This window comes from Spirulina sp. CCY15215 (genome assembly GCF_016888125.1).
In the GTDB taxonomy this organism is placed as follows: Bacteria; Cyanobacteriota; Cyanobacteriia; order Cyanobacteriales; family Spirulinaceae; genus CCY15215.
This window is the reverse complement of record NZ_JACSWA010000443.1, coordinates 1-57671: the sequence shown is the minus strand read 5'-3', so window position 1 is coordinate 57671 and position 57671 is coordinate 1. Positions and strand designations below refer to the sequence as shown.

Sequence of the window (57671 nt, the reverse complement as noted above, 5' to 3'; positions counted from 1 at the left end):
CAGGAGCGGGAATCATTTCCCCCCGAAAGTCGAGCAATTCAACTAAAATCAAATAGACAAGAGCTAAAAAGATAGAAATTGCTCCGGTAATAATAGCCAGAATTTTTCCGCGAGTCATTTTAATGAATAATCAACAATAAGCAATTATATCCTATAGATTCTTATTTAATTTCTGCTACCTCTCTTCACTACAAAGATGCTGAATAACGCGATCGTGGTCTACCCGCAAACTTCTCATCTCTGCGGCCATATCAGCAATAACTTGTATCCCACTGGTTAGCATCGCGCGATCGCCTTCTACTTGTTGGCTGATTCGGTCTAATTCACTCGTTAAATTGGCAATATTGCTCAATTTAGTTGCAAAAATTTACAAAATTAATATTAAGTGTTATAAAGGAAATTAAAATGGAGGACTCTCGCAGAATGTCTTTATTAAAGAGAAAAGGCGATCGCCTTGGCCGCGTAAATCTACGAGCCATTCTCATTGTGCCATTCGTGTTGCAAATTTTTGCCGCAGTGGGACTGACGGGATATTTATCTTTTAAAAATGGTCAGCAAGCCGTTACAGATTTGGCTGACCAATTAATGAGCAAAACCAATCAACTTGTCGCCCAACACCTCAACGATTATTTACAGTCCGCATATCAACTTAATGATATCAATGCCAATGCGATCGAGCAAGGATCATTCCAACCTCTAGAACTTGTCAAAATTGGCAAGTTTTTTTGGAGTCAACTTGACTCTTTTGATGTGGGATTTATCAATTATTCTCTCGTCACGGGAGAATTTGCGGGAGCCGGATATGTCGATGACGATCGCCCTTTAGTTGCCGAATATTCGCCGAATACAGATGGTAAACTCCATCATTATTTTAGAGATAAACAAGACAACTGGACAAAGAAAACCGCCGATTATGTTGTCGCTCCTCACGAAGAAGGCTGGTATAGTGAATCCGTTAAACAAGATAAGTCAGTATGGAGTCAGGTTTATCTGTGGAGTGGGAAATCGGGAATTATGGCTCTGGCGGCGGGTCGTCCCCTGTATGATGAAAGCGATCGCTTAATCGGTGCTGTTGGGGTCGATTTGATTCTCTCGGACATTGGTGAATTTCTGCAAAGTATCGAGGTGAGTCCATCTGGCCGTATTATCTTACTGGAGCGGAATGGGCAGATTATTGCCAGTTCTAGTTCAGAAAAGCCTTATAAAATTGTCGATGATAACGCCGAACGACTCAATATTCTGGACAGTGAAGACCCCACCCTCAAGCAAACCGCACAGTATTTAAAAGGTGAGTTTGGCGAATTAAGTCAGATCGATCGCCCCTTAGCGGCTGAGTTTTTACTAGATGGCGATCGCCAATTTCTCCGGGTTGTTCCTTTCCAAGACGAGAAAGGCATTGATTGGTTGGTGGCGATCGTTGTCCCTGAGTCGGATTTCATGGCGCAAATTAATGCCAATACCCGCACCACGATTTTGCTCTGTTTGGGGGCTTTAGTAGTGGCGACTCTGTTAGGATTCTATACTTCTCGCTGGATTACCCGGCCAATCTTCAACTTACAGCAAGCCAGCAAAGCGATCGCCTCTGGAGACCTCGATCGCGAGGTCAAAGGTCAGGGAATTAGAGAATTAGAAGGATTAGCGCGATCTTTTACCCAAATGGCGGCACAATTGAAAACCTCCTTCACTCAACTCGAAGATCGCGTCGCAGAACGAACGCTTGAACTCCAACAAGCCAAAGAAGAAGCAGACGGTGCTAACCAAGCCAAAAGTGAATTCCTCGCCAATATGAGCCACGAACTCAGAACGCCCCTCAATGGTATTCTCGGCTATGCTCAAATTTTAGGGCGATCGAAAACTTTACCGGAAAAAGAACGCCACGGCATTAACATCATTCATCAATGCGGCTCTCATTTGCTCAATTTGATTAATGACATCTTGGATCTTTCCAAAATCGAGGCGCGTAAACTAGAACTCTCTCCCAAAGCCTTGTATTTGCCCGCTTTACTGCAAGGAGTGGTGGAAATTTGCCAAATTCGCGCCCAACAAAAAGGACTTGATTTCCATTACCAACCCGATGCAAACTTACCGATGGGCATTGAAGCCGATGAAAAACGCCTGCGTCAGGTTTTAATTAATCTTTTGGGTAATGCCATTAAATTTACCGATGGCGGTGGGGTAACATTGCAAGTCAAACAATTATCCGCCAGCGATCGCGCCACACAACTCCGTTTTGCCGTCATCGATACAGGAGTAGGCATTGCCCCAGAGCATCAAAGCCAGCTATTCCAAGCCTTTGAGCAAGTAGGAGATAAAACTCGTCAAGCCGAAGGGACAGGGCTGGGACTCGCCATTAGCAACCGCATTATTCAGTTAATGGGAGGGGAAATTCAAGTTAAGAGTCAATTGGGAAAAGGTAGCGAATTCTTTTTTGAGGTTGAGTTTCCCTTAGCGCAAGATTGGAGTCGGAAACAAACCCTACTGGCGAATAATATCATCGGTTATGAAGGAGAAAAGCGTCAGATCCTGATTGTGGACGATCGCTGGGAAAACCGTGCTATCATCGTCAATTTACTCGAACCGTTAGGCTTTGTTGTCACTGAAGCGGAAAACGGGCAAAGAGGGTTGGAAAAATTACAACTCAACCTTCCTGATTTAATCATCACAGACTTAGCTATGCCCGTTATGGATGGATTTGCATTCATCGATCGCCTGCGCCATGACGATCGCTGGCAAGGGTTAAAAGTTATCGTTTCTTCCGCATCGGTAACAGAAGCCGATCGCCAAAGAAGTTTGGACTCTGGGGGGGATGATTTTCTGGCTAAACCCGTACAAGTGGAGGAATTATTTAATCTCTTGGCGCAACATCTCCAACTCACTTGGCAGTCAGAGAAAACCTCTATCCCTGCCTCCTCTGAGCCTCGGGATACTGACAACAATACTGACAACAATTTCGTTTCCCCTCCCCTGGAAACCTTACAACAACTGTTAGAATTAGCCCAGAAGGGACGACTCAAGCAATTAGAAGAGGTTGCTGCGGAAATCGGACAACAAAGCGATCGCTATCAGTCCTTTATCTCAGAAATATTGCATCTCGCCAAACAATTCCAAATTGAAAAGATTGAAAACCTTATTCAAGCCCGCATTGCTACCAGCGATCCTACAAAAGTGTAAAAAGTATGAATGATTTGCTGACAGGCTTAATTCTCATTGTTGATGATGTCCCCACTAATTTAGATGTCATCTGCCAAACCCTGAGCGATGCTGGATTTGATGTGGCGATCGCAACCAGTGGCACGCGGGCCCTGCAACAAATCGAACGAGAAAGACCGGATTTGATCTTATTAGATATTATGATGCCTGGAATGGATGGTTTTGAAACTTGCCAACACCTCAAAGCCAACCCTCTCAACGCCGATATTCCCGTTATTTTTATGACAGCTTTGGCGGATGCTGAGAGTAAAGTCAAAGCCCTAGAATTGGGGGCAGTTGATTATATTACCAAGCCATTTCAGGAAGTAGAAGTATTAGCAAGAGTGAGAACTCATCTCAAACTCTATCGCTTGACGCAAAATCTCGAACAGCAAATTCAGCAAAAAACAGTCGAGTTACAATCCTCCCAACTGCAATTGATTCAGAGTGAAAAGATGTCTGCATTGGGCAACTTAATAGCGGGAGTCGCCCACGAAATTAATAATCCCACTAATTTCCTCAAGGGTAATCTTGAACCCGCAGGAAATTACGTGCAGGATTTGCTAAATTTTATTGATTTGTTATTGGCAAAATGTCCTAAAAATGATGAAACCATACAAGAGGAAATGGAGGCGATCGATCTCGAATTTCTTCGTCAAGATTTGCCCAAATTACTCACATCAATGAATGTGGGAGTCGATCGCATTTGCGAGATTAGTAATAGTTTGCGGACTTTTTCCCGCGAGGATCGCGATCGCAAAACCGCCTTTAATATTCACGAAGGCATTGATAGCACTTTATTTATTCTCAAACATCGCACTCAAGCCAACGAACAACGACCGGAAATCGAAATTATTAGGGACTATGAAAATATTCCCGAGGTGCAGTGTTTCCCCGGTCAACTCAATCAAGTGTTTATGAATATTATTGCCAATGCGATCGATGCTTTAGATGAAAGTAATGTAGGGAAAACATTTGAACAGATAACAAAAGCTCCCAATTATATTACCATTAGTACGGAATTAAGTAAAGATATGCAAAACGTACTTGTCCGAATTGTTGATAATGGGATAGGAATGCCAGGAGAAGTGCAAGCAAAAATGTTTGAACAAGGATTTACGACAAAAGGAGTGGGAAAAGGAACCGGTTTAGGCATGGCGATCGCAAAACAAATCATTGAAGAAAAACATGGTGGGAAAATTTTCTGTTCGTCGAAATTAGGGGAGGGAACAGAATTTGCAATTTCTTTATCCCTTAGTTAACCCAAGTTGCTAGTTACAAATAGGATCTGTTTCGATTGTAATACCGCAATTGCATGGATGCGATTATAGGGATTAACTTGCTCGGTAGGATTGCAACGATCGGGCGGTACGAATACTCTCCCTGATACTTTCGAGTTCTTTTTCAGAGGCAAAAAGCTGCTCTGATGCCGTACTGAGGGCGTTTAATTTCACGCCGATATTGCCAATTGTAGCACGATGCCATTGCCATAAAGCGATCGCGGTCAAAGTTAAGGAAACACTGAGTCCCGCGACCAAAAAGACCAATAAACGCTGTTTCAGGGAGTTGCGATCGCGGCGATCGCGTTCTTGAAAGGCCAAACTGGCTTCAATAAAACGCTTTTCTGGCGGACTTAAATCCTCTTCTCGTTCTTTATACCAACGTTGCGCTTCTAATGAGGGTGTACCGTATAAGAGCATTCCTTCTTCTTCCTCCGCATTAACCCAGTCCTTCGCATGGATACGCAGGCGATTTTGAAAGGTGCGAAAATTGCGATCGTCTTCGATCCACTGTTGCAAGCGATCCCAAACGCGAATCAAGGCTTCGTGGACTAATTCAACGGTTATGATGGGGGGGGTATCTCGTCCGATGTTTGCGTTTGTAAGCACAATTAAACGCGCCTCTACGAGTTTTTGCAATAAAGTATCACAATCTTCTCCCAATTCCTGACGGGTCGCAACTCTGCGGGTATCGGCGATCGCTTCTCCCAAATGAACGAGTTGCAGAAAAATGTCCTGCGATCGCGCTTTTTCTGCGGGGGTTAAGGACTGATAAAACTGCTCTGCATGACTCGCTAATGCCCGTTCTACCCCCCCAATGTCCTCGTAAGCCTTATGAGTTAAAACACCCTCTTCCTGCCTCTCCCAGAGCAAAGTCAGAGCAAATTCAAGGAGAGGTAAATTCCCCGCTTCTTCACCAACAGCATCTAAAATGCGATCGCTCAATCCTGGGGCAATTTTAATGTTTAATTTTTGTGCAGGTTTCTCAATTGCTTCCCTTAATTCTTCTCGGTTCATAGGTTGTAAAAGTTCGGGAGGATATTGGCAGAGAAGATCGGCAAAGGGACGATAGGAAAGGGCGCGTTCTAAGAAATCTGCTCTTAATGTTAAAAGGAGCGTCAGTCGCGATTGCATATTAATTGCTTGAGAACTCGAATCGGCGTGGGACAGTAAAGGTTCAATCAGGAGTTGTAGAAAATTCTGCCGCATTTCTCGATCCGCACACAGGGTGTAAATTTCTTCAAATTGATCGACAAATAACAAAAAACGCCGTTTTTCTGAATCCTTTTGTAAAAAGCGATCGCTAAGATGGTCTAAGTTTATTTTTCTCTCGATTAATGCAGTAGCAAGTTTATTGATTTCAATGAGTCTCTCTGTTTCCTTGAGTTGAGGTTCTAGGCGATCGATACACTGTTCCGCTAATCTTCTAAAAGGGCGATCGCCTGGACGAAATGCGATCGTAATAGTATCTTCACTAATTTCAGGAATCATTCCCGCAAAGACGACAGAAGATTTGCCACTTCCCGAAGCACCAATCACTGTGATTAAAGATTTAGTATAAACAGCATACACCAACTTTTCAATTGTCGTTTCTCGTCCAAAAAAGAACGGTGCATCTTGCTGAGAAAATGCCGATAATCCTTGATAAGGACAAGTGAGAAATAATTGTTCCCCATTGCCTGTTTCCTCTTCCTCATTGCCTGTTTCCTGTTCCCCATTGCCTGTTTCCTGTTCCCCATTGCCTGTTTCCTGTTCCCCATTGCCTGTTTCCTGTTGCCTTTTCTCTCTTGCCTCTCCTCCAATTAATTGTTGCCAAGAAATAGGCAGTTCTGTCGGGTTTTGACAAATGACTGGCAACCAAGAAGCACAAGGGCATTGATCTTCTAAAACTTGCAAGCGTTCTCGTGCTTCTCTGACTGCTAAATACAAAGAAGTTCCTTTTATAAATGCTTTCAAAAAATACTTTAAAAATTCTTGAGCAACGAGATCGGGGACGGGTTCTCGCATCACAATAGTTTGGGGAATATGCAAACTTTCTAATTGTCGTACTAGCCCCAACCCATCACAGGAGTTAAAAATGGCTATTTTTACCCCTTGTTTGACTGCTTTTTTTAAGGCATGGGTCATTTCTCCTACATCAATTTTCTCTTGTTTATTAATCTCTAAATAGCCTTTTTCCCCATTTTGATAACTAGAACTATGTCCGGCAAAAAATAAAATATCCCAGCCTTCTGCATCCCATAGTTTTTGATAAAGAAGTTTACGAGAAGGTTCAACGAGAAAAACTGTTTCTGTATCGGGGAGTTCGGCGAGAAGATGGCGATCGCTTTCAATATCGATGCCTTGGGAATGCCCCAAAATCGCTAAAATTCTGGCTGTTTTTCGGGGTTTGAATTGGGTTTCAACTTGTTCGTAAGCGGGGGAACTCAGGGCTAATTCTGCTTGAGGATAGCGATGGAAAAAGTCCCATAAATGCCAAGGAAGACGGCGAATAATAGTATCTTTAACTTGGAAAATAACGCGAATTTCTGCGCGAGGAGAAAGTTTTTCCAGTAATTTTTCTCGAGGCGATCGAAAGGAGTCCGATCGCAACCATTGATTAAATTGAATGACTAAGTGTTCTGAAGTTTGTCGAAAGGCCAAGTCTAATTCTCGAGGCGATCCTTGAAAAATCTGGTTTTCTGTCTCTTCAAGACGGCCGACAAACCAAAGATTATGATACAAGGATTGCCAGTTACGGTACTGTAGCAACAAATCGGGCATTGGAGGTAAACTGCCCTTAGTGCGAGTTTGGGTCGAAAGAATGTTGTCTTCTGACCGTATTTCTAGGGTGACAGCCGTACCTTGCTGCAAGTCCCCATCGAGATCGAGGATAACCAGTACCATATTTCGGTCTATGTGGGAGGTTGTGCCTATTTACCAGTTGTAGCGCATTCAGTCCGGAAATTTTCTCTCGATAAGGAGTTTTTGGCAAGGGCGATCGGGTTATACTGAAAAATATTGAGAAAATTGCCTAAATTTTCAGGCAAGATTACGGCGATCGCTAGGAGTAACAAGGGAATGTTTGTAGAATCTCGTTCGGAACAATTATCTTTGGAGTTTGAGGAAAAAATAATTGTTGTCAATATTGCTGAATCTTTTGACACCGATCTAAAAAAACTATCCTTACAAGATCGCAAAATTGTGAAACGGAAACTGGAACAAATTGATACTTTTTTTGAAGAGGGAAACTTGAAATCTTTCATCCAAAAGATCAAACGAGTGCGAGGTATAAAATTATTAAGCTATACACCTTCATTGTATTTATTAAAAGTCAATGCAAAACTAAAAATTTTCTTGTTTTTTGTAGATGATCCCATTTTTTCTCAAAAAATCGTTACTTTTCTTCGTGTTTTTGCAAGTTGCGATCGTGACAAAGTTCTCAAAAGTTTAGTTGAATCGTATTACCAAGAAGAATTAGATCGATTAAGAATACAAGAGAGATGAGAAATAAAGTTTTATACGATGAATATGGTGTAATTAGAGAGGCATGGAAAATCCTTCCATCTGAATTTCGAGATGATTTTTTGGAGGTATTAGCAGAACTCGAGGATAATGAATGTCATCGACAAAGACAATTTTCTAAAACTCAACTACATAGAGTATCTAATTACGATCCAGCTGTTTATCGAGCTTATATTGATAAAATTTCTGGATGGAGGTTACATTTAATGTATCAAGATGGAGCAATCCATTTAAAAGACATTATCTCACCAGAACGTCACGATTCTGTCATACAAGTTATCAAAAGCAAAGAACATCGATACAAACAATCTCAAACTCAACAAAAGGACATAAAAAAAGGAAAGAAAAAGAAGAAATGATTGTTTTTGTTCTTGTAGAGACGTTCAAAGAAAACGCCTCTACATGATGCAAAAGAAACCTAAATATCCAAGTCTGTGAGATTTAATTTGGGTCCGTAGGTTTCAATGAACTGACGACGAGGTGCCACCCGATCGCCCATCAAAACGGTGAAAATGCGATCGGCTTCCGCAGCATCTTCAATAACTACTTTCTTCAACATTCGAGTTTCTGGGTTCATGGTCGTTTCCCACAGTTGTTTGGGCATCATTTCTCCTAACCCCTTAAAACGCTGGATGGTATAGTTAGCATTAGAAGGGAATTCCGCGATCGCCGCATTCAGTTCGCGATCGCTATACAAATATTGATGATTGCGTCCTCGTTCCAGTTTGTACAGGGGAGGACAGGCAATATAAACGTAACCCTGGTCGATTAAATCCCGTTGGTAGCGGAAGAAGAAAGTTAAAAGCAAGGTGCGTATGTGAGCGCCATCTACATCAGCATCAGTATTGTGACAACTTAAGCCACCTACACCGCAAACAAAGTTTTCGTCATCTTCAACGGAGAAATCGTAGACGTATTGACCGACTGGGTCAATTTCTTCATTGGTAATAACTTTTAAACCCATTAAATCATCGCTAATAGAAATAAAATCTAAGGGTTTTCGAGTAGGTTTAGCGAGATATTCTTCCACGCGATCGCAATTATTATGACGCTGCCAAATTGGCCAGCATTCTTCCAATTGCTCTTTCCCACAAATAGCAATGGAATAATAAGGATGTCGAGTTTGAATTTCCGCATCTTCAGGGGTCGAGGGTTGATGTTTTGTATGGGTGGCAATAATGCCTAATTGACCGCAAAGATAGAGTAAGCCATCTTTCAATTGATTTGAGTTTGTCGTAAAGGAAAGATTTGCACCTGCCGTTGTTCCATCTCCTAAGAAATAGCCCTCTAAAAAGATCAATTGTAATTCTTCACTGACACTGAAAACAAGATCGGGAAGTTTCTTCTTGTGGGCGACTTTTGCGACTCCCCACGCTTTCAATAACCGTGCGGCTGCAACACTATGAAAATAGAGTTTAATACCATCGCTATCGGGGTCGTGGTAACAACGCGGTATTTCTCCAAAAACCGACGCGATCGCATTTTTCAGTTCTTCAATGAACTCTTCATCTTTTTTGCCTATATTGAGGCTAACTTGATGTTGGCTTAACGTTCCTTCCGCAACGTACCATCCTAAAAACCACATTAATTCTTTCGTGATGGGTAAATAGCGATCGAAGGCTTTATCAATGTGGGCTTGAGGAACAATTTTAACTTCCTCTCCTAACTCAATTAATTCGCTAGGGGTAAAATAATCCATTGGTTTGTAAGCACTGACTTCTCGCCAACGGGCATTTTTACTGCTGTCATCATTAGCAATAAATTCATCAACTTTGGAAGGTAACGTTTCATAAACAATATTTTCATTACCTCCCAGTGCGTCTAAGTAACTCAAGAAGTGGGATAAAATGGGGCGATTGATACCGCGTTCCCAATGACTAATTGTAATCGGTTGTTTGACCCCACAAGCTACTGCGACTTTCTGTTGAGAAACTCCTACCGCTTTGCGTTGTGCAATGAGTTTTTGCCATTCTTCTTGGTCTAATTGTACCCGAGGTTCGCTCCATTGTTTCGGTTGAGAAACCTTAGCTAAAACTCGCTTTCCGGAAACTTTACGAACATCTTCTCCTTGCAGGTAAAGAGATTTTGTTAAACCTGCTTCGTAGAAGGTTCGCAGAAGATCGATCTGTTTTGGACTGTCAGAAGGACGGGGTAAACGACGAGGAGCAACTAAGATATCTCCCGATCGCACTTCATTACCTTTTTTCAGTTTCACTTCTCCATTTTCGTAAACATAAACGCTGTGGGAAGAGGTCACTTTAATCGAGCGATTGTACCGTGTAGTAATTTTGTACATTGGCTCTTTATGACCGTGGCGAATGACAGCTTTAAGAGGACGGAAACGGGTTTGATTTGTGGCTGGATCGAAGGCAATTACTTGATAGCGATCGCTGCTGCGTTTTCCTTCAACACAATCATCGATAAATTGGCCAATATTAACAAATTCTGTTTTGCCGCGATCGTCCATTATCAGAGTAGGTTCGTCCCCAGCAACGCTCATAATAATGACATAATGATAGCGTAATTGTGATACATCAAATTCATCTCCTTTGATACCCAAACCCAAGGCGGTAATTAAGGATTGAATTTCCGTATTTTTGTAGATTTTGGCATCATCGGTTTTTTCAATATTGAGGATTTTTCCTCGTAAAGGAAGGATAGCCTGGGTGCGGCGATCGCGTCCTTGTTTCGCACTATTATGAACGAATACACCACTTGCTAAAGCAAAATTATGACTGTGAGGAACTTCAATATCATAGACATCGTGTTTTTCGTTTAATCGTTCAATGGATACGATGCGATGATTATAATTCAAGACTGCTTCTCTTGCTTTTTCAGCATTTCCTTCAAAATAGCGATCGCAAAATGTATCAAAACGGAGTAAAGATTTATCGCGAGTGTTCTTGCGATATGCTTGATATTCTTCTAGTAGCAATTTGCCATGTTTGATTTCAACTTGTTTGAGCGCTGCGATTGTTTTTCGGTAATAAGTTTGATTCAACGCAGCACGACGTTTTTGCCGAAATTCTGGAGTCCATTGTTCTTTAGTTTTTTGACTTCGCCACTCCAGTAGTTCATTATTTTGCCACTGTTCTTTAGCATTCTCTGAACTAGCTTGACGTACTTCAGGATGCTCTACAAAATAATTGTGTACTCGTTCGGCTTGTGCTATTCGATTTTTTTCTTCACTCCAATATTCTTGTTGTGCGCGATATAACTGTTCGTGATTTTGCTGACGATAATCTTCGTTACTATTGTAAAATTCTTGCCATTTGTTCATCATATAGACTTTATAGTTTTCATCTTCCCACTGTAATTTAGCTTGTTGTGAGAGAATTTTTTGTGTGTTTGGCTGCTGCATTCGCTGGCTCATCTTATCGCGAAATTCCTGAGTTTGATGAATTTGACGACATTTCTCAATTACATCTGGACGATGCAATGTTTTTGTTAGATGCTCTTGATGAATTTGTAAATGCTGAATTGCCGATAGACGCTGTAAATTAGTTGGATTATTGTTGAGCTTATTAAAATCAAGATGATGACAATGCTCCCCATCTTCCCGACAATACACATTCTGCCAACGATTATACCAATCAGAAACTAAATGCGTGAATAACCAAGAATTGCTCTTAGGATTCCAAACCATTTCATAACCATTGATTGTAATACCCAGTTCGCTAATATCAGAAAGTTTTCGATAAAGCGGCATGAGAGAATCAGTGGGTGTTAGATCCGCAGCAGCTTTATATGTACAATCTCGCAACATAAATTGATGATCGGGTGTACAAATTAGCTCTTCTCCATTATCGAGCGTTACCTTAACCAATTCTGCATTTTTCTTGGTTATTCGTGCATTGAGAATTTGTTCGATTCCGATTGTTCCATTCTGGCGAATCGTATAACAGAAATTTTGTTTTCCGGCGGCTTCTTCTTCAACTAATTCTTTAAAACTGAGGGAACGACCATCAGCCAAAGCTACTTTTGTTTCTCCAACAAAACAACCTCCTGCACTATCTCCTTCGACAATATAAATCTCTGATTCTTCCGGATCGCGAGAACTACAATCTGCCAATTTACCTGGTAAAGGAGAGGATTCTAAAACCGATTTGCGGCGGACTAATTCGCGGGCGTGACGGGCTGCTTCTGCGGCTTTAAAAGCCTGAATTGCTTTATCAATAATAGCATCAGCAACGTGAGGATTAAATTCTAAATATTCGTTGAGAACTTCCCCCACAGAAGAATCAACAATTCCTCGGACTTCGGTATTCCCTAATTTAGTTTTAGTTTGCCCTTCAAATTCCGGATCGGGAACTTTTACAGAAATTACGGCTGTTAATCCTTCTCGGACATTTTCCCCCCCTAAATTCGATTCATTTTCCTTGATTTTATTGCGCTTGCGGGCAGTAGTATTCATGGTACGAGTCAGGACGGTTTTTAAACCTTCTAAATGCGTCCCACCGTCCACCGTGCGAATGTTATTGGCAAAGCCTAGAATTGTATCGCTGTAGGCATCAATACACCATTGCAGGGCAACTTCAACTTGTACGCCATTCTTCTCTCCTTCAACATAAATAATATCTTCGTGCAAAGGCGTTTTATCTCGCGTCATATAAGCGACATATTCCTTAATTCCTCCTTCATAACAGTAAGATTCGCTGCGGGGTTCCCCTGGACGGCGATCGCCAAAAGAGATCTTAACTCCTGCATTCAAATATGCCAATTCTCGCACCCGACCGGTGAGAGTTTGATAGTCAAAATCTATCGTTTCACTAAAAATCTGGGCATCCGGGAGAAAGGTCACTGAAGTTCCTGTGCGGTCTTTTTCTTGACTGGGTGTTGCAATTAATTCTGTTTGAGGAATTCCCCTTGCGTAGTGTTGAGTATGGAGTTTATTCTCCCGCCAAACTTTAATCTCAACCCATTCAGATAAGGCATTGACGACAGAAACGCCAACCCCATGTAATCCTCCAGAGACTTTATAGCCACCACTGCCAAATTTTCCCCCAGCGTGGAGAATTGTCATAACAGTTTCAACAGAAGACTTTCCGGTTTTGGAATTAATACCCGTGGGAATTCCTCGACCATCATCGGTAACGGTAACGGAACCATCGGCATTAATATCAATTTCAATATGGGTACAATACCCCGCTAGTGCCTCATCGATAGAGTTGTCTATAACTTCGTAGACCAGATGGTGCAGTCCCCTTGGACCTGTAGAACCAATATACATCCCTGGTCGCTTGCGAACGGCCTCTAGACCTTCGAGTACCTGAATCTGATCGTCGCCGTAATTGTCTGTCATGGGAATCCCTCAAATTTGAGTTAGGAGCGTGAGTTTCGCCCCTCGATAGCAAAATCTTCAGAAATTATAGCACAAAAGACTAGATGAAGTTATTATCGACTTCTGAAGAGATTTTTATTTCGGGATGCACCCCTATAATTTTGAGGATATGGGAAAAGTTCGGGAAGGGAATTCCAGTTGCAGCGATCGCCGAGCCTAATTATAGCAAATGAAGGCCACTTTGTCTTATAGGGTTTGGAGACCAAACCCCTACCGAGGCATTCTCACTTATAAAACTCATAGTAGCTGGGTTGCCAAGCATCCAGGGGCAATGGATAATTAAACTCGCACCGAACGTAAACTTTTCTTAAGGATTGAGCGATCGGTATTGTAATGGCACGACGGGAGACCCATTGAATTTTAGAACACTCAAACAAGATTGGCTTGCAAACATTCCAGCCGATCTTCTCGCAGGAATGGTGGTCGCACTGGCTCTCATTCCCGAGGCGATCGCGCAGTATGCTGAAAATAACAATATTGATTTATTGATGATGGGTGCTTATGGCCATAAACGCATTCGCTATCTGGTTATTGGTAGCACAACGACCCAAATTTTGCGCCGTATCAATCTTCCCGTGTTGCTATTTCGATAGATAAATGAAACAACTTTCACTTTTTGAACCGATCTCATCTGGCGATCGCGAAACTTATCAATATATTGAAGGGGATATTCCTGTCGATCTACCAGAAAATACATTTATTTCTCTCGATCGCAAACCTCCTTTAAAAATCTACTCTCTTGGATTTCAACCCGCTAAATCTATTCCAGAAATTCCGCGTTGGTTTCTACAAAAATATGGGACTAAAAACTGTACAATCCTTGAACCTTTTGCTGGTTCTGGAACAACAATTCTAGAAACTTTACGTTATGGCGCATCGGTTTATTGGTTGGATTATAATCCACATAGTCGGTTAATTTGTCAAGTGAAAACAACACAATTTAATCTTGCTGAAGTCCAAGAAGTTAGTTTAAATATTCTTAAAAATGCAGGCGATCGCAAAACTGCCCCTGAAACCGTACAATTTTCCAATCGAGATTTTTGGTTTCAACAACCTGTTCAAGAGGGGTTAGAAATTCTCAAAGAATCTATTCATTTAGCTGCTAAAACTATTCAACCCCTTCTCTGGCTTGTTTTTGCCGCTACTGTTAGAAAGACATCAGATATGAATGATGGTATGATTTTAGCGGCAAAACGTTCTCATGTAAAAGATATCCCCCAGCGTTCTCGTGAAGATACATTTAAGTATTTTAAATTTTATTTAGATAAAACCTTAGAAGCGATTGGAGAATGGCAATATTTGTTAAATTATCCTTTGGAGCGTGCCAAACAATTATCTTGCAAAGATGCTAAGAAAATTAGCGGAAATTTTCCGATCGATGCGATTATTACATCTCCACCATATATTAATGCAATTGATTATATTTGGGCGTGCAAATTTGAATTACATTGGTTGGATTTAGTCAAAACAAATAAAGAACGATTAGATTTGTATTCTTGTGAAATTGGTACGGAAAGAATTGTTAAACAAGAATATCAAGCATTAGGTCATACAGGTTATATTCCCCTCGATCGCCTAATTGAAGAAATTTATACAGGACAGAAATATAAAGCGAGTAAAGGGCAAAATCAACTAAGGGCAAGAGTCGTATATAAATACTTTATAGAGATGAAAGAGCATTTTCAAAGTTGTTTTACTCATCTTAATTCTGGCGGATATTATTGTTTTGCGATCGGTCACGTTAGTAAAATTTGCGGGGTCGAAATTCCTGTAGCCGATCTTTTAACAGATTTAGCTCTAGAGATTGGATTTAAGAAAGAGTTTTCCTTTCATCTGTTATTAAAAAATCGCCGACTCAATTTGCCTAGAAATGTCGATTGGGCAGGGACTATTAAATATGATACTGTTGTTGTTTTAAGCAAAGGAGAGCAATGAGTTCCAAGGAGATAGAAAATTCATTAGAAACTATTCTAACCAAATATAGTGAATCTTTCTCAGAGAAAGTTTTTAGCGAACAATCTTCAGCAGAGGACGATCTAATGCGTGTTTTTGGTTTAACCCAAGAAATGAAAAATAATAACCGTCAGTACTGGGGGAGAGAACTAGGTGCGTGTTGGGAACGTCTGGTTAAAGAATTATGTCAATTAACTTGCGATCGCTTTTGGATCATTGCGATCGAGTCCAAACAAGCAGCTTTTTCCCTTGAAGCTGGCAGATCGCAGTTACTGACCTATATGCTGGCAAACCCCCATCGCGATCGCCCCACCTATGGTTTATTGACTAATGGAAATAGCTTCCTCTTTGTCAAGCTAATGAGACGAAATACTCCTCAGTACGCTTTATCTCGCTTGTTCTACCTTTTCAATCCAAGCAACGATTTGTATAGCGTTTTGAGTGTATTAAAGCACTTAGCTGAAGGCGATCGCAATATCATTCCTAGAAATGGCATTTAAAGCGCGATCGCAATTCTTCCAAACAACAAAAAGCCCCTTCTATGGATTGGCGATCGCTTCCGTAGAGACGTTAAATGGGTGCATCTCTACAGAATAAACGCGAACAAAATGCGATCGCAATTATTCCGAACTTGTTGTCTCTAAAATCCCTTGAGTCAACTTATCGGGAACTTCTTGTAAATGGTCGTACTCCCAGTGGAAGAAACCCACTCCCAAAGTTAAAGATCGCAACTCAATAATAAAATTGTGCATCTCCGCTTGAGGCAAATAAGCCGTCACCTCATCCCAATGCTGCCAACCCGAGAGAGACTCATAACCGAGGATTTGTCCTCGTCGTCCCGACACCAACTGCAACACCTTCGAGGTAAAATTGGCAGGAGCCGCAACTTTAACCGCTAAAATAGGCTCCAATAAGATCGGTTCGCACTTCTGCATCCCCTCCGTCATAGCAATGCGTGCTGCTTGTTTAAAGGCTTGTTCGGAACTATCCACCGCATGATAAGAACCATTGCTCAAATTGACCGACACATCGACCACTGGAAATCCTAACGGACCCTTTGCCAGATAATCTCGTACTCCCGTTTCCACCCCAGGAATGTACTGTTTGGGAATGACACCCCCAACAATCGTATCACTAAACTGAAAGCCTTCTCCTCTTTGTAAGGGTTTGATCTCTAAAAAGACATCTCCAAAGGCACCATGACCGCCGCTTTGGTGCTTATAGCGTCCGTGGGAAAGGGTCGTTTTGCGAATAGTTTCTTTGTAGGGGATGCGAGGGAGATGGGTACTCATGGGGAGATTATACTTGCGACGCAAGCGATCCAGGGAAACTTGTAAATGAATTTCCCCTTGACCCCAAAGAATAATCTCGCGAGTATCCCCATGTTGTTCCCAATGCAGAGATGGGTCTTCTTCTAGCAATTTACTCACAGCACTGCTGAGTTTGACTTCATCTTTGCGTCGTTCGGGATTAATGGCAAGGGCGTAAACTGGTGCGATTTTTGCGGCGGTGGGTAAGGTTTGCGTATCTTGGCCGCTGCTGAGAGTATCTCCGGTTTGAATCCCTTCCATGCGGGCGATCGCCACAATTTCCCCGACAGTTGCATCATTGACGGACTCTTGTTGCTGTCCCATGAGGCGATAGAGTCCCCCCACCCGCACGCCATTGAGAAGCATCCCATCGCTTAATTTACCCTGCCAAACCCGTGCTAGGGAAAGTTTACCCCCTTGAGGAGTGTAATAGGTTTTCAGGACTTGAGCGAGGGCATCCCCCTCAGCAACGGGTTCGAGTCCCCGCCGTCGCGCCGTAATGCCAGGATCCGGGGCTTCTTTCACTAAGGCATCCAGGAGAGGGCGCACCCCGTAATCTCGTTCAGCTATCCCGAGAAACACGGGAACGATCGTATCTGCACTTAAGTTCTGTTTCAGGTCTTGGAGAATTTCAGCTTGAGGCGGATTGATTTCTTCGAGGAGTTCTTCCAAAAGATGGTCGTTAAAATCGGCAAGGGTTTCCAGCATTTCATCCCGTGCAGCTTTTTCCTCTTCTTGAAGATGTTCGGGTAAGGGGACGGGATCGGCGGGACTGCCAGGATGATAGTGATAAGCCTGTTCGCTCACTAAGTCAATATAACCCACCAGTTCCTCTTGTTGGCGAATGGGATATTGTTGCGGGATCAGAGGACGACTGGAGACAACTTTCAGGGCGTGGAGAATGTCCATAAAGCTATCTTTGGAGCGATCGAGCTTATTCACGAAAACGAGGTGAGGGATTTCCCAATCGTCGAGAAATTTGAATAAGGGTGCTAAAATGAGAACTTTGTCGGCAACGGCTTCACAGACGACGATCGCGGCTCCGGCTCCCACCAGGGCATTATAAGTTTCTTGGGTAAATTCGATCGATCCAGGACAGTCGAGAAAGGTGAAGTGAATATCTTGGTAGTCGCTGCTGGCTACGGAAATTTCGACACTCATGGCGCGATCGCGGGCTTCGGGAGAGCTATCTCCAACAGTATTGCCATCTTTGATGCTTCCCTTACGCGCAACCGCGCCCATCACCGAGAGAAGGCTTTCCAGGAGGGTTGTTTTACCGCAGGAGTAAGGTCCGACGATGGCAACATTACGGGCGCGGTCTAATATCTGTTTCATAAGGTTAAGTCAGGTTAAAAAACGCTACATTTTATTATGAGATGTTGGGAGTTTATGATTTGTTGTTAGCGATCGCAACATCAATTTTCGTTGCGATCGCTAGAATCGCATCTAACGTCAGTTATCTCTGAATTGAGATTAATCTATATTTGACTCTTCATAGCCGGGGTTTTCATCCGCGAGACGAGGGCAGCCATCTATGAAGCTGTCGGGGTCGCTGATAGAGTCGAGTTGATCATCTAACTCTCCGTTAAAGGAGCGTCGGCATTGATCCTCTGTTGATATACCTAGAATCTCGCCACAATCTTCTATAAAGTAGGGATTGTCTTTAGCTTCAGGATAAAGGGTTATCGCCTCTTGGCAGTGCTGTGCAAGTTGGGGATCAAACTGTGCTGAAGCCGATTGTACATTGAAATTTACAGCCACTAAAATCGCTAAAACAGCCGTCATCAAAAGAGTCATTAATCGTTTCATCAATTTTTCCAAAGTTGAGTTGAGCAACATTTTTGAAGGGGACAATTTGAATAGTTAAATACTCAAACTCCCAATATTTAAAGTAGCCTTTTAGGTAGGAGATACAAGTAAAATCCAGATTTTTTTAATAAACTTAGGTGTTAGAGTAAGTTTTTTCTTGTTAACTGAAGGATAGATTTACAAATTTGAGATGCACTCTGCAATTGAATGTCTCTACTTTAAATCCAAAAGTCCTTTTTCTTTAAGTTTGGCATTAAAGCGCATTTCCATATCTGTATTTCTGGTTTGTTTGAGTTTCTCTTTCAGTTCTGCTTCAACTCTTCTGGCAACTATTTTCAGCAATTTTATTTGATTTTTATCTTCACTCTTCCCATAAGTTTCTTTCTCTTCTTCGGTCATGGCAATTTTAGCATCAATTGGATCATTCCATGCTGTTTGTTCCGAGCCATTTCCTGGGGGAATCTCGCCATTTTCGGCGATCCAAGCGCCTCGAATATCTTCTAAAATCGTGCGACTGGGACGTTCAATTGTTTGATATTTGAGCCAGTAACAGAATTCTGGCTTGCGGATTAAATGTTGTTTTAAACCCAGATAAATATCGCGGGAATAGGCGACGACTTGCATCTTTTTGTCGCGATCGAAGACCGCATAAACGCCTATTTTTTTCTGCAATTCTTCGGAAATCTGACCACTTTCATCTAAATAGGGAAAATATTCTAAACTCGCCAAAGTGGGAATATCGGTCTGAGATGTCATAGGGACTTTAAAGTTAATGTTCGTTTCGCCATCATACCGGAGAGTGAGGGTTAGCGGGCAAGTTACGATCGCGGCTTTGCAACAATATTTAATATTTTGGGAGCGTGGAGTAAAAATGAGGAAAAATTAAGAACTTAGCGGGTGCCAGAAGGAAGCGTCATGGCTGGAAATCCGCGATCGGGAGGGGTATAACCCACTTGCTCTTGTTGAGTGTCCTTGGAACTTTGAATGGGAGCATTAACCGCATAATTCCTAGCGTATAGCAATTGTGCAATCAGTAAGAAAGCGATAACCCCAGTAAATGCAAAGAGTAAATTTTTCATCTCGAACCCTGTATAACTCGTTATCCTAACTATCGGACAGGTTCGAGAAAATTACCGCGATCGCAACCCTGACAATGGGTGATGTTTACCGAAACAATGAGTGATGGTTTCGGAATATCTGGGTGATGGTGCAAGGGAATATCTCGTGACAATTATTCTGAGGTTAAGCGATCGCGATCGCAAAGGGGTCTAACCCATCAGATTCATCTCGAGGTATTTCTCAACTGATTTTGCTTTTTAAGGGGGATGGGAGGGTACGGTCTAGTCATTTCAATATTCCCACTGACTCTAGACTACAAGCAAATTAAGGAAAAACTTGCGATCGCAGCCTCGTGTCTGGTGTGATTTTTTTCTGGCGCTGTCGTGATGTAATCCGGATAACAGTGCGATCTCGCTCACAAATCTATGATCGATAGTTGATGATCTATTCTCCAAGTTTGCATTCTTTGTAAGACGCGATCGCCTAAATCGGGAACCAGTGCATCAAACCATTCTATTTCAGGGTAGGCGCGAAACCAAGTGCGCTGACGTTTGGCGAATTGGCAGGTATGTACTATGGTCAATTCTTTGGCTTTGTCGAGGGAAATTTCACCCAGAAGATATTGTTTGATTTCTGCATATCCCAAGGTTTCTAATAAGGGTAAATCCCAACCGTATTTATGACCAAGTTTCTCTACTTCAGATATTAATCCTAGATCGAGCATTTGTTGGGTGCGCTGACTAATTCGGTCTTTGAGGCGATCGCGATCGCAGTCCAAGCCAATTTGCAAAATGGGATAATCTGGGGGATTTTCTCCTTGTAGGGAGGAGATCGGTTTTCCTGTCACATAAAATACTTCTAATGCTCTTAAAGTACGGGTGTTATCATTGGGATGGATTTTTTCGGCGGCGATCGCGTCAACTTGGCGCAAAAACTCATAAAGTTGCTTTTGTCCCAGGGTCGCCAAATTCTCTCGCAAGGAGGAATGGGGGGAGACGCGGGGAATTTTTAACCCTTTCACGATGGCTTTAAGATAGAGTCCGGTTCCTCCAACTAGAAAGGGAGTCTGGGAAGAGTGCGCGATCGCGGTTTGTGCCTGTGCTTGATATTCCGCTAGAGTTAGGGTTTCTCTCGGGTCGCAAATATCGATGAGGGCGTGGGGAATGCGTTCTCGCTCTGCTAGGGTGGGTTTAGCGGTGCCAATATCGAACTCTCGGTAAATTTGTCGAGAATCCGCACTAATAATTATAGAGTGCCAATGTTGTGCTAGAAAAAGTGCTAAACTCGATTTTCCCGTCGCTGTCGCACCACAAATGACAATTAAACCGCGATCGTTTGTCATTTTTTTAATTTAATAAAGGGTTTGGAGACCAAACCCCTACGAGGGTTTGGAGACCAAACCCCTACGATGCTAATTGAACGGGTTCGGGAATTTTTTCTGGGGTTGCTTTCTCTTTTACTGCCAAAAATTCAGCCAATTGTTCTTCAATTTCATCCCGCACAATTTCACGATACTCGATAAAATGTTCGAGATTCGCACAGGTCGTAAGATAAGAAAGAAAAACACCGGGATTTTTTTGCAGAAGTAAAAAGATTTGTTGCCAAAATTGAACGCGAGTATTGCGTTTAATCCCTTGTCGCCAGACAATAATCGCTAAAGCACGCAATGCCATTAATTCTGGTATTTTGAATTTCTTTTTATGGGGTTTCGGCTTCATTTGCAGATGATGCCGATAGACCCGTCCTAAATAACGATGGGGTTCATATAGTTCCCAAAAACAGCGCACGTATTCTCGCGCTAAGTCTTCAATGGGACGGGTGGGAATAAAGTTCATTAAATTGGTTTGATTTCCCGCAACCTCATTGGTTTCTGCCAATAAGCGACCTTCGTTTTGCAATCGCGTCCAGAGTGCTGTATTTGGTAGCGCTTGTAGCATACTAAACATGGCAAAAGGAATCGCCGTCTCTTCTACAAAATGAATAATGCGATCGCCAGCACCGGGTTTTTCGCCATCAAAGCCAATAATAAACCCAGCCATCACTCGCAAGCCAACGCGATTGATTTTCATGACCGCTTCAATGAGAGAGTCACGGGTATTTTGGAACTTCTTCGTCATTTCCAAACTGTCTGTATCTGGGGTTTCAATCCCTAGGAATACAGAGCTAAAATTGGCAGCCATCATCAACTCTAAAAGCTCATCATCCTGAGCCAAATCTACCGATGCTTCGGTAATCAAAGTAAAAGGATAATCATGCTCTTTCATCCAAGGTGCTAACTCTTTTAAGAGTAATTTCACATTGCGTTTATTGCCAATGAAATTATCATCTACTACAAAAACAGAATAGTGCCAACCCAGATCGTAGAGTGTTTGCAATTCTGCTAACAATTGTGCAGGGTTTTTGGTGCGGGGCTTGCGTCCGTAGAGAACAATGATATCACAAAACTCACATTGAAAAGGACAGCCTCGGGAAAACTGCACCGACATATCGGTATAAGCGGTCAAATCTAACAGATCGTAACGGGGGATCGGTGTTGTGGTTACGTCGGGTTTCTCCCCATTAGAACGGAAAATCCCCGAGGTTTCGCCTCTTTCTAGGGCTTCCACGAAAAGCGGGAGGGTGATTTCTCCTTCGTCCAAAATGAGGAAGTCTATCCCCGCTTTTTGGGCATATTCCGGGGTAGAAGTGACGGAGGGCCCCCCTGCTGCGACGGGGATACCTCGGCGCTTGGCTTCCGCGATCAGGTGCAGCATATCCGCTTTCTGCACGATCATACCTGAGAGAATGACTAAATCAGCCCATTCCCAATCAGCTTCGGTTTCTGGGACAACATTGCGATCGACCAGACGAAATTCCCAGGTTTGCGGTAAAATAGCCGCGACTGTAACTAAACCGAGGGGAGGAAGAGAGACTTTGCGACCAATGAGTTCTACCGCTTTGTCAAAAGACCAAAAAGATTTGGGAAAGAGCGGATATATAAGTAAAACTCGTAACTTTTTCATAAAAAAAATTTTTTGATTTGCAAGTTTGACAGCTTAACAAGAGTATCTACATAGTAGATTAGCACGGATAAAATTTTACCTAAAATTTTATCGTAAAATTTTACATCGATAAAAAATTGACAAAAACCAAAAAAAATGACCTCCAATCAATTTCAGATTAAGCCGGTTAATACATCTACAGAACGAAAGATTTTTTTAGATGTTCCCGAGATTGTTTATCGCAATGACCCGAACTGGGTAGCGCCTCTTCGTGAAAGTGTGGCCAAACAGTTAGCCGAGGACAATCCTTTTTCTCAGTATGGAGAATTTCAGGCTTTTATTGCACTTTCTCAGCCATCGGGAGAACCTTTAGGGCGCATTGTTGCGGCTATTAATCGGCGTTTGCTCGATCGCGAGGCTGAAAAAGTTGGCTTATTTGGTTATTTTGAATGCGTTGAGGATTTTGAGGTGGCGCGATCGCTTTTCGAGACGGCTTGTCAGTGGTTGCGCGATCGCGGTATGACGGTGGTGAGGGGACCGATCGATCTTTCTACTCATAATAATTGTTTATTTTTGGTGGATGGTTTTGACTCTCCTCCTGTGATGATGATGCCTTACAATCCTCCCTATTATCCTGAATTTGTTGAAAGGGCGGGTTGGCAAAAGGCAAAGGATGCTTATGCTTACAGTTTGCCTCTTGACAAACCGTTAGATTATAAGTACGAAAAAGGCTACAATATTGCTCGCAAATCTGGGGTTACTTTCCGCAATTTGCGAACGAAAGGAGAGGCTTTTGAGGAAGATGTGCGGGGTCTTTATCGTCTTTTTACCACTGCTTTTAGCCATAATTGGAGTTCTTCTGCCCGCACTGAAGAAGAGTTTATGGCAGAGGCTAAGGACCTGCAACAGTTGGCAGATCCTGATATTTTTATTATTGCTGAAGATGGGGAGAAAATGGTAGGTTTATTTATGTGTTTGCCGAATTACAATATTGCTCTTAAGCACGTTAATGGCAGGCTGAATTTTTGGGGAATTCTCAAGTTTCTCTGGTATCGTCGTAAAATCAGGACGACTCGCACGATCGCGATCGGTTCTCTTCCCGAATATCGCCGCAAAATGGTATCTTTAGGGTTAATTTATTTGGGGATGAAAGGAGGAACAGAGAAGAAAAAACCCTATGTTTGGTCGGAACTCTCCTGGGTTTGGGAAGATAATTCTCCTTCGCGAAAAATCATTGAAGCGACGGGGGCAAAGATATATAAAACTTATCGAGTTTATGAGAAAGAATTATGAAAGCATTGGTAACAGGGGCAAACGGATTTACGGGATCGCATTTGGTCAAATTACTCTGCGATCGCGGTTATCAAGTTAAAGGTTTGGTTCGCAAGTCAAGCGATCTATCGCGTTTAAAAGATTGCGATCTTGAACTGGTTTATGGGGATATTTGCGATCGCGATATTTTGAAGTCAGCAATGGAAGAGATAGACCTCGTTTTTCACCTGGCTGCTTATGTGGAATTGGGATTAGTGGATGAAGCGAAAATGGAGCGAGTTAATGTTGAAGGCACTCGTGCTATTTTGGAGGTATCGAAAACATCTGGAATCTCAAAGATGGTCTATTGCAGTACGATTGGAGTCTATGGAGATACGGGAGGAGAAATTATTGATGAAACATTTCAACGACAACAAGAGAATTTTTCCTCAGCTTACGATCGCACGAAATATCAAGCACAAGAATTAGTGGATGAATTTTATCAGCAGGGTTTACCCGTTGTTAGTCTAATGCCTTCGGGAATTTTTGGAGCCGACGATCCCCATTTTGGACCGGTGTTGCAACTCTTTTGTCAGGGAAAGTTGAAATTTTGGGTGGGAGGCGATCGCATTACGGGTATCGTTCATGTAGACGATCTGGTAGAAGCAATGGTTTTAGCCGCAGAAAAGAGCCAATCAGGAGAGCATTATATTATTTCCACGGGGGAACTCAAAACGAGGGAAATGTTCGCCTTGCTGGGTCAAAAAACGGGCATTCCCACACCTCAAGAACTACCGGAGTTTTTGGTAAGGGCGATCGGCAATATTCTCGATCCGATCGGACGCTTATTTGCTTGGAATCCTCCCATTAGCAAAGAAAGAGTCCATTATCTTTACGATCGCTGCGTTCGCATTGATAGTAGCAAAGCACGCAAAGAGTTAGGATGGCAACCCCGTTCCCTTAAAGAAACTTTATATGATTCAATTTAGTCATTAATAGGAAAAGAAATCCCCCATTCAACAGTTTGCATCTCCCTATGAAGTTAGAATTCCGATGGACAAGTCCTCTAGTTGCGATTTTTATATTAGCGATCGCAGGTGTGCCAATTTATTTACTGTTGCGATCGGGATTTTTTAGCACACCTGTTGAAGAAAGTTCTGCCAATTCTGTATCGGTTCTCGAACAAGAAGAAGTCATTAGTGCTTTGGGGAGAATATCCCCCAAAGATGAAATTATTACTGTGTCGGGATCGTCGGCTTTTCCGAATGCACGAGTTGCGAGACTTTTTGTTAAAGAAGGCGATCGCATTAGACGCGGACAAACCATTGCCATTCTAGAAAATATTACCCAACTTCAAGCAACCGTGGAACAGGCAAAAATTGATGCTAAATTGGTGCAAGCAAGGCTAGATCGCGTACAAACGGGAGATGTAAAACAAGGTCAACTTGCCGCACAAGAGGCAAGAATTGCCAATTTAGAGGCACAATTTCAAGGGGAAGTTGCCATTCAACAAGCACAGATCGATCGCCTAGAAGCAGAGATAAATAGTGCTAGAAATGACTTTGAAACCCTCGCTCCTCTGGCCGAAGATGGAGCAATTTCTCAGGAGTATTTAAACCAAAGTCGCTTACAATTAGAAATATTGGTAGAACAACTCGATGCAGCCAAAGCAGTTTTAAATAAAATCAATGCTACCTTTCCCAGTCAAATTTTAGAGGCACAAGCAACCCTCGATCAACTGCGAGAAGTCCGTCCCGTTGATGTTCGTATTGCACGCACAGAACTGGAAAGCGCGATCGCGGCTGTTTCTCGTGCAGAAGCGGATTTAGCCTTAGCTTATATTCGTTCTCCCCTTGATGCACAAGTATTAAAAATCAACACTTTTGCAGGAGAAAGTATTAGAAATGGCGGTATTGTTGAACTGGCTCAAACCCAGCAAATGTATGCGATCGCCGAAGTTTACGAAACCGATATTGGCAAGATTCGTCCTGGTCAAAAAGCCATTATTACCAGTGGCATTTTTCCGAGGGAATTGTCAGGAATAGTAGAAGCGATCGGTTCGCAAATTGGCAAAAGAGATATTTTGAGTAACGATCCCACCTTAGATATTGATGTCAGAATTATCGAAGTTAAAATTCGCCTTGAACCAGAAGATAGCCAACAAGTTTCTCATTTTATTAATTCCCAAGTTGAAGTCAAAATCTATATTACCGAGTAATTTATGTTTAGTTTACCTTTAAAAAAGTTGGAGAATCATAAATAATGTTGAAGCAACTAATCCTCAGTTTTCAGAAAATACCCATCGCTTTTTTGCAACTCCAACATCAAAAAAGCCAAACTTTAGCGGCGATTCTGGGGATTGCTTTTAGTGTGGTTTTGCTCTTTATGCAAATTGGTTTTTATTCTGCTTTTTTAGATGGTTTTATCGAACTTCCCCAAAGTTTTCAAGGAGAAATATTTTTATTAAATACATGGTCGAGAGAATTTCTGACAACTTTTACCTTTTCTTCCCGTCACCTCTATCAAACTCTAAAATTTCCTGAAGTTGAATCTGTGACTCCTATTTATAGAGGGATGGTCTTTTGGCGCAATTCTCAAGATAAAACCGTATTTCATCGCGGTATTATGGTGTTGGGAATACCTTTAGATTCCGATGCGATCGCCTTACCAGGAGTCAAGGAAAATCTCGACAAAATCAAAGCCGAAAAAATGGTTCTCTTCGATCGCAAAGCACGACCAAATTTAGCTTATATTACTCAAGAATTTCAAAAAAATGGCGTAGTCGTGTCCGAGATTAATGTGCCTGGTTCGGGATTATTTCAAAAAATACAGGTTAAGGGATTATTTGAACTCGGCGCAAATACGACCATTGATGCCAGCTTGATTGTGAGTGAATCGACATTTTCTCAACTGTTTCATCGCAATCTGAATGATATAGATTTGGGGATTATAAAACTTAAAGAAGGTACAGATATTAATAAAACAATTGCCAAACTACAAAAATATTTACCGTTAGATATTAAAGTTTATTCTAAACCCGATTTTATTGCTTATGTAAAAGAGTTTTACGAACACGGAACTGCAATGGGAATTATCTTTCGCTTTGCTTTAATTGGCTCAATTGTCGTGGGTATCGTGATTTTATACCAAATTCTTTATCAAAAAGTTTCTAAACATCTGCCAGAATATGCTACGCTAAAAGCGATCGGTTATAGTCATCAATCTTTGGTCATTATTGTTTTAGAGGAGGCATTTTTACTGGCATTTCTAGGATATATTCCTGGCTTAATTTTGTCTGTATTGGTCTATGATTTTCTCGCCAAATCAACCAGTATGTCCATTTTTATGCAGTTTAATACGGTTCTCAGCGTTCTCTTGCTAACCTGTGGTATCTGTTTAATTTCTGCAAGTTTAGCCGTACAAAAACTGAAAGAAGTCGATCCTGTTGAAATTTTTAGTTGAACTTTATGTTAGAAACAAACATTTTTGAAACCAATATTGTTGAGATTGATTGCCTCAATCATTATTATCAGGAAGGCGGACAAAGAAAGCAAGTTTTATGTGATGTGAACTTGGCGATTCAGTCCGGAGAAACCATGCTTTTAACTGGGGAATCTGGCTCTGGTAAAACAACTTTACTCTCCTTAATTGGCTGTTTGCGTTCTCTTCAAGAAGGTAGCCTAAAAATCTTCGATCGCGAATTATTTGGCATTAAAGAAACCAAACTATTTAAACTTCGCCGTCATATCGGTTTTATCTTTCAACATTTTAATTTGTTGGATTTTATGAACATCGAGCAAAATGTGCAAATCTCTCTGGAATTACAAGCTGATTTTTCACCAGGAAAAGCCAGGAGAATGAGTCGAGAAGTTTTAGAGAAAGTTGGACTAGGGAATAAATTTCACGCTTATCCGAGGCAATTATCAGGAGGTCAAAAACAGAGGGTTGCGATCGCCCGTGCCTTAGTGCATTCCCCGCAATTAATCTTAGCAGATGAACCCACGGCTGCTTTAGATAGTAAAACGGGTTTAGAAGCGATCGAACTGATTCAAAATCTCGCCCGAGAACAAGGAAGTGCTGTTTTAATTGTTACTCACGACCAACGTATCTTTCACGTTGCCGATCGCATTTTTCAGTTAGAAGACGGTCGTTTAAGAAAAGGTTATAATGAACAAGCAGCCCTCGGATTATCGGAATTAACCGAACGAGAATTACATCGGCTGGCGACGGATTTTAATTTTAAAGTTCGCACCTATCAACCAGGAGAAATTATTGTTCGTGAAGGCGATCGTGCCCCAGAATTTTATATTCTGATTCAAGGTACTGTAGAGGTTTTTCAGCAGTTACATAATACCCAGAAAGTCATTCTCAATCGACTCCAAAGAGGGGATTATTTTGGGGAAATTGCAATGTTAATGGGACAGCGATCGCCAGCTACCCTACAAGTTGTTTCTAGCACTGCTGTCAAAATTCTGGTTATTAACCGGAAAGTCTTTCTCGATACGGTTTCCAATTCGGGATTAACGAAAGCTGTGTTATTACAACAAATGTTAAAGCGCTTGAAAATATCGGCGAGTTTAAATTAATTTTGTATTAATTGTTCTCTGTAGCGATCGCAAAAAGGCAAAAAAGGTTAAAATCTAGAATACCATCATCGTAGACCAAACTAAGGACAAGGAGAGAATCAAACATGACTGGATTACAAAACATAGCTCTAGGTGCGGGGTGTTTTGCGATCGCGTTTATTGTCAGCAGTTTTATAGAATACTGGCTACACCGATTGATGCACTATTCTCAATCTATTGGTAAGCGCCATCGAGATCATCACAAACGCAATGAAGGACAAGGAGTAATAGGGGAATTTAGGGATTATATTAAGGGGGGATTTCTGGTGATGTGTTTGCCCTTTTTCATTTCTTTTCCCATTGGACTAGGTTGGCTTTTGGGTGCCGTCGTTTATGCCGCTTTTTCTGCTTATGCCCATCAACTACAACACGAAAATCCCACAAAATGTTTCTGGATGAAAATGCCGGTTCATTATGTTCACCATAAGTACAATCAATGGAATCATAATTTTGGTTTAGCGGTAGATTGGTGGGATTATGTTTTTGGTACTTATAAGGCTACAGAATGGCTGACGGATGAAGAATTAAACCAACAACCCAGGAACTATTTACAACTCCGTTGGTGGTAAGAAATGCACGGAGAATAACATATTTCCCCTGCGTCTTGTAACGACGCGGGGTCCGATTTCTGGTCTAGTGGTCTGTCATACTCAAAATGACGAGTATAGCTCGATCCGCCAGGGATTGAAATGGGTGCATCTCAGTTTTGTAAAAATAGCGAGCAAGATGCTCACACTGCCTGTATAATAGGGTCAAGTGTATCCACTCTTTTTTTGAGGCCATGGTACAACAACTCCAATCTCTCTCCATTGAAGACGAACTTCTTTATCCTGACAGTGACGGTAAACCTTTGGCTGATAATACGATCCAATTACGTTTAATTTTCACGATCAAAGGGGGTCTGGATGCTCTCTTTAAGGACAGAACTGATGTTTTTATTGCTGCGGATCTCTTCTGGTATCCGGTACGATTGACAAAACAGCAAGTTTTAGAACAAGAAGAACCCCAAAGACAAGCACCAGATGTGATGGTGGTATTGGGACGACCCAAAGGAGATAGGGGGTCTTATATGCAGTGGAAAGAGGATAATATTGCGCCGCAAGTGGCTTTTGAAATCCTTTCTCCTGGTAACAAGAAGAAGGATATGGACGTTAAGTTTAAGTTTTATCAACAGCATGGCATCCAAGAATATTACTTGTACAATCCGAAAAAGAATCGGCTACAGGGATGGTTGAGAAAAGGGAAGAAGTTAGAAGAAATTTCTCAAATGGAGGGGTGGAAAAGTCCACTTTTGGGGATAAGATTTAGCACGATTGAGCAGGATTTGGTATTATTTCATCCTAATGGGGAGCGTTTTGTGGATTTTGTTGAGGTGGTCGAACAACGCGATCGCCAACAACAAAGGGCTATTCTCGCTGAAGATGAACGCGATCGCCAACGACAAAGAGCTATTCTCGCCGAATCTGACTTACAAAAAATGAGAGATCGTCTTTTACAATTAGGAATTGATCCTGATTCCCTTCCTTAATTTCTAGAAGTGCGATCGCCTCATTAAATAAGTTAAATCAGAAGAAAATAGAACCCGATCGCCAGAATTATTGCGAAGAAGGAGAGAGAATACTTTGGCGAACAATATCGCCATCTTTAAGGGGTTTAGCGCTATTAATAACAAAGCGATCGCCGTCAGAAATACCCGAGAGAATTTCTACTTTTCCATCTACGCGATCGCCGAGAAAAACCTCTCGCGTCGCCACCCGATCTTCCCCTTGGAGGACAAATAAAACTCCTTTTTTATCATCTAATTTGTCGTCTTCTCTTTTTTGTAATGCTCTTTCAGGTATAATAATCCGAGGTTGTTGTTGGGGGGCAAAAGTAACTCGCGCTAGTAAACCACTACCAACGCGATCGCCAAAATTAGGAAATGTCACCTCAACGGGAATTTGGCGAGAAGTGGGGTCAGCAACGGGAGAAATGCGGGTTACTCTGCCAGGAAAATTGCGATCGCCAAAGGCATCTAATTGCACATTAACAGGTTGTCCCACCCCAACCCCCGACAAGTCCAACTCCGAGAGAGGCACGATCGCCTTGATCTGACTAAAATCACCTAGTTTAAGAACTTCTTCTCCGGCGGTTACTAAGTTCCCCGGTTCGCTAATTCTTTCTAAAACTAGCCCATTGATGGGAGAATTTAAACGAGCGAAGGTTTGACGCTGTTGTTCTCGTGCTAAAATCGCCCGTTGTGCGGCTAATTGTCCTAAACTGGCCTCAATTGCTCTTTCTTCGGTCTTAATGTTCTCTCGCGCTGCATTTACGGTTTGTTCGGCAACTTCTACCGCAGTTTGAAACAGTTCTGCCTCTCGCTGAGAAACCGCCCCATCTTTGGCTAGTGTTGCATAGCGTTCTGCATCATTTTTCGCCTGTTCCCATTCTATTTTAGCTCCTTCGAGTGCCGTGCGAGCATTGTTCACTTGAGTGCGCCCTCGTTCGATCTCTGCATTAAAAGCGGCAAGTTGTGCCTCAGCTTCGTTAACGCTGGTGGCTAAAATACTATCATCCAATCTCGCCAAAACCTGCCCCCGACGAACGCGATCGCCGACATCAACCCCCAAAACCAACAATCTTCCCTCAACTTGGGAACGAAGGGAGACAATTTTTAGGGGTTGAGTCGTGCCAATATATTCGATAGGATTGGCTAAACCGCCCGATCGCGCTATCTCTACATTTACCGCGATGGGTTGTCCGTCTTCTTCTTGTTGGGGTTGCGATCGCGCTGCATTTTCCTCTTTATTGCCACATCCTGTCACAGAAATGAGAAGAGGAAGAATTAATAAGGCGATCGCATGGCTGAGTTTTGGCATAATTGTCACTGGCAACTCTCATTTAATGTACTCGATCATCCTTCATAGCGCATGACTCCCACGAGAGATTGTAAATCAAAATCGCGATCGCGCCCACTCAAACAGACTCCAGAACTGACAACGGTTAGATCCAGTTTATCAATTGCGGAACTGTGTAACTCTCCGTTGGCGGTTCTCCATTCGACTTGCCAATATTCCCCGCGATCGCGAAAATGTTCTAATTGCCCTCCTCCTTGTTGCAAGGCTTCTCGCAGACGATTTTCGCCATTTTCGGTAATAGGTTGAGTTGGGTTGCGATCGCGTCGGCGATCGCGGGGTCTTTGACGGGGCGATCGCCGATTTTGTCTGGTTTCCTGCACTGCTTGACGGTGCTGAATTTGGCGCTGTCCCGCTTCACTGCGCTGCCACGCGATGTTATAAGCAGTTTGCATTTCCGGGGTCATGCCGGCGAAATGCAGGCTATCTGGGGGAGTTTCTTGGCGCAAGGCTTCTCGCAATTGTTCCCCAGTTTGAGGATCGGCACGGCGATCGCCTTCATCAAACCAGCAGATTTTACCGTCAACGCGGGCGATAATACTTTCTAATTGTCCGCCATCATTGACAAGATGAACGGGGATGGGTTTAACTATCCCAAAACGCTGTTTCATATCCGACTCATTCACGGGATAAGCCAGCCAAGTTTGCCCTCGTAAAGGATAAAGCAAGCGCAAACGAAAAGGTTTTAAAAGCTGTAAATATGTAGCAAGTTGAGGTAAATTTGGTTCATCGATCGCCTCGGCAACTTGGCGATCGATCGGCAGAAAAATGCCCCAGCCTTCAAAATCTCTCGGGCGAGTTTCAAAGGTATAAATGATATTGCCGATCGCCGTGCGAACTTTTCCTCCCCCAACACAAGGGGCAAGAAATTCGCGATCTCGCAATTGGTCTTCTTCGGCGGCCAGTTGGTTAATAAGTTTGTTAATATCAGTCATGGGCAGAAAAAGAGCAACGGCACTTTTCCTAATTGTAATCTAAAAAGAAAAAAGATGCTGCTCTTTTTCCCGATTGATAATTAATCATTGATAATTAATCATTGAAAATGGACTGGCAAGAAATTTCCGGAAATTGGCTAATTATTCCCGATAATACAATGGGAATCGTTCATTTTTTGGGGGGTGCATTTATTGGCACTGCCCCCCATTTAACCTATCGTTGGTTGTTGGAAAAATTGGCAGAAGCGGGTTTTCTCGTTATTACAACCCCTTGTTTAAATACTTTCGATCATGTTGCGATCGCCAGAGATGTTCTCAATCGTTTTGAGACGATTCTCGATCGCCTCTACTATCGTAAAATTGTAACCAATCGTGCCTTACCGATCTATGGTGTGGGTCATAGTTTAGGCTGCAAACTGCATTTGTTAATTGGCAGTTTATACGAAGTCGAACGAGGAGGAAATGTTCTCATTTCTTACAATAATTTTCCTGTTAATCGTTCGATTCCTTTTGCAGAACAGTTACAATTAACCCCCACATTCAATTTAAAATTTACTCCCTCTCCCGAAGAAACAAACGAGTTAATTGCCCAAGATTATCAAATTCGGCGCAACTTTTTAATTAAGTTTAGAAAAGATACAATCGACCAAACCTACGATCTACATCCAGTTTTACAAGCACGCTTTCAAGAGATGGTTTCTTTACAAGTTTTACCTGGAAATCATATTACACCGATTAACCAAGAAATTAATTGGCAAATTGGCGAAACTTTTACCCCGATCGATGCGATCGCCCAATGGTTTAAACAGGAAACAACCAAAGATTTACAACGACTTAAACAGGAACTTATTCTCTGGTTAAATCCTTGTTATAAAATTGCTGATAAAAATTAAGAAAAAGAGATAAAATCTACTCCAAAAACTTCAGCAAAGGCGATTACAATATCTTGTCGAACAGTTTCAAATTGAAGATCGGGAAGAAATTGAGATAAACTACCAACGGGTTTATCTGGAATTCCACAAGGAACAATGCGCGAAAATCCTTCTAGATCGGGACAAACATTTAAAGCAAAACCGTGCATAGTAATCCAGCGTTTTACCTTAATGGCGATCGCCGCGACTTTATACCCTTTTATCCAAACTCCAGTTAACCCTGAAATGCGTTTTCCCTCCAGTCCATATTGAGCCACAACGCGAATAATTACCTCTTCCAACTGACGCAAATACCAATGTAAATCTTGTCGATAATAGTGTAGATTTAGAATAGGATAAGCAACCAATTGCCCAGGACAATGATAGGTTACTTCTCCCCCTCGTTCCGTGCGATATAGTTCCCATTTACTCCTTTGAGGATCGAACTTTAAAAAGTCCTCACTGCTTCCGGTTCCCAAAGTATAAACAGGAGGATGTTCTAATAATAATAGTACATCATCAAGTTCTGGATTTAGCAATCGTTCTGCGACCAGCGATCGCTGCTGTTCCCAAGCGACTTGATAGGGAACTAAATCTTGTAATTTAACGTAACATTGGCGCATTTTTCTATTATTGGGTATTGTTGGGTTTGGAGACCAAACCCCTACGGGAAAACAAAAATGAGAAAAATTAGTTTTGGTTTACTCTGGCTGGGATTTATCGCTTATGCGTTTCTTTTCGCACCCCCCGATCGCCCAGACACCCTCGATTTAATTATCAATCTTTCGACAGGTAATTGGCAAGGCATTAACCCGATTATTGTTGCTTTATTTAACATTATGGGAATTTTGCCCATCGCCTATACTGCCCTAATTCTCGCCGATGGAAGAGGACAGAAAATCCGCGCTTATCCCTTTGCGATCGCCTCCTTCGGATTAGGTGCATTTGCCCTTCTGCCTTATTTTGCCCTTCGAGAAACCAATCCTGATTTTAAGGGAAAAAAAGACTTTTTACTGAAGATTTTTGATTCTCGCTGGTTGGGAATCTCACTCACCCTCATCGCCAATATTTTAATTGCTTATGCTATAGTCTCTGGAGATTGGGGGGACTTTATCCAGCAATGGCAAACCAGTCGATTTATTCATGTGATGAGTCTTGACTTTTGCCTGTTATCTCTTCTATTTCCTGCTATTTTGGGGGATGATATGAAAAAGCGAGGTAGCAAAAATCCTCTCATCTTTTGGGCAGTCTCTCTTATTCCTCTCTTGGGAACATTGCTTTATCTCAGTTTTCGGACTCCCTTGCCTCAAGAACAAGAAACAAACAAAATTGTGACAGAAAACCCCATTGCACCAGAGTCTTAACCCAATCTTTTTTCACGGACTTAAATTACCATAAAAGAATCGTATTGTCTTGAGAGCAAATAATGTCATGCTGGACAAGCTACCAGGTAAACGTATTTCACTGCCCGACCAATTTACGGGAGTAGTTACAGTCGAGTCAGTAGAGGACATTGACGGCACGATTTTGATGAGAGTGCAAACATCAGCAGGAGAGACAAGAGACGCGATCTTAGAACGATCGCAAGTGGAAGAACTTCTGACACAGCAAGAAGCGATCGCCGATACCCTCGTGGATGCAGACTCGTTTTTCTTGTTCATGGAGTCGATCCGGATCAAAACTGCCTTTGAATACGATCCCCATTTTGCCGTAAGTTTGAGCGGAGTGCGACCCTTACCCCACCAATTGGAAGCCGTGTATGAGCGGATTTTGCCCCAGGTGCGTTTGCGGTTTCTCTTAGCCGACGATCCAGGGGCAGGTAAAACGATTATGGCAGGGTTACTCCTGAAAGAGTTGAAACTGCGTCATGCGATCGATCGCATTCTGATTCTAACCCCGGCACCCTTGACCATCCAATGGCAAGATGAACTCAAAAGCAAATTTGCAGAAACCTTTGAGATCGTCAATTCTGGGTTAGTTAAACAGCAACTCGCGGGCAATCCCTGGGAACGATTTCGGCAATGTATTACTTCAATTGACTTCGCCAAGCGCGATGATGTCATGCCAGGCATTCTCCAAGTAGATTGGGACTTGACCATCATTGATGAAGCTCACAAGTGTTCGGCTAAAACCCAAGGGGATGATTTACGGCGAACCGGTCGCTATCGGTTAGCAGAAGAATTGTCTAAAAATAGCGATCGCCTGCTCCTGTTGACCGCAACACCTCACCAAGGAGATGTGGATCAATTTCATAATTTTCTGCGGTTACTCGATCCCGATCTGTTCATCTCCAATGAAGTCAATCCCGAAGTCTTAAAACTCAAAGATAGCCCCTGGTTCCTGCGTCGTATTAAAGAAGAACTCCGAGATTTTCAAGGACAGAAGCTCTTTAAAGAACGTCATGCCCGTACCGTCCCCTTTGAGCTAACGATACCAGAGCAAAGTCTTTACGATGAAGTGACCCGCTACATTAACAAATATCTGGGGAAGACCAAAGGACGAAAAAAAGCAGTAGTCGCATTAGCACGAACCGTCTTACAACGACGTTTGGCCAGCAGTTTAAATGCAATTTCCAGTTCCCTGCAAAGGCGGCAGAAACGGTTTAGAGACCTGCTGGAAGAATTGCGAGAGTTAACTCCTGGAGAGCAACAGCAGCGATTGCGAGAAATGGGAAAAATCGTCGATGTGGAGCAATCCAGCGATGATTACGACGACGAGGAACTTGATGAGGCGATCGCCGACTCCACCGTTGCCGAACATCTTGCCGATATTCAAGATGAATTGGTCGTTTTAAATCGCTTAGTAGACAAAGCCCACGCCACCATTGCCCTAGGAGAAGAAGCCAAACTCAATGCTCTGCGAGATTGTCTCAAAGGCAGTGAATTTGATGAACTGCAGCAAGAATCCGGGCGGTTGCTCATCTTTACCGAACATCGGGACACCTTGAACTATTTACGACAGAACTTAAAAGATTGGGGCTACACGGTGTGCGAAATTCATGGCGGTATGAATGTTCATCAACGCAAAGAAGCCAGGCGCGATTTTCAGTACAACCGACAAATCTGTTTAGCCACAGAAGCCGCAGGAGAAGGGATTAATCTTCAGTTCTGTCGCTTGATGATCAACTATGATTTACCCTGGAACCCAAATCGGTTAGAGCAACGAATGGGACGGATTCACCGGATCGGTCAACCCAGCGCTGTGTATATTTTTAACTTCGCAGCGATCTCAACGGTGGAGGGACGGGTTCTGGAAAAACTGCTGACAAAGCTCGAAGAAATTCGCAAGGCTATGGGGGACAAAGTATTCGATGTGATTGGCCAGCTTTTGCAGCTAAATGGCATTAATTTTGAGGAAATGCTCAAGGATGCCACCTACGGACCAGAGGAGGAAGGGTTTGCCCAAGAGTCTATTAAGCGTCTCGATCCGACTCGATTGGAAGAATTGCAAAAAGCAACGGGGGTGGCCTTGGCCACGTCCCATGTAGACTTGGAACAGGTACAGCGAACCAAGCGAGAAGATTATCGTTCCGAAGAGCATCGCTTGATGCCGCGTTATGTAGAGGAGTTTTTCCGGAGAGCCTGCGACTATCAGGGGGTAAATTTGGATGTACGAGCCGATGGGCTATGGCGGGTATCCTACCTCAAAGAAGAGTTTCGATCGCCTCACCTGGAAGCAGTACGACGGTTAGGGGCAATTGAGAAGACCTATCCCAAGCTAACGTTTTATAAAGAGCAGCTAGATACCGCCAAACACGCCGATGCTGAGTTTATGTCGCCAGGTCATCCTTTGTTTGCGGCGATCGCGGAACGCTTGGATCGTCACTTGGCGGAAACCGTGGGATATCGTTCGGCGCTATTTGTGGATGCAGATACTTTGGAACCCTACCGCATTCACTTTTTTACCGTGGCGGTGGCGGGTCAATCCCTTCGCGGTCAGGAGCAAGAGGTTCGCATTCGCTTATGTGCTGTGGCTCAATGGGATGAGGAGCTAAAATTAATTTCTTCGGACTGTCTTCATGATTTTGCCAATGCTTCCCACTTAGATTGTCCCTTGCGATCGCCTACCGTTGCCGTACAAAAACAGGTCGAAAACTGGCTGAAGGTTAATGTACAGTTCACTCTGATTAAGGAGGAGCGCGAAAAGCGTCAACGGGAGTTATCTATTCGGCGAGAATATTTAGACAAGGCTATGACGGAGACAATTAAGGCTTCCCAGCGCACTCAAATGAACTTAGCGGCTAAGGTGGCCAAGGGGGATGAGAGTTTTCGCATTGCCCGAGATAAGGCGCAAAATAAGGTGCGATCGCTGCAAGAACGGTTACGAATGAAAAGGAAAGAATTGGATTATCTCAAGATTTTGCGTCCTGGACGGGTGACATATTTGGGGACGGCGTTGGTCTGTCCGGCTCCGGTGACAAGAGAGGGAATGCGGAACGATCCTGAAGTGGAGGCGATCGCCATGGCCTATGTGATGCAGTATGAGCGCGATCGCGGTTGGACTCCGGAGGATATCAGTCAGTTACGGGATGGCAGTGGCTTTGATATTCGCAGTTTAGGAGCGATGGATACTGCAACTCAAGAGCAACCTTTACGACGGATTGAGGTGAAAGGCCGCGCCCAGTCTGGCCAGGGGGTATCTTTAACCCGCAATGAATGGCGCAAGGCGCAGCAGTTGGGGGAGTCGTACTGGCTCTATGTGGTCTGGAATTGTCGGGGGACTGAACTGGAGTTATTGACAATCCAAAATCCGGTGGGGGTGTTTGCAAATCAGGTGCAGGAGGTGCAGGAGGTGACGCGCTATCTGGTCAATGGGGAATCTCTGGCTCATTATTGTCGGGATAATGTCCTATAATTTTCATAACTCATATCAATCAAAAAATCAAAGGATGATGAGAAAAGGAAGGACAATCTCTACATATACGGGTGCAGTGGTGGTCGAGCAGATCGATCGAGTCGCGAAGTTAGAGAACCGCTCCCGTTCCTACATCACAGGTGCTGCAATCAAACTGATGGCGGGTCTACCTCCTTTGGTGTGGTCAGCGTTACTACAACTTCAAGGGCAGGGAAATGATGAGAATCTAGGCATATTGCATCAGGACATTGCGCGGGCTTTCCTCCATTATCAATATCGTCTGGGTCAACGCGCTTTAGAGACTACGGTAGACCCTGATTTTTTAAACGCTTTAACAACGGAGGATGAGATTATCCATGCTGCGATCGCCCTAACCCAAAATGTTTAAAAATGTCTAACTCGAGATAAGAAGAACAATTTAATTACCTCACCCCCAACCCCTAACCCCCAAGAACTATGAACGATCGCCGACTGATTGAAGATTACATTCCCATCAAAGAAATTTCCAAGGAAGCGGCGCGGGAGAAGTCGATCCGGAAGGGGCATATCTCTACCTTACATCTCTGGTGGGCGCGGCGGCCATTGGTGGCGGCGCGGGCTGCTGTGTTTGCGGCGTTGGTGGCGGCTCCCACAAACCACCAGAAGCGCACGGCGTACACAAAGCAGATGATTGATTTGTGCCAGTGGAAAGCGGGGAAAGACCAGATTAAGAAGGCTCGTCTGGCAATTTTGGAGGCACAGCGCGATCGCCTGAATTTGCCGCAAGATACGCCGTTGGGGGATGTGCCGCCGCCGAAGGTGTTGGATATGTTCGCGGGGGGTGGTGCGATTCCTTTGGAGGCGTTACGGTTGGGCTGCGAGACTTATGCGATCGATCTCAATCCTGTGGCTCACATTATTGAGTTATGTACTTTGGTTTATCCTCAGAAGTACGGGGGGAAGTTGGCGACGGAGGTGGAAACCTGGGGGAATTGGGTGATTGAGCGGGTACGAAGTGAGATTGGCGATCTCTATCCTTCGATTAAAGTGGGGGAGGCTCTCACACAAGATTCTGAGCAGTTGGAGTTATTGGAGCAGAAGCAGCAGCAGTTGGGTTTGGCTTTTCAGGAGACTCTTACCCCGGTTGCTTATCTCTGGACGCGGACGGTGCAGTGTCCTAACCCCAGTTGTGGGGCGGATGTGCCGTTGTTGCGGCAAACTTGGCTCTGTAAAAAGAGTAAGAAATATGTGGCGTTACGGGTGATTCCGAATCACGAGACGAAGCGGGTTGAGTTTGAGGTGGTGGAGGCGACGACTGCGAAGGATTTGGGGTTCGATCCGGCGTTGGGGAGTTCGCGGGGAAGTTCGACTTGTCATCATTGTGGGACGACATTTAAGAATGATCATATTAAGACGGAAGGGAAAGCGGGGCGTATTGGTCAGCAATTAATGGCGATCATTTGCACAACTCCGGGTAAGAAGGGGAAAACCTATCTTTCCGCGACGGATTATCAGAAATATATTCCGGATGACAAGGCGATTTTAGAACGGTTGGAAAAGTTGTGTCAGGAAACGGGTTTAACTGTTCCAGATGAGCCAATTTCAATTGAAAATAATCGGAGTTTTTGGGTTACGGAGTACGGTCCAATTAATTTTGGAATGTTATTCTCACCGCGTCAGTTGTTGGCGTTAATGACGTTTGTGAAGTGGGTACGATTGGCACATGATGCACTGGTGCAGCAAGATTATGAGAAAGATTTTGCCAAAGCGATTTCTACTTATTTGGGGATTTTGTGCGATCGCCTCTCCGATTACAATAGTTCAATTACGCATTGGCATAATAGCCGAGAAGTTTTAGGAAATACTTTTGCTCGTCAAGCACTTCCGATGGTTTGGGACTTTGCTGAAATCAATCCCCTTGGTAATGCTTCTGGTAATGTTCAAGGCGCGTTAGATTGGATATTAAAAGTTATTAATCGTGAAGCAAGTAGCGGATCGCCTGCTCGAGTTCACCGATCTTCAGCAATGGCGAATCCGTTAGATGCAGAACTTCTCGATGCTGTGATTACCGATCCGCCCTATTTTGATTCAGTTCCCTACGCCGATCTATCCGATTTCTTTTATGTGTGGTTAAAGCGTTCCGTCGGTCATCTTTACCCCGAACACTTCACCGCCAAACTCACCCCCAAAAAGCAAGAAGCGATCATGGAACCCACACGCCACGGGGGGGATAAAAAAGCCGCATCTAAATCTTATGAAGACATGATGCACCAAGCCTTCAAAGAAGCCTATCGAGTCTTAAAACCAGATGGCATTATGGCGGTCGTGTATGCCCATAAAACCACCTCCGGCTGGTCAACCCTGATTGACTCCCTCCGTCGTGCCGGATTTATGATTACCGAAGCCTGGCCACTAGATACCGAAATGAGTGCGAGATTACGCGGACAAAACTCTGCCGCCCTAGCCTCCAGCATCTTCCTGATTTCTCGCAAACGCCCCAACCAAGCGATCGGCGACTACACCACCGAAGTGCAACCCCAACTGAAAGAAATTGTGCAGAAACGGGTTAAAGACTTGATGCAAGAAGGAGTAAGCGGTGCAGATTTAGTCATCGCTTGTATTGGCGCAGGACTGCAAGCATATACCCAATTCGATCGCGTCGAACTGCCCAACGGTGACGAACTCGATGCCACCACCTTCCTCGACGACGTGCAGAAAGAAGTCCTCGAAACCATCCTCAGCGAAATCATGAGCTTCGATAAACGCGGCATCTCCAGCGTTGATAAACCCACCCAATACTACATCCTCGCCCGCTACGAATATGGAGAGGCGATCGTCCCATTCGACGAAGCCAATACCCTCGCCCGTGGAGTCGGCATCGAACTCGATGGACCCGAAGGATTAACCCAGGGCAAAAATGCCTCCATCGAAAAAACGAAAAACACAATTCAACTGCAAAATTATCAACAACGAGGACAAGATAAAAGCCTCGGTGTTCCCGATATTAGCCCCAGCCAAACCTTTAACCAAAAAAATACCCCCAACCATATCCCCACCCTAATCGACGTGCTGCACCGTCTGCTCTGGTTGCTTGAATACGATCCCAAAGAGATCGACAACTTCTTGCTTAGTGCTAACACCGACCTCGAAAAACTGCGCCTTGTCGCCCAGGCACTTGCTGGACGCGCCCTCACCCCAGAAATAACCCTGGAAGGAGAAATGGCGATCGCCGAAAATGGCAGTAAAAACCGGACACCAGAACAACAGGCGATCGATAAACTGCTGGCCAGTTGGAAACGCACCATTGAAGACCCCGCACGAATTAGAAATTAACCCAACCCCCAATAAAAGCCATGTCTGCCTATCAAATCAAACCCTGGACACAAGTTGTCACCCCCCACGCCGATATTCGCAACGGAAACCTAGAAAATGCTCAGTTTGGTGCCAAACTCGGGCAAGTAGTGAGCCAAGACCCTCATTGTCCCTTGGTTTACCGCGATGCCAGGCAATTTTTCGCCGCCACCTACCTCACCACGGAACTGAAAAAATTGTTTACAACGGTACTGAAAGGATTGTGCGGACAGGGAGGCGATCGCGTTCTACAACTGCGGACCCCCTTTGGCGGTGGCAAAACCCACTCCTTGATCGGCCTCTATCACCTGATCGAACACCGCAACCAATTGGGAGATATCCCCGAATTGGCTCAACTTCCTCAGCCTGGGAAAGTGCAAGTGGGGGCATTCATCGGTCAAGATACGGAAGTCACCACCGGCGCAAACATTGACGGACAAACCTTACTCACTCCCTGGGGAGTTCTCGCTTGGCGGATGGGGGGGCGAGATGCTTACGAGATCGTGCGGGAGAATGATGAAAAACGAGTTGCCCCTGGTGGCGATACTTTGCGTCAGTTGATTGGCGATCGCCCTACCCTGTTCCTCCTCGATGAATTTCTCCTCTATATCGATAATGCCCTGGGGGTTCCGGTGGGGGAATCAACCCTAGGCCGTCAGGTTTTAGGGTTTGTGCAGAAACTCACCGAAGCCGTAAGCGGCTTACCCAATGCGGTGATGGTCTATTCCCTGCAATCGAGTGTCCAGGAAGCCCTCACCTATGAAGGCTTACTCGATACCCTCGATAAATTGGTCAGTCGTCTTGATGCTAAAAAAGAACCGGTGTCGGGGGATGAAGTTATGAAAGTGGTGCAGCGTCGCCTCTTTGAAACTGTAGGAGACCCAGATACTATTCGCGAAGTGGCTCAACAACAGGGGGATCTGTTTCGCAAATTCCAAAATACCTACGCCGAAACGGAACGCGATCGCAAAGAAATCGACCAACAGGCTCAAATTCTGGCAGAACGAATTGAGTTTAGTTACCCTTTCCATCCCGATCTCCTCGATTTGATGTATCTTCGGTGGGGAAGTTTGCCCAGTTATCAACGCACTCGAGGGGCATTACAATTTTTAGCGCGGGCGATCGCTATCCTCTGGGAACGCCAAGATAATGCTTGGCTCATTACCCCAGGGGATATTCCCATTGATGACCCCGATGTGAAAAGCATTTTCTACGCTCAAGTGGGGGAACGCAAAAACGCCTATGATGCCGTACTATCAGCAGATTTAACGGGTCGTACCGCCAAAGTGAAGCGCGTCAACCAACGTTTAGCCGACAATTCTCCCCATCTAGCCAGTTTAAACGTCGGTTCGCGCTTGGCCACCGCGATCTTGCTCTACTCCTTCGGGGCAAAACAGGGGGAAGATCGTGGGGTGGAGGCAGGGGAAGTGGCGGCTGCTTGTTTATCGCCTAGTTTGGATCGCACCACCTTAACAGCAACTTTAAGCGATCTGCGGGATGAATTACTGTACCTCCACTACGCAGGCCGCCGTTATCGCTTCGAGACTCAGCCCAACCTGAATAAGTTGATCGCCGATGAACTAAGTCGGGTCGATCGCCGTGAGGTTTTAGACTTAATTCGTCAACAGTTGGAACAAGGGATCCAGAAAAAGCCAGGACAAGGGCGTGTGGTCTTGTGGCCGCAAGATGCAGGTCGGATCGGCGATCGCCTGACAGAATTTACGGTGGCTTACCTCGATCCCGCTTGGGCAGAAAAAGACCAACAGATGGCGATCGATGCCGCGATGCTGTGGTTAGATACCAACAAACGGGAATACAAAAACGCCTTAGCTTTTGTCGTCCCCAATGCTCAACAGATGGAAACCTTGCGCCAAGAAGCCCGCACGGAGTTGGCGATCGCCAGTCTCCTCGAACAAGGAAAAAAATACAAATTTGTCCCAGACGATCTCGAAGAACTGAAGGACAAGCGGAAAGAAGCCCAAACCAAAATCGAAGCCGCGATCCGCCGCCTTTACGACTATATTCTCATTCCCATGCCCGCCCCGGCTGAGAATCCCCCCCTACGGATGGAATGCTTGGATCTGCAATCCCAACTCAACACCTCAGTATCCTGGCAACAGCGCATTACAGAAGCCCTCAAAGGTCATGTTTTTGATAGCGTTACCGTCAATCGCCTACTCCGACTCAACCAACTCGATCGAGCCGATGCCCAATATCTGCAAGGCAAAACCGTCATTAATGGTGCGTTTATCTATCCCAGCACAACCAAGTTTTGGACGGATGCACCGATTAAAAAGGCAATCTTGAAGGCGATCGCCTCGGGTCAATTGGGCTATACTCCCACCCTGGTCATTGCCAGCGATGGTACAGCTACCCTAGAGAACCCCAAACAGGTCTACATCAACCAGGAAATCCCTCCCGATGAATTCGATCCTGACGGCTATTTACTCACGCCCTCCCTGGTGGAACAACTTTTAGCACCTTTTCAGACTACTCCACCATCTACAGCAGAGACGGTAACAGAAAGCGATCGCGCAGATATGGATTATCTGGATCGAGTGCGACACGCTGGAGAATCAGAAGGGAAGACAAATTCCGTCGCAGATGAGAGTCAGCAATATAAAACCGAGAAGACTTCGGCCAGTACAATTGAGCGATCGGTTTTAACCAAAATTGTTGAGGGTAAGCAAATTGCTAAACATTATCAACTTTCATCTATCACGGATAAAGCGAAATTATTTGAACTATTTAGTGTCCTGCAACTTCTCTCGGATAAAGCCGATGAGATGATGGTAACAATCGAAGTTCGCGCCCACACCCAGGCTGAATTCGACCCCAACTGGATTCGCAATGCGATCGAGGAAGTCCTTGATGAGTCGGACATTTCCGCTACAACACGCCTTGAATAAAAAATCTTGTTTCCAGAAAACATCGGCTTTTTTCCACAATAGTTTTTTCCGTTCGGCGATCGCGATAGGATAGGAAAAATGCGATCGCACCTATTCCCTATTCCCGCTTCTAAAAACGATGCCAACTCCTAAAACTGTTAAACCCGTTAAAGATACCGTTACCACAATCGATCTCAAAGATCCCAAATATTACTTTAACCGAGAACTCAGTTGGCTGGAATTCAATTACCGCGTTCTACACGAAGGTTTAGACGATCGCACCCTACTGTTCGATCGCCTCAAATTTTTTGCTATTTTTTGTTCTAATCTCGATGAATTTTTCATGGTACGGGTAGCGGGATTAAAGAAACAAGAAGAGGCACAAGTTAATAAACTCAGCTTTGATGGTCGCACCCCCTCAGAACAATTACAAGAAATCCGCGATCGCCTCCATCCCCTCATGCAGCAACAGGATCGCACTTTTGAGCAGGTCTTAAGACCCGAACTCGCCCAAGAAGGAGTATATCTTCTCAATTATGTCGATCTCAATCAAGAACAGCGCAAGCATCTCCACAGTTTCTTTGAAGAACATATTTTTCCGGTTCTCACTCCCCTCGCTGTCGATCCCTCTCATCCCTTCCCCTATATCTCCAATCTCAGCCTTAATTTAGCGGTTTTGGTGAAAAATCCCGAAACCAAAGAAGAACTTTTTGCCCGCATTAAAGTCCCTTCTACTCTGCCTCGATTTGTTTCCTTTCCCAAAAACCTGCAACATTCCGGAGAAGTCCCCGCAGTCTGGACGGGAATTTCCATCGAACAGGCGATCGCCCATAATCTCGATGCCCTTTTTCCTGGCATGAATGTCCAAGAATGTTACCCCTTTCGCGTCACTCGTAATGCAGATTTATCCGTCGAAGAAGATGAAGCTGACGATCTCCTGCTGGCGATCGAACAGGAAGTTCGCAAGCGACGCATCGGCAAATCCGCAGTTCGTTTGGAAATTCAAGCCTCAATGCCGGAAAATGTCCGCAATCCTCTCATGCGAGGACTAGATTTAAGTGAAGATGAAGTCTATGGATTTACAGGATTATTGGGTTTAAATGACCTCTTTTTCTTTATGAAACTGCCTTTACCTCATTTAAAAGAACCAGACTGGACTCCGGTTATTCCCCCAAGACTGCGGCGAATGCTAGATGCAGCAGAAGCCAGTCGCAAATTAGAACAAGAAGATGGGGAAAGTTTCTTCGATTTATTATCTCAAAAAGACCTATTAGTTCATCATCCTTACGAGTCTTTCACGGCTTCAGTACAAGAGTTCATCACCCAAGCCGCCCACGATTCCAAAGTCTTAGCAATTAAATTAACTTTATATCGCACTTCCGGAGATTCTCCCATTATCACTTCTTTAATTGATGCTGCTGAGAATGGTAAACAAGTGGTTGCTTTGGTAGAGTTAAAAGCACGATTTGATGAAGAGAATAATATTCTTTGGGCGCGAAAATTAGAACAAGCTGGCGTTCATGTCGTCTATGGATTAGTCGGTTTAAAAACCCATACCAAAGTCACTTTAGTCGTCCGTCAGGAAGGAGCAAAAATTCGCCGCTACGTTCATATCGGAACAGGAAATTATAATCCGAAAACTGCCCGTTTTTATACAGATCTAGGCTTATTAAGCAGTCGGGAAGAACTCGGGGCGGATCTGACAGATTTGTTTAATTTCTTAACTGGATATTCGCGACAGCGTTCCTATCGAAAATTGTTAATTTCTCCCGTAAATTTACGCGATCGCATGGTAGAATTAATCGAACGAGAAATAGAAAATTGCCAAAATGAAGGAAGCGGACGCATTGTTGCGAAAATGAATTCATTAGTCGATGCGCGGATGATTGCTAAACTTTATGAAGCCTCTCAAGCAGGAGTAAAAATCGATCTGATTATCCGGGGAATTTGTTGTTTGCGTCCAGGAGTTGAGGGGGTCAGCGAAAATATTAAGGTTATAAGTATTGTTGGACAATTGTTAGAACATTCCCGTATTTACTATTTTTATAATCTGGGTAATGAAGAGGTGTATATTGGTAGTGCAGATTGGATGACTCGCAATTTAGATCGCCGGGTTGAGGCGATCGCCCCCATCGACGATCCTGACATTCGCAAAGACCTACAAGAAATTTTGGGGATTATGTTAGCAGATAATCGTCAAGCCTGGGAATTACAAACCGATGGCCGTTATCTCCAGCGCAAACCCCAGCCTAACGAACGCGATCGCAGCGCCCAGAAGACTTTAATGGAGATGTCTTTAAGTTCTTTAAATTAGTTGATTTTTACTCACTTTTTTGGGCGATCGCAATATCCTCGAAGTAATTGATTGTAACTGATCGCAAAATCATTCTTCCACATCTTCCAGTAAAATAGTATTGAGTAAATTCAACTCATTAGAAATCATAAAATAACGATTGTCAAAAACAGTATCGAGTTGAGATAAAACTGGACGACCAGCCACCGCAGCCCAAGGAAAACGCTTATATCGACGAATTGCAGGCAAGGCGATCCCTCGAGGAATGAGAGAACGAGAAAGGGACTGATGCCAGATTTGTGGCTCTTCTAGCTCTTGTTTTCTGCTATATTCATCCCCCTCTTTTGCTTCCTGTAAAAAATAAGGATAATCGAGAGGAAGCGCGATCGCAAGGGTTCGAGTATTCATATCTTGTAATGTTGAATATTCGCGCATTTCTTCGGTTTGTTCGAGGTTTAATAATTGATGGAGTTCTCCGGCAAAACGGCGCAATTTGTTGGGGATTTCTCGGGTCTGACTCACTCGATATAAAAGAGAAATAAGAAGGTTATGATTATTGTTACTATTTCTTGTACTCCCTTGAAAATTATACTGTTCTCGGATCGGGCGATCGCACCAATTTTCTAACCAAAAAGGCCCGATACAAGCGATATTTTCCGGGATAATTCCTGTTGTATCCTTGAGGTTAGGTAAGAGACGATTAGATGGGGAAGAAACACTTTTTGTCAAGTTTTCTAAGGTTTGATAATCGACATAAGTGGGGGTATTTTCTTTTGGAGGAAGACCGAGTAAATTCAAATCCCCAAATTGTTCTTCTACCAATTCCATCGCGTTTTTAACCATTCCTTTATGACTCTCGGAACGTTTGTCGCTCATAAAAACCCGCGCTTCTTTGAGGAATTCTTGGACATCTTTGGCAATTAAATTCAGTAATTCATCGCTTCCTACCCCTCCCACGGGAACAAAAGCGATCCGTTTTTGTTGCAGTCCTGCATCGCCTTTGATGCGCGTATAAATGGTCGATCGCAGCATTAACAACAACGTTAAAATATCGCTGGCCTGTCGCAACCATTGACGGCGATCGATTTCTTCCTCTCGATCTTCGACAATAAAGAAATCGTGAATAAAAAAGACCAAGCGACGCGATCGCGCATCCCCAAATTTTTTCTCTAGTGTTACGGGGTCTGTATATTCCCCTCGTCCCCGATAAATTAATTGCGCGATTTCCATCAGAGAAGATTCAATATTAAAGCGAGGAAAAGAAGCAATAATCCAATCTGCTAAAGGAAAAGAAATCCCTCTCGATCCCGAAGAAGTCATCAGAAACAAGCGAATTTCATCGCGTCTCGGTTCGCTAATTAATTCCTGTTTTTTCGCTGCGGGAACGCTTTGATCGAGAACTGCAACGCGATCGGCATGAAATAGTTTTTCATCACCTTCTGTTAATTTAGTTTGCAATTCTCGCAAAAAGGCTTTATCTTGAGCAAAAAAGATAATTTGTCCGGCTTTATTATTAACCGCACGTTTAATTTCTCGATAAGAATTCTCTAAGGATAAATCCTCAGATTGTTCTCGAATTGCTCTCGCGATCGATTGTTTATTTCCGTCGCTATTCAGTGCAGGAGAAATCGAAGAAAGACGAATGCGATAATCAATTTTTAACTCTGTTGCGGGATAACTATTTGTCATAACGTGCAGCGTCGGATAAGTTCGATTTCCTAACTTTAAATAAGACCCCGTAACGCGAAAAGGAGATTCTCCTCGACTGCGACTAATCAGCACTTTATCGGGAACGCGATCGCGAGATTGAGTCCCAGAATTAATAAAGTTATCCAACACAATTTCATTGCTCAAAGACGCATCAGCGAGAACCAAAACCACGCGAAAAGGAGAGGTTTTCCTCTCAAATGGATCGATAAATTGTTGCTGTAAAAAGTTAGCAATTTCGCGAACAAATAAGGCTCCTGCACTATCCCCTGCAATTTCATCAACCATGACGATAATAGTGGAAATGCGGCGCGAAAAGTCTTGACGTTCTTTAATTCCGGGTTTCTTATCAACTGAATTCTTAAATAATTCTCCTAATGCTTTAATTGTTGTTTTTTGGTCTAACTTGCGATAACCTTGAGTCGCGGCAGTAATGACAACGCGATCGCATTTTGGATTAGCTTCTAATGACAAACGAGCCGATCTCGCCAATGTTCTTAAAACCCCCGGATTTCTTTTAGTTTCCATCAAATATTCTCGTTCATTTGCCGATTTTTTCCAGCGACGAGGATCGATAATATTCTCATTAATCTCTCGCTCTTCTTCCGGGGTTACAAAAAGAATATTACTTTCGGGATCTTTAAAATCTTTTAATCCATCAACAACCGCCATTGTATCAACCGATCGCTTGCTTTTTTTATTTTTAGATTGGTAATATTTTTTCGCCAAGCCGATTAATTTTGCACTGCTAGTTAGAGTTAGAATTCCCGTACATTCTCCCTCTTCACGAGCCAATTTTTGCGTCACATCGCGATTAATTGCCACTCGAGGACTTGCATAGAGAAATAAGAATCCTTCCGTTTGTTTTTTCAGATAAGAAACTACCGCCGTTGTTTTGCCAATTCCTGGATTTCCTTCCAACGCGATCGCATTCACACATCCCTTTTTTGCTGCATTTAATCCTGCTTCAATAGTTGCTGCATGAACCGATCGCAACGGCAGAGAATCTTGCTGTAAAAACCTATTGATATACTCACGCGGAGAAGTATCGAAAAACTCTGTGAGTGCCTCTGTCTCCTCAATAGATTGGATAATTGTAGTGCGATCGAGAGACTGCATCGGTTGAAAATAGTCCTCGACTGTTTCATGACAATCAAAATCGATGTTATGGGTTAAACTGGGTTTATTTAGTAACGGTTTGACTTGTTCTTTAAATGCTTTGGGAAGGGAAATTAAAAGTTTTTTAAAGGCTAATTTAATCTCGCGATCGAGTTCTGTGGGATCGTCATCTCCAAGGGTTTTCATCTCTCGATAGGCTGCACCTAGCGATCGCAGTAATTGAATACGAGAATCAGACTCGGAAGCATTCCCCGTAAAATGCACCGCCAAACTTTCCAACCCATTAGAAGTAATCGCCATTGCTCTCGCTTCACAGGGGTTTTGCAAGCGTTTTTGGCTGTATAATATAGTGAGTAAGCGATCGGTATAAGAAGAAGACTGGCAGAGTTTATAAAGGGGTTTATCTCGGCTACTAAAGGCAATTAAATGATTTTTTAATCTCTTACTAAAATCGAGATTATCGTCCTTTACCTCCGCACAAATTCGCGAGAAACTCCCGCGAGAGTCCAAATAGCGAGCATAGCGTGCAATCTCTTCACAATGAGATATTTCCCGGCTAAAATCTTTAAATTCTCGCAACCCATTATAAGAAAATTCAAAACATAAAATATAGTCATCTTTACGCCTTTTCGTTTCTGAATATCTAGGCGATAACCACAACAAAAAATCTGCCCTTGCGGGATAACCTTTATTCACAATAGAAGGCTCGATCGTTGGAAGTTTAAATGCTTCACAAAAAGCAAGTATTGTTTTTTGTCGCTCAATATTTTGAGGATCTTCTGCAAACCTCGGATCGTCAACTCCGGGTAAAGTTAAAGGACACCAAATCGCCTCTAATTTCATTTTTTTAGCAGGTTTAAAATTAAACTGATGCTTGAAACATTCTCGTAAGGTACTCCACCCCAAACCATAGCCAAAAATGAGCAGATAACGAACATAATCTTGAATCCATTGTTTAGAATTCTCATCCGTCACTTGTAAAACGAGAAATAGTTGTTTAATTAACTGATTGATTTTTGTTTCTTTCCAGTCTGAAAATTGAGGATGTTCTCGATCTAAGAGTTGAGAATGAATTAAATACGCTAAAATCCCCCGTTGTACGGAAATTTCAAAGACTCTTCCCCACACTGAAGTATTATTTAAACCATTATTTTGCATTGCTAACCTCCAATATTCAAAACACTAGAAACATGAGTTAATATCGCACGATAACTCAATAAAACTTTTCCTTTTCTTCGCGAGTGCATAATGTGAACCTCTCCCGCAGCTTCTACCGTATTGGGAGAAATCCAACCAAAGGGATCGAGAACTGGGAGATATTGTTGCTTTTGAATCCCTTTTTCTGCTTCAATAAAATGTAGCCCTCGTAGTACACTCAAAAGACAGGGATGAATGGTAGAATTCCCTTCGGGGTTGATGAGATGTTGGCGCGATCGCTCTGTTTGGTTAATATTTCCAGTGCTGCGATCGGAGACTAAAAAATAGATACAAAAACCCGACTGAGGACGTTGTTCATGTTTGGGTTCGATCGCGTGTAAGGTTGCAAAGGTATAAATGGGAATAATATCTCGCTGGTGACTCTCTGCAAATGTCTTGGAAAAATCACCATGATCGCTGGCGCGTAAAATCTCAAATGCAGCTTCTTTGTCCTCTCTTTTATGCAGGCGTGTGGCGGGAAAAACATCCCGCAAGAGGGTATAAAGAGTTAAGTCGGGAAAAGTTTGAAATAATTCTTGTAGAAATTCCTTCGTGATGAGAGGTGTATTGTCTTCCACTACTTTATTAATGCGACGACTTTTATAAGAATGAGACAATAAAATAATATGTTCGCAACCTTGTTTTTGTAGATATGCGACTTCTTCTCCCACGAGTCTTTGATTTTTCAGTTTCTCATCCGAAACAATATCAGATTGCATTCTTTCTGCTTTTAATTCATAGCCAATAAAAGGTTTATCAACTGCATTTGCAACATAACTTTGGCTGAGAAAGAGATGATTTTTCTTCGTTTCATGGGGACTTTCATCGCAAGGACGTGCAATATAAGAGATTAACCCAATTTTCGGGACTGCTGGTTTTTCTGGAGTGGAAATAACCAAAGGAAATGCACTCAATAACGCATTGAATGTCCCTTTTCTGACATAACTAGAATTATTACCTTGGGAATTCTCTAAAACCATTCCCTGCATCCTCACGGGAAGTTCTCGTGCTAATATAGCTTCGATCGCCTGTGCTGCTGCATAAACATATCCCTCTCCACTGCGATCGTCGGTTTCTCGACTATCTTGAAAGCGCAACATTAAAGCTGTTAATGCAGAATCATCATCGCGATCGCGTTCTTTGATTTGCTTGATAATACTCCAAAGACAACAGTAAATCAAAATCGGAAAAGCAGTAACCGCAACTGCATGAATTTGTTTAGCTTCTTCATTTTTCTGGTTGTTGGAGTGATTCTCATTTCTTTTTAATGTCCTCGTTTCATATTCAATTTGAATTGTTGATGAAGCAGTCCATCCTGTTTCTTGTTTGACAGACTGAGAAGGTTGATATTTTTTGTTTGGATCTTTCTCTGTTGCCGTTTTTTCATATTTGTAAGGAATCCAAAGAATTTGTAGTAATTTTGACGATAGTTGACGCTGTAATTTTATTGTTGTTTTTTCCTCTTTGGCTGCTAAGTTTCGTTCTGATAGCTCAATGTTTACTTTAATTGAAAACAACAAATTAGGAACATTTGGGCTAGTATCGACTTCAATTTCTTGAAACCATTCTTTTTCTTTTTGTAACAAATCTTTGGAGCCGATTTCTGCACCGCGCAAGCGATCTAAATTGAGAATACCTCGTTTTACGCAAATATATTGTTGAGACGTTGTTTTGCGAACTCGAGAAATAATTTTATTGCCTTTATTCCGAATCACATCAATCAAAGCAGTAGAAATTTGCTTCATTGAACCCGATCCCTCTTTGCGTAACTTGTCGATCGAGCTTTTGATAATATTATCATTTTCCTCAATACGCTTTTTAATCGTCTTCATTTCCTGCAAAATGTCCTCTTTATTTAATGGAGTTTTAAAATCGCTAGGAACAATAACTGTAAGAAAAATCAACTCTACCAAACAGCGATTAATTCGCAAAGGAGACATGAAAGCGCGATCTTTTTCATCAGAACAAAGATGTTGTTCGATATTGTCCAAATGTGCCTCAAAAGCAGGTTTTTTGAATTCTGGATTTTGCCCATTAATGCGAAAACGATAGGTCACATCGCGAACAATTTCACTGTTCAAGGTTTCCTCTTCAAAAATTTGTGCATTCCATTCCGGCCAAACTGCGAGACTCCAAAAAAAGGAACTATTATTCACATATTTTAAAAAGTTAATGTCTGCTTTATCCCCATAGATAGCCGTGAGATCGAGACTAAAACCATTCTCATTCACCAGTTCGATAAAATAGTTAATGCGGCTAATATATTCCCCTAAAAGTTTTTCATTGATCGTCGAATTGTTGGCGATCGCTTGCCCGATCGCGTCCATAATTTGGCGGCTGACTTGCGCCCGCACTCTGGACATGGCTTCATCATTGAGAAAGTTGAGAAAGCTGTTAATTTCACTATCAGAACTGCGATATTCTGCCTCTAAACTCGCGATCGCATCCTCAATTTCATCCTCATCCCAACCCAATTGATTTTTCGTATAATCCTCGATCGCAGCGCACATTTTCAGAAAATAATCTCCCGCTTCAATAGTTTCTCGGGCGGAAATCAATTTAGCCACTTTCTTTGCTTTTTGTTTCTGATCTGGTAAATCTTCCTCAAACAGCAAAGCAGATAAATTAGATTCTCCCGATACCGCATTCAACGAAGTTTTAACCTTACTGGCAATTCTTTTTAGTTCTTGGTTTGCATCCTGACAAACTAAATCCGTTAGAGAAACTTCATCTGGTAAAGCTGCCTCAAGTTCTTCTGTAATTGCTTGTTTTAAATTTGCGATCGCACGGGGAAGTTTTTCTTTATTTCCCTCAGTTAATTGTCCTCCCAAACGGCTGCGAAATTTATATCGAGGTGGATTAAAATTCTGTATGAATTCCCGCCCGGGTTCTAACTTAAAGGTATGTTCGCGGTTTAATAAAGTAAAGAGCCGTAACAGTACCCCAGAAGTACAAATCCGCAAGCGTTTCTTCCCAGCATTGTAGCTAAAAAGAGAGCGGTTTTTGGGATTCTTCGCATCGGGAGAATTATTGTCATCGGCGATCGCTTTAGCCAGTAAAGTAACGAGGGGAGCTAAATCGATCGATGCTTGTCGGGGCAATGCCGTTAAATCGGCACCGCGATCGCTGGCGGGCATAATTGGTAGTCTCCTAATTTATCTGTACTTTGACAGCTTCACTCTCGAAAATTGACTAAATCATCGAGAATGGAATGCAAAAGTATTATAGCAAAATTTAGAGACAAAGACAAAATAGGTTAATATTTTTTAACCGAGAAATGAACGATCTGATTGAAGCCCCTTGCTAAATACAGAAAGACTCCCTCGCAAAGAACGATTAACACCCCAAACGGATGTTAAAACCCAACATCAGGGAAGACAGCAAATTATTCGCTTGACTTCTCATGCAACTCTTGTGCGATCGCCAACCCATCCTATCGCCAGACGACAAAATTATGGCGGTTGGCGCTTATCTCTCTTCCTTCCCATTGCCGCCATTCTCGTCGCAGCAGGGTCAGGAATTGGGGCTTTGTGGCTCATGCAGCGCTTACCTTGGCAAAACTGCCAAACCCTCGCGCCAATGGCTGCCGATAGCGAGAGACTATACTGCGCCCAATTAGCGGCACAGTCGGGAGAAGAAACAGATTTAATCAACGCGATCGCCCTCGTTGAATCTTGGGATAGCGATCGCCCCTTCTATTTGAATGCGCGAAAATCTTTGGATCTTTGGTCGCAACAGCTTTGGCAGCAAGCCCAAGACCAAATGAATGCTGGCAATTTACCCGAAGCAGTGCGTATTGCTGGTCTCGTTTCTCCTCGTAGTTCCGACTATACCCTTGTTCAAGAGGCGATCGCCCAGTGGCAGGAGGAATGGCAAAAAGGAGAAGAAATAACCCAAGCATTCGATCTCGCCCTTAAAGACCAAGATTGGCCGCAAGCCCTCACTATTGCCCATCAATTCTCCAGCTTTGAGAGTGACTATTGGCGCATTGAGCGAGGAGAAGCCTTGCTGCTACGTCTTGCCCGAGGGCGATCGCAAAGTCAAGAAAGAAAAATAATCCCAGAAGAGACTGAAAATAGACCAGAAAAGGCAGAAAACGAAGCGATCTTCATCCCGCCCTTTTCCCCAACACCTTAAAGTTTTGCGCCACATTCAGGACAGAACTTATTGGTCGTGGTATTTTTGGCATCGCAACTGCTGCAATAGATCGAGCCGATCGCCGCATCAACTTGACTTTTTTTCGGTAGTCCCAACATTTGTGAGTTGCTTTTACCGGGGGCGATCATGGGATAGCAATTTTCATCTTTAGTGACTCGGGCATCCACTAAAACCGGACCATCGTGAGCCAACATTGCCGCGATCGCCCCTTTCAATTCGCTGCGATCGCTAATAAGAATTCCCTTCACCCCAAAAGCCTCAGCCAACTTGACAAAATCCGGCATTCCCACCTCCATATTCGAGGAAGAATAACGCTCGCCAAAAAAAGTTTGTTGCCATTGACGCACCATTCCCTGCCAGCCATTATTAATAATCACCGTTTTGGCCGCAATTCCATATTGCGCGAGGGTCGCCAATTCTTGTAGATTCATTTGGAAACTGGCATCACCGCTAATACAAATCACTTCCTCATCGGGAAGCGCCACCTTAACCCCCAAAGCGGCGGGCATACCATAACCCATTGTCCCCAGACCCGCACTAGAAATCCAACGCCGGGGACCGTAATTAATAAACTGCGCCGCCCACATTTGATGCTGTCCCACATCCGTCGTGTAATAAGCATTGGGAGCCTGTTGACCAATTTCGACAATCACCTCTTGAGGGGCAAGACTATCAGCATGGTGGGGAACCACGAGAGGGTATTCCTTGCGCCAACGGGCAATCCTTTCTAACCATGCCTTAGTTCTCTCGGTGTCTGTCTCAAGTCCCAATTCTGCAATGCGATCGAGCATTTGCGTTAACACTACCCTCACATCCCCCACAATGGGAACCTCTGGGGTGCGGTTTTTACTCACTTCTGCCGGATCGATGTCAATGTGAATGACCTTTGCTTTCGAGGCAAATTCATCCAGTTTCCCCGTCACGCGATCGTCAAATCTCGACCCGATCGCAATTAATAAATCGCATTCACTCACGGCAAAATTAGCATACGCCGTCCCGTGCATCCCTAACATCCCCACAGCAAGGGCATGATTCTCATCGAATGCCCCCAAACCCATTAAAGTTGTAGTAACCGGAATGCGAAAATGTTCCGCCAGTTGCAGTAATTGTCGATGCGCCCCCGAGGCGATCGCCCCTCCCCCCACGTACATAAGGGGACGTTCTGACTTTTGGAGCAATTTTAAAGCCGCATTAATTTGCCGAGGGTTGCCCTTCACCGTCGGACGAAATCCCGCCAATTTCACTGCCCCCGGTTTGACCGGAATATAGTCGAATTCCTCTAAACCCACATCTTTCGGGACATCAATGAGAACGGGACCCGGACGACCGGAACTAGCAATATGAAAGGCTTCTGCCACGATTCGCGCCATATCTTCCGGATGGCGGACAACATAAGAATTTTTGACGATGGGTAGAGTAATGCCCCAAATATCGATTTCTTGGAAGGCATCAGAACCGATCGCCCCTCTACCCACCTGTCCCGTTACGGCCACCATCGGAATAGAATCGAGATGCGCCGTGGCAATTCCCGTCACTAAATTGGTTGCACCGGGGCCGGAAGTGGCAAAACAGACTCCAACTTGCCCCGTCGCACGGGCGTAACCATCCGCAGCATGAGACGCGCCCTGTTCGTGTCTAACTAAAATATGTTGCAAGTCGCCTCTGGCTTCAGCGCGATACAATTCATCGTAAATGGGCAGAATTGCCCCCCCTGGATAGCCAAAAATATGCTTGACTCCGTGACGAACGAGACTATCAATTAAGGCATAAGCTCCCGTGCGCCTTACAGGAGTCTGGATTGATTGGGTTGTTGGGGATATGCTTGAAGAAATCACAATTTTTTGTAACTGACTAAACTTTTTCTGTTTACTTTTGCGTGTTAGCCTCGGAGGGCTACTCTTTAAGACTACATTTTCTAGAAAAAAATATAAACATCCATCGTATTATAAATTTTTGTAAAAGTCAAGATTTTCTAACAGGTGGACGGGTAACGGCTAGGTAGTGACTGCATAACTGTTCCCTTTGTGGGATAAGATGAGGAGCAGACACACAAAAATTAAAAAATCTCTATTTTTTCTGTTTTAGAGCATTGCTGAGGAGGACTTGATGAAAAACGTGATTCGTGTCTTAGCGATCGCCTTACTAGCGGTCACTTGTTTGGTTTTTGGGGGACGACAAGAAACCCTAGCTATGTCTTTGCCTGCATTTTATGTGCCAACGGCGATCAATTCTCCAGTACTAGCAGAACTTCGTAATGAAGCTGACGATTTTCTGCAAACTGATTTTGGTCAAAAAATCGATTTGAATAATACAAACGTCCGAGGATTTCGCCAGTTAAAGGGATTCTATCCGACTCTAGCAAGCAAAATCGTCGGCAATGCCCCTTATGAATCGGTAGAGGCGGTTCTCGATATACCAGGACTGTCAGAAAGTCAAAAGGAACGCTTAGAGGCAAATTTAGACCAATTCACCGTTGGCGAACTTACGAATGTCTTTACCCAAGGAGACGATCGCCTAAACAATGGAATTTATGATTGATTAATCATTATTTTCTGTTAACACCTGTTCTATTTCATAACCCACTTTTCTCTAAGGTGGGTTCTTTGAGTTTATTGCTATTTTCTAAAATTAATGGAGTTAATATAATGAATAAAGTTAATATAGGTTAATATTTAGCGAACTCAGCGAGTTCCCGATCCTCTGGTGCCATCAGGATTACCATTATCTTCGGGATCGAATTTCTTATTATTACCGAAGGACCGATCGGGTTTTGCCGTTTTTGCAGGATCAACCCGTTCTAGAGAGCTTGATGAGGAGGCAATCCTATGGGGGTGAACCGTTCCTTTCCTTTGAGCAACAGCCTCAGACCCACCAAAAAGCAGGAGTTGCAGGCTAACTCCAATTGCTATGCCAATTCTCACTGTGCCTGCGAGATAAAGAGAAGTCTTCATCAGAAAAATGGGTAGAAACCCCGTCCTTATAGGAGGGCTTTATATTAGTTTCGCTACCGCCTTGGAGTTGTTTAATTAGGGTGCTTTTGTATTGCACTTTTAACAGGACAATTACTGTATCTAATTAAACAA

General features: G+C 43.4%; 39 protein-coding genes and 2 pseudogenes (1 of these 41 running past the window's edge). 23 read left to right on the top strand and 18 right to left on the bottom strand.

The features are described 5' to 3' along the window. Positions 1 to 118, bottom strand: partial view of a hypothetical protein gene (locus JUI58_RS13725; RefSeq protein WP_204104362.1) — the 5' portion only. It extends 68 nt beyond the left edge of the window; the window shows 118 of its 186 coding nt (coding positions 1–118); its start codon is at positions 116 to 118; the stop codon falls past the left edge of the window. 57 nt (positions 119 to 175) lie between these two features. Continuing rightward, a complete protein-coding gene (locus JUI58_RS13720) occupies positions 176 to 352 on the bottom strand; it encodes a hypothetical protein (RefSeq protein WP_204104361.1) in 177 nt (58 codons plus the stop codon). 71 nt (positions 353 to 423) lie between these two features. Here JUI58_RS13720 and JUI58_RS13715 point away from each other — a divergent pair, with 71 nt between their 5' ends. Both JUI58_RS13715 and JUI58_RS13710 read left to right on the top strand, forming a co-directional pair. Continuing rightward, positions 424 to 3171, top strand: coding sequence for an ATP-binding protein (locus JUI58_RS13715; protein ID WP_204104360.1), 2748 nt, complete (start codon positions 424 to 426; stop codon positions 3169 to 3171). 5 nt (positions 3172 to 3176) lie between these two features. Then, entirely contained in the window at positions 3177 to 4451 is a 1275-nt protein-coding gene (locus JUI58_RS13710) for a response regulator (RefSeq protein WP_204104359.1), read from the top strand. 72 nt (positions 4452 to 4523) lie between these two features. Here the strand turns inward: JUI58_RS13710 and JUI58_RS13705 are convergent, their stop codons facing one another. Continuing rightward, a complete protein-coding gene (locus tag JUI58_RS13705; RefSeq protein WP_204104358.1) occupies positions 4524 to 7355 on the bottom strand; it encodes a CHAT domain-containing protein in 2832 nt (943 codons plus the stop codon). 123 nt (positions 7356 to 7478) lie between these two features. Between JUI58_RS13705 and JUI58_RS13700 the strand changes: the two genes are divergently transcribed. After that, complete coding sequence (locus tag JUI58_RS13700) at positions 7479 to 7955, top strand: hypothetical protein (protein WP_204104357.1); 477 nt, start codon at positions 7479 to 7481, stop codon at positions 7953 to 7955. Beyond that, entirely contained in the window at positions 7952 to 8332 is a 381-nt protein-coding gene (locus JUI58_RS13695; protein ID WP_204104356.1) for a hypothetical protein, read from the top strand. The genes JUI58_RS13700 and JUI58_RS13695 overlap by 4 nt, the downstream gene beginning before the upstream one ends. A 59-nt stretch (positions 8333 to 8391) precedes the next feature. Here JUI58_RS13695 and JUI58_RS27765 read toward each other — a convergent pair whose 3' ends face one another. Next, positions 8392 to 10440 carry an LAGLIDADG family homing endonuclease gene (locus JUI58_RS27765; RefSeq protein ID WP_348539892.1) on the bottom strand — a complete coding sequence of 683 codons (2049 nt, stop codon included), beginning with the start codon at positions 10438 to 10440 and terminating at the stop codon, positions 8392 to 8394. Between the two features lie 27 nt (positions 10441 to 10467). Continuing rightward, positions 10468 to 13281 (bottom strand): annotated as a pseudogene (locus JUI58_RS27760) (ATP-binding protein); the annotation flags it as partial. Between the two features lie 476 nt (positions 13282 to 13757). Here JUI58_RS27760 and JUI58_RS27755 point away from each other — a divergent pair. The 3 genes and pseudogenes from JUI58_RS27755 to JUI58_RS13665 form a co-directional block, all read left to right on the top strand. Further along, positions 13758 to 13907 (top strand): annotated as a pseudogene (locus JUI58_RS27755) (universal stress protein); the annotation flags it as partial. Between the two features lie 4 nt (positions 13908 to 13911). Beyond that, positions 13912 to 15249 carry a hypothetical protein gene (locus tag JUI58_RS13670; protein ID WP_204104354.1) on the top strand — a complete coding sequence of 446 codons (1338 nt, stop codon included), beginning with the start codon at positions 13912 to 13914 and terminating at the stop codon, positions 15247 to 15249. Further along, positions 15246 to 15767: a hypothetical protein gene (locus JUI58_RS13665; protein ID WP_204104353.1), complete on the top strand. Its 522-nt coding sequence runs from the start codon at positions 15246 to 15248 to the stop codon at positions 15765 to 15767. Before JUI58_RS13670 ends, JUI58_RS13665 begins: the two co-directional genes overlap by 4 nt. 120 nt (positions 15768 to 15887) lie before the next feature. Here the strand turns inward: JUI58_RS13665 and JUI58_RS13660 are convergent, their stop codons facing one another. The 6 genes from JUI58_RS13660 to JUI58_RS13635 form a co-directional block, all read right to left on the bottom strand. Continuing rightward, positions 15888 to 17912, bottom strand: a complete 2025-nt coding sequence (locus JUI58_RS13660; protein ID WP_204104352.1) for an elongation factor G — start codon at positions 17910 to 17912, stop codon at positions 15888 to 15890. 138 nt (positions 17913 to 18050) lie between these two features. Next, complete coding sequence (locus JUI58_RS13655) at positions 18051 to 18416, bottom strand: hypothetical protein (RefSeq protein ID WP_204104351.1); 366 nt, start codon at positions 18414 to 18416, stop codon at positions 18051 to 18053. A gap of 183 nt (positions 18417 to 18599) precedes the next feature. Then, positions 18600 to 19142 carry a GIY-YIG nuclease family protein gene (locus JUI58_RS13650; RefSeq protein ID WP_204104350.1) on the bottom strand — a complete coding sequence of 181 codons (543 nt, stop codon included), beginning with the start codon at positions 19140 to 19142 and terminating at the stop codon, positions 18600 to 18602. A 134-nt stretch (positions 19143 to 19276) separates the two neighbouring features. Next, the gene (locus JUI58_RS13645) at positions 19277 to 19465 is read right to left on the bottom strand and encodes a hypothetical protein (RefSeq protein ID WP_204104349.1); all 189 of its coding nucleotides are present in this window, start codon (positions 19463 to 19465) and stop codon (positions 19277 to 19279) included. 395 nt (positions 19466 to 19860) lie between these two features. Beyond that, positions 19861 to 20787, bottom strand: coding sequence for a tRNA (adenosine(37)-N6)-dimethylallyltransferase MiaA (gene miaA, locus JUI58_RS13640; RefSeq protein ID WP_204104348.1), 927 nt, complete (start codon positions 20785 to 20787; stop codon positions 19861 to 19863). Positions 20788 to 20848: 61 nt separating this feature from the next. Continuing rightward, positions 20849 to 22447: a B12-binding domain-containing radical SAM protein gene (locus JUI58_RS13635; protein WP_204104347.1), complete on the bottom strand. Its 1599-nt coding sequence runs from the start codon at positions 22445 to 22447 to the stop codon at positions 20849 to 20851. A gap of 135 nt (positions 22448 to 22582) precedes the next feature. Between JUI58_RS13635 and JUI58_RS13630 the strand changes: the two genes are divergently transcribed. The 7 genes from JUI58_RS13630 (at position 22583) to JUI58_RS13600 (ending at position 29830) form a co-directional block, all read left to right on the top strand. Beyond that, positions 22583 to 23719: a hypothetical protein gene (locus tag JUI58_RS13630; protein WP_204104346.1), complete on the top strand. Its 1137-nt coding sequence runs from the start codon at positions 22583 to 22585 to the stop codon at positions 23717 to 23719. Beyond that, positions 23716 to 24666, top strand: coding sequence for an NAD-dependent epimerase/dehydratase family protein (locus JUI58_RS13625; RefSeq protein WP_204104345.1), 951 nt, complete (start codon positions 23716 to 23718; stop codon positions 24664 to 24666). Before JUI58_RS13630 ends, JUI58_RS13625 begins: the two co-directional genes overlap by 4 nt. A 47-nt stretch (positions 24667 to 24713) precedes the next feature. Then, on the top strand, positions 24714 to 25895 hold the full coding sequence (locus tag JUI58_RS13620) for an ABC exporter membrane fusion protein (protein ID WP_204104344.1): 1182 nt from the start codon (positions 24714 to 24716) through the stop codon (positions 25893 to 25895). 44 nt (positions 25896 to 25939) lie between these two features. Beyond that, positions 25940 to 27139, top strand: coding sequence for an ABC transporter permease DevC (devC, locus tag JUI58_RS13615; RefSeq protein WP_204104343.1), 1200 nt, complete (start codon positions 25940 to 25942; stop codon positions 27137 to 27139). A gap of 5 nt (positions 27140 to 27144) precedes the next feature. Further along, positions 27145 to 28263, top strand: a complete 1119-nt coding sequence (locus JUI58_RS13610) for an ATP-binding cassette domain-containing protein (protein WP_204104342.1) — start codon at positions 27145 to 27147, stop codon at positions 28261 to 28263. A 104-nt stretch (positions 28264 to 28367) separates the two neighbouring features. Next, positions 28368 to 28871 (top strand): sterol desaturase family protein, encoded by a 504-nt coding sequence (locus JUI58_RS13605; protein WP_204104341.1) that lies wholly within the window; start codon positions 28368 to 28370, stop codon positions 28869 to 28871. Positions 28872 to 29083: 212 nt separating this feature from the next. Continuing rightward, the gene (locus JUI58_RS13600) at positions 29084 to 29830 is read left to right on the top strand and encodes a Uma2 family endonuclease (protein ID WP_204104340.1); all 747 of its coding nucleotides are present in this window, start codon (positions 29084 to 29086) and stop codon (positions 29828 to 29830) included. Positions 29831 to 29897: 67 nt separating this feature from the next. On the opposite strand, the gene JUI58_RS13595 is transcribed toward JUI58_RS13600, so the two are convergent. Both JUI58_RS13595 and JUI58_RS13590 read right to left on the bottom strand, forming a co-directional pair. Further along, a complete protein-coding gene (locus tag JUI58_RS13595) occupies positions 29898 to 31160 on the bottom strand; it encodes an efflux RND transporter periplasmic adaptor subunit (RefSeq protein ID WP_204104368.1) in 1263 nt (420 codons plus the stop codon). Between the two features lie 35 nt (positions 31161 to 31195). Beyond that, positions 31196 to 32131, bottom strand: a complete 936-nt coding sequence (locus JUI58_RS13590) for a hypothetical protein (protein WP_204104339.1) — start codon at positions 32129 to 32131, stop codon at positions 31196 to 31198. A gap of 107 nt (positions 32132 to 32238) precedes the next feature. On the opposite strand from JUI58_RS13590, the gene JUI58_RS13585 reads away from it, so the two are divergent. Continuing rightward, a complete protein-coding gene (locus JUI58_RS13585) occupies positions 32239 to 33024 on the top strand; it encodes a DUF1350 family protein (RefSeq protein WP_204104338.1) in 786 nt (261 codons plus the stop codon). Here JUI58_RS13585 and lipB read toward each other — a convergent pair. After that, a complete protein-coding gene (lipB, locus tag JUI58_RS13580; protein ID WP_204104337.1) occupies positions 33021 to 33665 on the bottom strand; it encodes a lipoyl(octanoyl) transferase LipB in 645 nt (214 codons plus the stop codon). The genes JUI58_RS13585 and lipB overlap by 4 nt on opposite strands. Before the next feature lie 57 nt (positions 33666 to 33722). Here lipB and JUI58_RS13575 point away from each other — a divergent pair, with 57 nt between their 5' ends. The 6 genes from JUI58_RS13575 (at position 33723) to ppk1 (ending at position 46428) form a co-directional block, all read left to right on the top strand. Then, on the top strand, positions 33723 to 34406 hold the full coding sequence (locus JUI58_RS13575) for a hypothetical protein (RefSeq protein ID WP_204104336.1): 684 nt from the start codon (positions 33723 to 33725) through the stop codon (positions 34404 to 34406). Positions 34407 to 34473: 67 nt separating this feature from the next. Further along, a complete protein-coding gene (locus tag JUI58_RS13570) occupies positions 34474 to 37896 on the top strand; it encodes a helicase-related protein (protein ID WP_204104335.1) in 3423 nt (1140 codons plus the stop codon). 34 nt (positions 37897 to 37930) lie between these two features. Further along, positions 37931 to 38284 (top strand): hypothetical protein, encoded by a 354-nt coding sequence (locus JUI58_RS13565; RefSeq protein ID WP_204104334.1) that lies wholly within the window; start codon positions 37931 to 37933, stop codon positions 38282 to 38284. Between the two features lie 68 nt (positions 38285 to 38352). Next, a complete protein-coding gene (locus JUI58_RS13560; RefSeq protein WP_204104333.1) occupies positions 38353 to 41208 on the top strand; it encodes a DUF1156 domain-containing protein in 2856 nt (951 codons plus the stop codon). Between the two features lie 20 nt (positions 41209 to 41228). Then, complete coding sequence (locus JUI58_RS13555; protein WP_204104332.1) at positions 41229 to 44135, top strand: DUF499 domain-containing protein; 2907 nt, start codon at positions 41229 to 41231, stop codon at positions 44133 to 44135. A gap of 118 nt (positions 44136 to 44253) precedes the next feature. Beyond that, entirely contained in the window at positions 44254 to 46428 is a 2175-nt protein-coding gene (gene ppk1, locus JUI58_RS13550) for a polyphosphate kinase 1 (protein WP_204104331.1), read from the top strand. A gap of 69 nt (positions 46429 to 46497) precedes the next feature. Here the strand turns inward: ppk1 and JUI58_RS13545 are convergent, their stop codons facing one another. Beyond that, the gene (locus JUI58_RS13545) at positions 46498 to 50391 is read right to left on the bottom strand and encodes a helicase-related protein (protein ID WP_204104330.1); all 3894 of its coding nucleotides are present in this window, start codon (positions 50389 to 50391) and stop codon (positions 46498 to 46500) included. Between the two features lie 2 nt (positions 50392 to 50393). Then, a complete protein-coding gene (locus tag JUI58_RS13540; protein WP_204104329.1) occupies positions 50394 to 53567 on the bottom strand; it encodes a hypothetical protein in 3174 nt (1057 codons plus the stop codon). Between the two features lie 163 nt (positions 53568 to 53730). On the opposite strand from JUI58_RS13540, the gene JUI58_RS13535 reads away from it, so the two are divergent. Further along, positions 53731 to 54567, top strand: a complete 837-nt coding sequence (locus JUI58_RS13535) for a hypothetical protein (RefSeq protein ID WP_204104328.1) — start codon at positions 53731 to 53733, stop codon at positions 54565 to 54567. Here the strand turns inward: JUI58_RS13535 and ilvB are convergent. Continuing rightward, positions 54564 to 56423 (bottom strand): biosynthetic-type acetolactate synthase large subunit, encoded by a 1860-nt coding sequence (ilvB, locus tag JUI58_RS13530; protein WP_204104327.1) that lies wholly within the window; start codon positions 56421 to 56423, stop codon positions 54564 to 54566. The genes JUI58_RS13535 and ilvB overlap by 4 nt on opposite strands. Positions 56424 to 56694: 271 nt before the next feature. Here ilvB and psbU point away from each other — a divergent pair, with 271 nt between their 5' ends. Further along, entirely contained in the window at positions 56695 to 57126 is a 432-nt protein-coding gene (gene psbU / locus JUI58_RS13525; RefSeq protein WP_204104326.1) for a photosystem II complex extrinsic protein PsbU, read from the top strand. A 143-nt stretch (positions 57127 to 57269) separates the two neighbouring features. Here psbU and JUI58_RS13520 read toward each other — a convergent pair whose 3' ends face one another. Next, positions 57270 to 57539, bottom strand: coding sequence for a hypothetical protein (locus tag JUI58_RS13520; protein WP_204104325.1), 270 nt, complete (start codon positions 57537 to 57539; stop codon positions 57270 to 57272). Between the last annotated feature and the right edge of the window lie 132 nt (positions 57540 to 57671).

Bases quoted from the DNA above. Each gene is read 5' to 3' on its own strand.
- JUI58_RS13620 (WP_204104344.1), top strand. From the start codon at position 24,714: ATGAAGTTAGAATTCCGATGGACAAGTCCTCTAGTTGCGATTTTTATA.
- JUI58_RS13635 (WP_204104347.1), bottom strand. From the start codon at position 22,447: ATGAAAAAGTTACGAGTTTTACTTATATATCCGCTCTTTCCCAAATCT.
- JUI58_RS13585 (WP_204104338.1), top strand. From the start codon at position 32,239: ATGGACTGGCAAGAAATTTCCGGAAATTGGCTAATTATTCCCGATAAT.
- JUI58_RS13645 (WP_204104349.1), bottom strand. From the start codon at position 19,465: ATGAAAAATTTACTCTTTGCATTTACTGGGGTTATCGCTTTCTTACTG.
- lipB (WP_204104337.1), bottom strand. From the start codon at position 33,665: ATGCGCCAATGTTACGTTAAATTACAAGATTTAGTTCCCTATCAAGTC.
- JUI58_RS13570 (WP_204104335.1), top strand. From the start codon at position 34,474: ATGCTGGACAAGCTACCAGGTAAACGTATTTCACTGCCCGACCAATTT.
- JUI58_RS13600 (WP_204104340.1), top strand. From the start codon at position 29,084: ATGGTACAACAACTCCAATCTCTCTCCATTGAAGACGAACTTCTTTAT.
- JUI58_RS13665 (WP_204104353.1), top strand. From the start codon at position 15,246: ATGAGTTCCAAGGAGATAGAAAATTCATTAGAAACTATTCTAACCAAA.
- ppk1 (WP_204104331.1), top strand. From the start codon at position 44,254: ATGCCAACTCCTAAAACTGTTAAACCCGTTAAAGATACCGTTACCACA.
- psbU (WP_204104326.1), top strand. From the start codon at position 56,695: ATGAAAAACGTGATTCGTGTCTTAGCGATCGCCTTACTAGCGGTCACT.
- JUI58_RS13565 (WP_204104334.1), top strand. From the start codon at position 37,931: ATGATGAGAAAAGGAAGGACAATCTCTACATATACGGGTGCAGTGGTG.
- JUI58_RS13545 (WP_204104330.1), bottom strand. From the start codon at position 50,391: ATGCAAAATAATGGTTTAAATAATACTTCAGTGTGGGGAAGAGTCTTT.
- devC (WP_204104343.1), top strand. From the start codon at position 25,940: ATGTTGAAGCAACTAATCCTCAGTTTTCAGAAAATACCCATCGCTTTT.
- JUI58_RS13650 (WP_204104350.1), bottom strand. From the start codon at position 19,142: ATGACATCTCAGACCGATATTCCCACTTTGGCGAGTTTAGAATATTTT.
- JUI58_RS13540 (WP_204104329.1), bottom strand. From the start codon at position 53,567: ATGCCCGCCAGCGATCGCGGTGCCGATTTAACGGCATTGCCCCGACAA.
- JUI58_RS13595 (WP_204104368.1), bottom strand. From the start codon at position 31,160: ATGCCAAAACTCAGCCATGCGATCGCCTTATTAATTCTTCCTCTTCTC.
- JUI58_RS13670 (WP_204104354.1), top strand. From the start codon at position 13,912: ATGAAACAACTTTCACTTTTTGAACCGATCTCATCTGGCGATCGCGAA.
- JUI58_RS13655 (WP_204104351.1), bottom strand. From the start codon at position 18,416: ATGTTGCTCAACTCAACTTTGGAAAAATTGATGAAACGATTAATGACT.
- JUI58_RS13660 (WP_204104352.1), bottom strand. From the start codon at position 17,912: ATGAAACAGATATTAGACCGCGCCCGTAATGTTGCCATCGTCGGACCT.
- JUI58_RS13555 (WP_204104332.1), top strand. From the start codon at position 41,229: ATGTCTGCCTATCAAATCAAACCCTGGACACAAGTTGTCACCCCCCAC.
- JUI58_RS13715 (WP_204104360.1), top strand. From the start codon at position 424: ATGTCTTTATTAAAGAGAAAAGGCGATCGCCTTGGCCGCGTAAATCTA.
- JUI58_RS13520 (WP_204104325.1), bottom strand. From the start codon at position 57,539: ATGAAGACTTCTCTTTATCTCGCAGGCACAGTGAGAATTGGCATAGCA.
- JUI58_RS13560 (WP_204104333.1), top strand. From the start codon at position 38,353: ATGAACGATCGCCGACTGATTGAAGATTACATTCCCATCAAAGAAATT.
- JUI58_RS13575 (WP_204104336.1), top strand. From the start codon at position 33,723: ATGAGAAAAATTAGTTTTGGTTTACTCTGGCTGGGATTTATCGCTTAT.
- JUI58_RS13630 (WP_204104346.1), top strand. From the start codon at position 22,583: ATGACCTCCAATCAATTTCAGATTAAGCCGGTTAATACATCTACAGAA.
- JUI58_RS27765 (WP_348539892.1), bottom strand. From the start codon at position 10,440: ATGGACGATCGCGGCAAAACAGAATTTGTTAATATTGGCCAATTTATC.
- JUI58_RS13605 (WP_204104341.1), top strand. From the start codon at position 28,368: ATGACTGGATTACAAAACATAGCTCTAGGTGCGGGGTGTTTTGCGATC.
- JUI58_RS13710 (WP_204104359.1), top strand. From the start codon at position 3,177: ATGAATGATTTGCTGACAGGCTTAATTCTCATTGTTGATGATGTCCCC.
- JUI58_RS13705 (WP_204104358.1), bottom strand. From the start codon at position 7,355: ATGGTACTGGTTATCCTCGATCTCGATGGGGACTTGCAGCAAGGTACG.
- JUI58_RS13590 (WP_204104339.1), bottom strand. From the start codon at position 32,131: ATGACTGATATTAACAAACTTATTAACCAACTGGCCGCCGAAGAAGAC.
- miaA (WP_204104348.1), bottom strand. From the start codon at position 20,787: ATGACAAACGATCGCGGTTTAATTGTCATTTGTGGTGCGACAGCGACG.
- JUI58_RS13610 (WP_204104342.1), top strand. From the start codon at position 27,145: ATGTTAGAAACAAACATTTTTGAAACCAATATTGTTGAGATTGATTGC.
- JUI58_RS13695 (WP_204104356.1), top strand. From the start codon at position 7,952: ATGAGAAATAAAGTTTTATACGATGAATATGGTGTAATTAGAGAGGCA.
- JUI58_RS13625 (WP_204104345.1), top strand. From the start codon at position 23,716: ATGAAAGCATTGGTAACAGGGGCAAACGGATTTACGGGATCGCATTTG.